This is a genomic window from Clostridia bacterium (genome assembly GCA_035561135.1).
Lineage (GTDB): Bacteria > Acidobacteriota > Terriglobia > Terriglobales > Acidobacteriaceae > DATMYA01.
On the sequence record DATMYA010000085.1, the window covers coordinates 57,672 to 115,342 of the forward strand.

Consider the following 57,671-nt stretch of genomic DNA (forward strand, 5'->3'; position numbering starts at 1 on the left):
CCCGTATCAACCTTGTTGCGGTTGTTGGCCGCGATGGCAGTCGTGATGAGTACCAGCGCTCCGGCCATGCCGACCACCAGCATCGTGAGCGCCAACATGAGTTCGATCAGACTCATGCCACGTTCACCCCCTCTACGCGCAAATCGCTTGCTGCAGGATTTCTTCATAAATGCACTCGCCTTTGCTACTGGTACTTGCCGCCGCTGTAGGACAGGCTTCTGATGCGACCCAAGGGCGTGATCAGGACGGCCGCCCAGCTTGTTGCGCCGAACGTTTGATCACCGCGAAGGTAGTACACGAACGCAACCGTATTCGCGCCCTGCTTAGTAAGGCAGGTCTGCGACGTGCCACTCGTAACCATCACGCACGGCAGTCCGCGACCGTTGAATCGCGGCGCCGTGCTGCTGTACACCACGCCGGCGGCCGTAAAGTCGGTGGTGGCATCGCCAGGGTTGCCGGAGCTCTGGAAGGACACAGTGCGAGGAAACTGCATCATCGGCTCCCCTGCATCGTAGCTGCCATTCGGAGCGCCGCCCGTGGAGGTTGGCATATCGATGTAGATCCGCTTGCCGCCGCTATCCAGCGTGACCGGGAGAGGCCGATTCAGCCGCACGGACTGTATGCGCGCCTGCTGCAACAATGACGCCACGCTTGAAGCCGATTGCTTGAGACGGTAGTTCGCCAGAGCCGTTGATATGGTCGGCACGGCCATCGCAGCCACAACCATCGTGATCAACAGCACGATCATGAGTTCCAGCAACGAGAAGCCGCGTTGAACTTGTTTGCTTGGCATCATGTTCAGTTTCTTTTCCCGCATACGCGTGAAGTCCGCGCACTGGCTGAAACCAGCGCTCACGCAGGCGTCAAGGCAACTCCGAGGGAGACGGCTCCGCATACTACTATCAAAGCATTCGGAGTTCCACCAGATTACCTTGGTGAATGTACTTGATAAATAAAGGGTTTCAACGAAACCGGAGGGGGAAAGGGTGGAACGGAATTGTCCCAATGTAACAATTTGTTACATTTAGGGAACCAGTAGGGACTCAGCTATTCTTGACCTCAGAGTAAAATCTTGATCCAAAGCAAGCTGCTGGAGATAGTGCTCACGCGATTCTCTTCCCGCGTTCAGCCTCTGATCTGGTTGCAATCTGCAGCACACGCGGATGTTGCAGGCGTTCGAAGTCCTTGTATGCTAGCCGCACGAGTTCGCGGTGAGAGCCGGCGTTGAATGCAATCTCGAGGTCTTTCGAGAGTCTGTCGTCGATGTAGACGGGCATGTCGTACAGCACTCCGAATGGAGGCATGGCACCGACTTCACAGTCTGGGAAAGTGCCCTCGAATTCCTTCTCTGTTACGAGGGAAACATCCTTCGCGCCAACTGAGCTACGCAAGGCATCCAGGTCAAGGTATCTCGATGCGGGAACTACAGCCATCGCGAGTTGACCGTCAAGTCTTACCATCACGTTCTTCGCGATCTCATTTCCGGGAATATGCGTGATTGCCGCGATCGCCGCAGCCGTATACGCCCGCGAGTGAATGATCACAACATAGTGAACGCTGTTCCTATCCAGAAACTCCTTCAATCGTTGAACGGGCATGTTACCTCCTGGCCTTGCCGACTCACGCCAGAGTACGTGGGATGTGAATATTCGATTGGAAATTCCGGGCGATAGCAGCGGCAGTGGCAGTGCACCTCTCCTAGCTCACAAGAATACTAATGCCGTGGCCGTTCAATCACAAAGCGGCTTTGCTTATTTTATGAGAGTCCGTTGTATCGCCAAGCCGCGGCGAGCTAGGGCCAGCGCAGGCCGCAGCTACTTAGTCAAACTGTTACCAGCCGCCGGAACCGAAGAGTGTGCTACGAGCACCCAGCCCTTACCCAATTCTTGCCACACGCTCATCATGCGCACCGGAGCCGTCGGCAGCGGGTGCCCATTCACCGTACCCCGAACGGTGATCAGGTAAGTAACCACCAGGTCTACGCCTGCGGACCGTGTCTGTACTTCGCCTATCTGGAAATCCTCGAGTTCGAAACTCTTTACGTGCTCCAAGGTGCGCGCGCGATCGAGCACCTCCGATTCGTTGATCGCTAACAAGAGCGGAGCCATGCGCCTTTCGAGCGACTTCCAATCCTTGTCTTTCACGTCCTGCCAGAACAGTCGCTCCAGTTGTTCCCCGCTCGTCGCACTGCTCCAAGAGGCGTGCTTCTTCGGTCCCCACATGGTGCAGGCGCACGTTGTGCACGCCAATGTTGCCACCAATAAAAGCACGACAAGCTTGTTTCCAGACATGCAGAAATTGTAGCTCAGGCCATTCACCCCTCGCCTGCTCTCCGGCGCTGTGTGTCCGCCAGGGATTCGGAAAAGCCACACCCTTCCACCTGGCTCATCGCTCTCTGGCATAAAAGAAAGGGCGCGATGCCGAAGCACCGCGCCAGCATCAGGAACTATCTATCAATACCCGTGCTCCCCACCTTCCAGAGATACCTTCCCGCGGAACATTCGATAAATGAACACGAAATACGCAATCGTCAGCGTGATCCCGACGGCAAACCACGCCAGACCGATCTTCAGCCCATACGCGCTGGTAACGCTGTTTGCAATCGTCAGGTTGAATTGCGCTCCCGTCGAAGCCGGCAGCACATTCGGGTACAAAGCAAAAACCGCACCTACCAGCATCAGCGTAATGTACGCCGACGACGCCAGGAACGCGTTACGGTCGTTCCCCCGCTTATACGAATACAGCATGAACGCCAGGCTCCCGAAAACGATGGCCGGGATTGCGTAACCGACCGGCATCGCCTTGTAATTTGCCAGCCACTCCGGACGAATCGAAATTGTCGCGAACAGGCTCACCAGCGTAAGCACCAGCAGCACAGGCCACAGGATCAGGCCAACGCGGCGGGCGCGAAGATTTAGTTCGTCCTCCGTTTTCAGCGCGATGTAATTCGCGCCGTGAACGGCCAGCGTGACCAGCGCGACTACGCCGCTCATCACCGTGTACCAGTCCAGAATGCCGGGCTGAGGTCCTACGCGCCAGTTCGTGAACAGTGGCAGGAAGAAGTAGTGATCGGGTGCAAGCGGCACTCCGCGAATCACGTTGCCGAGCGCGGCGCCAAAGAAGATTGCCAGCAGAATGCTGGAGAGCGCGAAGATGCCGTCGAAGAAAGATTTCCAGACCGGCTCGCCGATGTGCGCGCGGAACTCGATACCGATTGCGCGCAGCATCAGCAGCCAGAGAACCATCATGAGCGGCAGATAGAAACCGCTGAAACTGGATGCATACAGCTGCGGGAAAGCGAAGTAGAGCGTGCCGCCGGCAGCGAGTAGCCACACTTCATTGCCGTCCCACACCGGACCGATCGAGCGAATGATCCTCTTGCGGTCATCCTCCGTCTTGCCGATAAATAGGTGAATGATTCCTGCGCCGAGATCGAAACCATCCAGCACGACGTACGCGGCGATCATGACTGCAACAATGCAGAACCAGAGAGTTGGCATGGTTATTTCGTCACCTCCGCGTATTCGACAGCGTGCTTCACCTTCACAGGAGCCAATTCCGCGCCCTCGGGACCATGCTCGAGTTCTCTGCGGATCAGGAACAGGAAGAGCACCGAGAGCACGACGTACATACCCATGAAGCCGATCAGCGTGAACATGGCATTGCCTCCCGATACCGTTTTCGAGAAGCCTTCGGTTGTTCGCAGTAGCCCATAGACAAGGTATGGCTGACGACCAACTTCAGCCGTTATCCATCCCGCTGTGTTTGCGATGTAGGGGAACGGGAAGCTCAACAACAGCGCCCAGAGCATCCATCGAGATTCGAACAGTCGCTTGCGCCATAGCAGGAATGCGGCGATTACCATCTCGGCCATGAAGATGGTTCCGAGGCCGACCATGATGTGGTACGAGAAATAAAGCAAAGGAATGTTCTGCGGCCACTCCGATTCGGGGAATGCGTCCAAACCTTTCACTTCGGCATTCCACCGGCGATAGGTCAGGAAGCTGAGCATCTTGGGCACGACTATAGGGTTGTCGATTTTTCTCGCTGCAACGTCCGGCTGCCCAATGATCACCAGTGGCGCGCCGGGCTGCGTCTCGAACAAAGCCTCCATGGCCGCCAGCGTTGCCGGCTGATGCGTCGCCAGGTTTCGTCCCTGTCCGTCGCCGGTAGGACCGATCAGCAGGATGGCAAACAGCAATCCCGATACGACGCCGACTTTGAGAAATATCTTCGCTTGCTCAAAGTGCTTCTTGCTCAACAGGTAGAACGCGCCTACGGACATCATGACGAACGCACCTGTCAGCGCCGCACCGGACATATTGTGCAGGTACTGCCAGATCGCCCACGGATTCAGCAGTAATCCCCAGAAACTTGTCAGCGTCACGCTGCCGTCAGCCGTGCGCTCGTAGGCCACTGGGTGCTGCATCCACGCGTCAGTCGCGATGATGAAGTATCCCGACAGCCACGAACCAACGAACACCATCATGGCTGAGAACCAGTGCATCCACTTGCTCAAGCGCTTCTCGCCATACAAGAAGAGTCCGAGGAACGCAGACTCCAGGAAGAATGCGAATACGCCTTCCATGGCAAGCGTCTGTCCAATGACTCCGCCAGCGTACTTGGAGAAGTGCGACCAGTTGGTGCCAAACTGGAATTCCATCGGAATCCCGGTCACGACTCCCAGGACGAAGTTGATGCCAAATATTTTTGCCCAGAAGCGAGCGGCTTTGGCGTATCTGTCGTCGTTCTTCCAGATGGCCAGAGACTTGAGTACCACGATCAGCGGCGCCAAGCCCATCGTCAATTGTGGGAATAGGTAGTGGTACGTCACCGTGAAGGCAAATTGCAGACGGTGAATCAGAAGTGCGCTGTCCATGTAGATCCTCAGTGAGGAGATTACCACCGGGAACAACAAAGGTCGTCCACAGATACCCAAAGAACCAGAGCGCAGAACCTGAAGTGTTTGGGCAGTCGGACAAGGCCCTGGCGTGTTGATTCCCCGCTGTCATTTTCCCGGTGCCCGTCCTAAGCTGCTGTGACTCGCGTCACATAAGGTCGGTTACTCTGCGGCCCAGGAAGTTGCGCGCAGCGGGAGTCTCGGACAAGTTCGTTGCTCAACAAAAAAGGCGCGCACGCGGCGCGCCTTATCTCACTCCTGCTGCTATTCAATTTCTACTGCTGCAAAGCGCGAGCCTGTCGCTTGCGTTCGGTCTCGACCCGGCGCATCTCGCGACGATGAGCGGCATCCTCAAAACGGCGCTTCTCTTCGTCTGTCTCAGGAATGGCTGGTGGAATCGACATCTTGCGCCCATGGCGATCCACCGCAACATACGTCACGTAGGCCGAGCTGACATGCCTTCGCTCTCCAGTGATGTAGCTCTCCACCAATACCCGCACGCCCGTTTCCAGTGATGTACGGTAAACGCGGTTGACCGACGACTGGAGAATCACGAGATCGCCGACGTGCACCGGCACCAGGAAATCCAGGTGGTCGATGGAAGCCGTCACGACATTGCTACGGGAATGCCGTTGAGCGGCCAGTCCTCCGGCAATGTCGATCCAGTGCATAAGGCGTCCGCCAAGCAGCGCGCCCAGCGGGTTCGCGTCGTTGGGCAGAACCATTTCGATCATCTCACTCTGGCTCTCGCGCACAGGGCGCCCTGCAACGTTATCTGTTACATCCATGCGTTCTCTCACTTTTTTCATGTTTTCTAATTCGATTGCGATTTCAGTTTGCGATTTCTTCAAACACCCGCGGAGCGCTCCCGCGGATGACGCCCAAGGTAAGAAGTAAGATAACAGGCAGCCATCGTTTGCATGCGAGAATCAGAATGGGTGCTCAGCCAGCAACCCCGGACACAGTCGTATTCGACCGTGCCGTGCTCCACCGGTGCGTGCTGCCGCTCTACCGAGTAGTGTAGACGGATGCTCAGGCCTGCATCGCGCGCCACAGCAAACCGCACCGCATCGGCTTTGCGGTCGCCCGGGAGTCGCGGACAAATTTGTGCGTAACCCAAATTGCACAGCTCTTTCAATTCCTCGTCGCTGGGCCGGATTCCTTCGAAGCCCGGAGCCTCGCAGGTTCCGGCAAACCCATCCCCCAGCGGCAGCCGTTGCCGATGCGGCCACAGTTCGACATCGAGCCGGACAGTAGGCTTGAAGAATGGGCAGGCCACGGAAAATCCCTCTCAGCTCATTTCGCTTGTTGACGGTTGTCGCGAACGTGAAGGGAGTCCACGCGCGTCGCCCTATTCTAGCTTCGCTCGGCGCAGCGTGCCATTACGAATTCCAGCGGTCGCTGCGCCTGCGATCCGGTCCGCGCGCCGCGCACGTCTGACGCATTCAATACTGAGAGGCAGCCTCACCTCAAAAATCTGCTCCGGTGCAGTAGTATGTCAATCATTCCTGAAAGGACCCGAATGACCGAGAATCCCCGAGTCGCAATGTTGAGAGAGATCTTAACGGAAAACCCCGGCGACGCGTTTGCGCGTTACGGCCTCGCCATGGAATATTCAAACGCAGGCGACACCGACGCCGCGCTGGCAGAATTCCGCAGCCTGCTCGACAGGCATCCCGACTACACGGCCGGATACTTTATGGCCGCACAAACTCTCGCACGCGCTGAGCGCAAGGACGAAGCGAAAACAATGCTGAATACCGGCATCGCCTCCGCGCAGCGCACAAGCAACCGGCAAGCACAGTCCGAAATGCAGGCCATGCTCGACGAACTGGAACTCGATTATTAAAAGGAAGGGCGGGCGAGCATACCGCTCGCCCGAAATGCCAGTTGGTGCTGTTGAGCGTAAGCCTTAGTCTCCGCTGCTGCCCACAGCAACCTTCTCCTTTTCCTTAACCTTGTACCCGATTTTGTCCCGTGCCATAGAGACGGCCTTATCCTGGCACACGTCGCGGTCATTCATCATGTCATCACCGGTGGGGATACAGACAACGTCAGGCGTCACGCCGCGCTTCTCGAGTTCTTCGCCATCCGGAAACACAGCACGAGCCGTGCCGATCTGCACGCCGTAAGGGATTGCGTTTTGGGCACCGTTCGTGCCGGAGAAAAAGCGCGAGACGGTTACCCGCCCCGGCGAGTGATCGCCGATCACCACAGCCCTGCCGGTCCTCTGGAAGTGCCGCGCGAACAGTTCCGCCGCACTTCCCGTTCTGCTGTCGATCAGGATGTACATCGGAACGTTCATGTTAAGCCTCTGCGGCTTCACCACCCACGGCTCCGTCTTCTTACGGGAAATTATGGTGAACGCAGCCGTTTCCTTCTGCTCGAATATCCCCGTAAAGCTCTTGAGACAATCGAGGCTGCCGCCCGGGTTGGAGCGCAGATCTATCACGATCGCCTTAGCTGACCGTACCTTCTCGATCAGTCCCTTCAGGAAATCTTCCCCCTCACTCGGAAACTTGCGAATCCACACATAGCCAATTCCACCCTCACGGGTGGCTGTGTAGTAGGGGTGCTCCTGTTCCTCGTTTTCTGCTTCAATGATTGAGTCCCAGATGTCGCCTTCCCGCGTGCTCGATCCAAGCAGTGCTGGTTCCGTTTTTCTACGAGCTTCCAAGCGCATTGCTCGTGGCGCTTCGTTGCCGGTCTGCACAACCATGTCGATCGACAAGCGCGGCCGTAGCACCCGCAGATCAATCATCATTACGTCGAACGTTGCGCGGTCGCACCTATACCCATTGATCGATATCAGCCGGTCGCCGAGTTTCAGCCCAGCCTTCTCAGCTGCGTCTCCACCCCGCAATTCGAAGATTCGAATGTCATCGCCGATCGCCTTAGCGTCGAAACCGTAGAACAGCTTGATCGCACGCGCCGGTGGCAGGAACTTCGTATGCGAATCTTGCAACTTATCAACGAATACGTAAATTGCAACCAGCATCTCGGTTACGGATTTTGCTTTGTCGATCCTCTGGCTGGCAGCCTCGAGCTGCGCCTTCCAATCCAGCGACTTCAGGCCGGGGTCGTAGAAGTTTTTTTCTACGTCTCCCGCCACGTTCTTCAAGATAGCTTTGTACCGGCCTCGTTCGAAAGAGAGGTCATCCGCAGCAGCGCATGGCACCACCAAGGATAGCGCAGCCGCTACGATTGCAAGCACACACAGGGCCCGGAGTGCAGAGATGCGGATCATCGTTAAGCCTCCTGGTTTGGTGCCCGTCCTTATACTGCTTCCTCTTCACCGGTGTATGTGACGGGGTGGATATTTTTCGTTCGCCGAATAAGCCTGGATTCGACTACTTGGGCGATTTCGAAACCGGCTTCGCCGCTTTGCGCATCAACGATTCCAGCGTCTCTGGAAACAGCCTGTACATCCAGATCACCAGCCAGTCTCGCGCCGGGACCACGATCTCGCGTTTGTTGCGCTTGTAGCCGTTCACCACCGCCTGCGCGACGCGTTCAGCGGGAATGCCCCGTTGTTTCGCGCCGCCGATTCTTTGGTACTCGGTCCCGCGCACCGCATTTGCCGCGAAGTCCGTTTTTACGTACCCCGGGCAAACGGTCAGGACGTTGACTCCCGTGCCGTGCAGTTCCACCCTCGCCGCTTTGCCGATACTGTTCAGCGCACTCTTGGCCGCACAATAAGCCGCCATGTACGGGACTGCCACGTGTCCGGCTACGCTGGAGATGTTGATGATGCAGCCTGTGCCCTGCTCTCGCATGACAGGTGCAACCAGTTGCATCGCGTCGATCACGCCGAACAAGTTGGTGTCGAACATACGCCGGCACTCACCAACATCCAGCTTTTCGACCGAATCCAACAGTCCGAAGCCGGCGTTGTTTACCCAGACATCGATGCGACCATAGCTGACCAGCGTACTCCGGAGTAGCTGCTGGAGTTCCTCGCGTGACCTCACATCGCAGGCCAGTGCCATCGTTTGATCGAGCATGCCTATGCGTTGCCGCGCCGCCTCCGCCCGCGCCAGGTCGCGTGAGGAGAGCACGACCGTAGCGCCTTCCGACGCAAACTGCCGGGCTATCGCCTCACCAATCCCCATTGACGCGCCGGTCACGACCACAACTTTTCCTGCGAGTGTCATGCTCTGCTTGTATGTGGCTTGAGAAGCAAAGTCAATGCGAGAAACGGGAAAGTGCGCAACGCTTCAGCGGCATTTCACGTCCAATGAGATATGTCCGAACAGCAGGCCTAGGACCCGGACTGTCGTCACACGCATTTGTGATAAGCGACGTATAATCCGGGTCCATCCTCCCGCGCAATGCGGGATGCGGATTTCCCCAACGAGCAAACAGCGTTGGCCCTGGAATGCCCTTCCGTTCAGCTGGATTCGGCAGGAGGTATAGCTCTCGATGAAGCTGTCGCGAACCCTCGGCGAACTCCGCCACAGTACTTATTCTGAAGACCGTCTGCGCCATCGCCGCGTAAAGGACGAGATGAGAGAGAACCTCGTCGGTCGCCTGCGACAGGGCGGCACCCTGTTTCCCGGCATTGTCGGTTACGAAGACACGGTGGTTCCGCAACTCGTCAATGCCGTTCTCTCGCGCCACAACTTCATTCTGCTCGGCCTTCGCGGGCAGGCCAAGAGCCGCATTCTTCGCGCGCTTACTTCCCTGTTGGACGCCGAGACGCCTTACGTTGCCGGGTGCGAGATCCACGACAACCCTTACGCGCCGCTTTGCCGACGCTGTCGCGAACTCATCGCCGAAATTGGCGACGAAACCCCCATCACCTATCTCTCCGCGGATGATCGTTATGTCGAGAAGCTCGCCACTCCCGACGTTACGATTGCCGACCTCATCGGCGACATAGATCCCATTAAGGCCGCACGTGGCGGCCACGAGCTCAGCAGTGAGTTCACCGTCCACTATGGACTTCTCCCTCGCGCCAATCGCGGCATTTTCGCCATCAACGAACTGCCCGATCTTGCCGGAAAAATCCAGGTCGGGCTTTTCAATATCATGCAAGAGGGCGACATACAGATCAAAGGCTATCCAGTCCGTCTGCCGCTCGACGTCGCTCTGGTCTTCACCGCCAATCCCGAGGACTACACGGCGCGGGGCAAAATCATTACGCCCCTCAAGGATCGCATCGGCTCCGAAATTCGCACACACTATCCGGTGACAGTCGAAGAAGGAATTTCCATCACCTCGCAGGAAGCCTGGATAGATCGCGATGGCTACAAATTGCAGGTTCCCAAGTACGTGCGCGAAATCGTGGAGCACATCGCATTCGTCGCGCGCGAAGACAAACGGATCGACAAGCGCTCCGGCGTGAGCCAGCGCCTGCCCATCAGCGTCATGGAGAACGTGATTTCGAATGCCGAGCGGCGCGCCATTCGCGGAGACGAGCAGTGCGTTGTGCCTCGTGTCTCGGACGTCTACTCCGCTTTGCCCGCCATAACCGGCAAGCTCGAACTTGAGTACGAAGGAGAGATGAAAGGGGCCGGCACTGTCACTCAGGAGATTATCCGCGTATCCATCGCACGTACCTTCGACACGTACTTCCAGAACGTTAATTTGAAGCAGATCGTCCAGTGGTTCGAACTCGGCGGAGAGATTCAGGTACTCGACTCGACCCCTGCCGTCGAAATGCTTCAACTGCTCCGTAGCATCCAGGGCTTGCTCGACAAGCTGGACACCTTAGAACTCTCGGACACCGATTTGCCCGAGGTACAGGTATCTGCGGCGGAGTTCGTTCTCGAAGGCCTACATGCCCACAAGCGCATTGGACGCACAGAGGAGCGCGTGTTCACCGCTGGCGAGCGCCAGCCCAAGCGTCCCGAGCGCGAGTTTAAACGTGACGACCTGGAGGAAGATGATTTCCGCCGCCGCAGACGCCCATTCAACTGAGAGTAGTCGGCGGACTTCGGACGGCAGACGGCGGACGCAAGGCACCAGACTTCAGACGCCTTCAGGCGTGCCGTAAGTCGCACTGAATGAACGCCGGCTTTAGCCGCTGAGCGTCAATGTTTCGATGCAGGCTACTTAGCCGCTGAGGTGAATTGGATTTTCTAGACCCTCGACTCGACCAATATGAAGCGTATCCGCTACTCAAAATACATCCCCGACCCTGCCGGCGAAATGAGCATGGAAGATCTGCTCGATGCCCTCTCGGACTTCCTGTTGCAGAGCGGCTTCGAGCAGATGTACTCGCGCTTCCAGCAACCGGGGGATGACGAGCAGGCGCTCAATGCCCTGCGCGCGGCCATCCGCGATGCGCTCCTGAACGGGGACCTCTTCGATGAGGAGCTGCAACAGGAGATTGAGCAGATGCAGGCTGAGGGCACGCTCGATAAGCTAATTGATCAGGTCATTGAGCGCATGGAGCAGGAAGACTACATTTCCGTTGACGCGCCGCACGATCCCGCGCGCCAGTCCAGCGTGGGCGGACAGGTCGGACAGCAGCAGGGCGAAGCCCGCTTCGAGGTCACCGACAAGGGACTCGATTTTCTCGGATACCGCACCCTTCGCGACCTTCTCGGTTCGCTTGGCAAGTCCAGCTTCGGGCGCCACGACACGCGCGATCTCGCTACCGGCGTCGAAGCCAGCGGCGCCAGCAAGCAGTATGAGTTCGGAGACACGCTCAACCTTGACATCACCGCCACGCTATCTTCGGCCATACAGCGCGAAGGCCTCTCGCTTCCGCTGAACATCGAGTACAAAGATCTTCAAGTACACCAGTGCGAATACCAGTCGTCGTGCGCGACGGTGCTCATGCTCGACTGTTCCCACTCCATGATCCTTTATGGTGAAGACCGTTTCACACCGGCGAAGAAAGTCGCGATGGCTCTCTCGCAGCTTATTCGCACGCAGTACCCCGGCGACTCGCTTTCACTCGTTCTCTTCCACGACTCGGCCGAGGAGGTTCCGATATCGCAACTCGCGCGAGTCAAGGTCGGCCCGTACTACACCAATACGCGCGAGGGGCTCCGCCTGGCACAACGCATTCTCCAGCGCCAGCGCAAGGACATGAAGCAGATTGTTATGATCACCGACGGCAAGCCCTCGGCGCTCACGCTAGAAGACGGACGCATTTACAAAAATGCCTTCGGCCTTGATCCGCTCGTGGTCAGCAAGACACTCGAAGAAGTTTCCAAGTGCAAGCGCGCAGGAGTTCTGATTAACACATTCATGCTCGCCAGCGATCACGGCCTTGTTCAGTTCGTGCAGAAGGTGACTGAAATGTGCCGCGGCAAAGCATATTTCACGACACCCTACACGCTAGGCCAATACCTGCTCATGGACTACATGGCGCGCAAGATGAAGACGATTCACTAGCAGTGACCAGTTGGCAGTGGCCAGTTGCCAGTGGCCAGTAGTTAGTCAAAGCATCTCATTGTCTTCCTTCTATGAAAAAAGGCATACCTGTCCAGTGATGTACGCGAAAAGGCTGCGGACAGTCTCCTATTCGTGAGTAACAAAATCTCTGGTGAATAGCTACGCCAACGTGGATCATCAGGGCGCACCTCCTGTTTGAGCTTGTGCTTCGAGCACCTCTACTACTCACAGGAAGTACGCCTTTATTTATATCTGAGCGAAGCGACGAAGTCGCGTAGTCGAAAGAGCAATATCGATGACAGCGGTACAAATGGGGTCCTTCGACTCCGCTACGCTCCGCTCAGGAAGACACAACCATGACAAAGCGATGAACAATAATGATGTGGCGCTAGTGCAGGGCTGGCAATTGAACTTCCTCTTTACGCGCTTGCTGCTTCAAAGTCGTCTGCTCGTACGTATACCGGATCCTGTGAATGACCGTGATCGTTGAAAAAATCGCCATCACCCAGAGCACGGGCCCCATATGATTGAACAGCGCTCCGATGATGACTAGCACGATGCGTTCCGGCCGTTCCATAAATCCGACCTTGCACTTCTCGATGAGCGACTCGGCACGCGCACGCGTGTAACTCACCATGACCGAACTGATCATGACGAACGCCACCAGTACGACATAGAAGAAGCGGTTGGCGCGAGCGTAGTAAACCAACAAGCCGAAGAAGAGTGCGACGTCGCTATAGCGATCGATGACGGAATCGAAGAAGCCGCCGAAATCCGTTACCTGGTTCGTGGCGCGCGCAACGCGGCCGTCCACCATATCGAAGATGCCTGCTCCGATAATGACCAGTCCGGCGTAGAAGAACATGCGCTGCTGGTTATTGTCGGAACTCGCGAACCCGAACAGCAGGGCGGCGGCGACGTTGATAAGCAGGCCTATAAACGTCAGCGCGTTGGGGGAAATACGGGTCAGTGCCAGTCCGTGAACAATCTTGTACAGGACCACGCCACAACCTCGTCCAACTGCGCTTGTCCAGGTCATTGTGCCTCGTCGTGGATGGTGGTAAGCGTCAGCACTTCCAGTTCGCGATTGCCGTTCGGCGTCACCACCGTGCTGACGTCGCCCACTTTCTTACCCATGAGCGCCCGCCCGATTGGCGAACTCGTCGAGATCAGTCCCTTGGTCACATCGGATTCTTCGCTGGTGACCAACTTGTACTCAATCTCTTCGTCCTTGGTCGAATCGTACACACGAACCGTGGAGCCCAGTGCTGCGCGGTCCTTGGGGATATTTGCGAGGTTCATGAGCGACAGATCGCCCATGCGCTTCTTAAGCTGTCCAAGGCGAGCCCGGACAAATTCCTGCCGCTGCTTCGCCATGTGGTACTCGGCATTTTCGCTGAGGTCGCCCATGGCAACGGCCTTCTTCAATTCCCTGGGAAGTTCGACATTCAGTTCGTACTCGAGCGTCTGGATCTCGTCTTCGAGCTTCTTCTTTATATGTTCTGACATGTCCTCGGCGGTCACCTGTTGGGCGGAAACCGCCCCGTACATCAAGGAATTATAACCTGACGCTACCTGGCGTTACTGTCTGTCTTGCAGCCAGAGGGGCCGCCATCGGCTTGACGGCTGTAAATCGTGAACACCGCGAGACTTAGACATCAGCACCGGAGATGCGCCCCGCCCTCGTTTGACGCTTTTCCACAAGCTCGCCTATAATGGGAAAGTTCCCTTCGTTCCTGCAAGACAGCGGGGCCACCCTCATGAATCATCAGACCTTCAGCATTGGCGATAAGGTTGTTTACCCGAACCATGGGGTCGGAGTGATCGAGCAGATCAGCAGCCGTACGATGGGTGCGACTGTTGAGAAGTTTTATCTTCTTAAGATTAAAGCCAGCAGTCTCAAAGTGATGGTCCCTTTCGGGAACGTTGAGAGCGTGGGACTTCGCCGGGTAATCAAAAATGGCGAGGTGCAGAAGATTCTCGAGTACCTGACCGACGGCGCCTGTGAAAGCCACGCCGATTGGAAGTACCGCTTCAAGGAAAATTCCGAGAAGATGCGTACCGGTTCCCTGCTCGAAGTCGCAATGGTGCTCAAGAGCCTGTTGCAGCTCAGCCAGACTAAGCCACTCAGCTTCCGCGAGAAAAAGATGCTCGAGCGTGCCCGCTACCTGCTGGTCAGCGAACTCGCCATGGCCAAAAACTGGGACGAACCAGAAGTAGAGCAGGCGCTTAACAAGGCTCTCGGAAAATGCAAACTGCGTTTCCCAGAGGCCTCCACCCTCGAAGCCTAACCACATCCGAAGCTAAGTTACCGTCCGAAGCTAAGTTACCGTCCGAAGCTAAGTTCTCCATCCGAAGCTAAACCAAAGGGATCGTCGAGCGGGGCGCCAAGCTCATGGGCGCGTAGTCGAAACGCCTTGCGTTTGCCTTCTGCGCTTCACCACGCTATGGACAGAACCTTAGCCGCACTGCGTTCTGCCTCCCCTGTGCCTGCAACCCGGCAAAACCTACTCACCGGCGCAAGAATCTAACTCGCAATGGCTGGTACCCTGCACATTTTTCGTCGCTCCGTCGTTGGTGGCTTCCCTTCTTACCAGGCGAACTATACGTATTCGAGCAAGAGTTTTGCTCGGGTCTTCGACAGCGAAGACCTGCTGCGCGAATTTCTCATCGAAGGGGTCGCGCTAGGGCCGTCGGATGTCGATGACCTGCTGGATGAACTGAATCACAGTGGAAAGGCTACCTTGACGAACGTGAGCATCGAAGAAACCGCTGCGGCCGAACTCGGCATGACGGAGTCGCCCAGCGACTTCTAGCGAACTAGCGAGCTACTCGCCGAGCCATGCGCCGTACGGGCGCAAAGAATCGATGTGGTCGAAGATGATCTTTACCGCAGCCGTGAGCGGCACCGCCAGGATCAACCCCATCGCGCCCCACAACCATCCCCAGAACAGCAGCGCCAGCGTCACCGCCAGCGGATTCAGTTGCAGCCGCTTACCGATCAGTTTGGGATAGAGCACGTTCAGCGCGAACAGGTGCAGAGCGAGAACGGTTACGACGATGACCAAGACGTCTTCCGAGCCAATCTGTCCCATGCCGGCGACCAAGGGCGGAACCACGGCAAGCACCACACCGAGGTACGGCACAACGCTCAAGAAGCCGCTGATGAAACCGAGGAAATAGAAATACGGCAAGTGCAGGTATCCGAACACGATGGTGCTGGCGAGACCCATGAAGATACCGACAATTACATTGCCAACGATAAAGCCACGGATCATGTCCGAAATCAGACCGAGCGTCACGTACGCCGTGTTGCGATTTTCCATCTTGAACAGCATCACGGTCGCCGCTCGCACGTGCTCCTGCCAACTCAGCATGAAATAGATAAGAAACGGCACAAAGGTCGCCAGCATTACAATCTCGGTCGCGTTCATGGCGCTGCTCATGAGCGTGTCCGTCCAATTGCTGGTCTGCTTCACCTTCACGGCGTTCTTATCTTCCGCGTCGGCTGGGAGCACGTTCTCCGTCGTCTTCTGGAATGTTTCCGCTTGCTTCCGCACGCGCACGATGGTGTGGCGGATTTTCCCTGAGTACTTTGGCAACTCCTGCACGAACGCAACCGCGCGGTAGTAAGAGAAGTATGTGATGCCATAGCAGACGCCAAGCATGATGCATACCGCGATCAGCGATCCGAACGAGCGGGGAATTCGAATGCGCTGAAGAAGCTCGACGATAGGCGCCAATACGAATGCCAGCAGGACGGAAACCAGGGCGACGATCAGCACCGGCTTTGCGAAGTACATCAGCGTGAGCACGGAACCGGTAGCGAGCACAATCAGCGTTGCGGATTGCAGGCGCGCGTTGCGCCGCCGCTCGAGTTCCGGGCCGGTATTCCGGTTCACCACGACCTCGGCGGGCTGAGTCGCGGCGGCGATGTGCTCGGCCTCATCGGGTTGCGTGCTGTAGGTCTGCTCAGGCATAGGTGAATATCCGAGTTGTGAGATGCGCGGTGCGGCTTGCGCGCTCCAAAACGTCAGACGAACTATACTTGCGCTGTGCCCGCCAACGAAACAGGTAATTCAGCACCGGTCGTACATGGCCGCATCCTCGCTCTGGACGTAGGTTCGCGCACGATTGGCCTGGCGATTACAGACCCGCTTGGCATCACCGCGCAGGGCCTTCTGACGATTCGCCGCAAGAACAAGCGCACGGATTTCGCCGCCCTGAACGAGGTTATCGCACGTCACGAGGTGTGCGAGATCGTAGTAGGTCTGCCGCTTCGGATGAGCGGCGCCGAGGGCATCCAGTCGGAGCGCATCCGCGAGTTTGTCGTGGATTTGGAAAAGCACTTCAAGCTGCCTATACATCTTTGGGACGAGCGCCTGACGAGCGTCGAAGCTAACCGCGTCCTGCGCTCCAGCGAGATGTCCATAAGCAAGCGCGCCGCTGTCGTGGATCAATTGGCCGCCGTGCTGATTTTGCAGAACTTCATGGAGGCGCGGCATTCGAAACGGCTCCATGACGAAGAGCTCTCGGAAGGCGATTCATTGTAATCTCGCTTGGCGCGCCATCCGATCGAAGTAGATGTTTCCGGGAACATGCGACATACGAATTGCGTAGGTTCATCTAAACTGGACTGAATGCGAGCGCTTCTCAAGCTGATCTTTGTCGCCCTGATTGCCGCTATGCTTTGGCTGGCATGGGCGATCTTCGCCCCGCTGCGTCCGGATACGACGAGGTACGTTCTGCTTCGTCCGGGCTGGTCAACGCGGCGCATCGCCCAGGAACTCGGTGCCGCCGGCGTGCTGCGCAATCGCCACGCCTTCCTGCTGGCCTACTACGCGGGCAAGCGTAGGACGCTCAAGGCCGGAGAATACAAATTCGACGAAGCAGAGAACACGCTCGAAGTGATGGATCGCCTGGAGCGCGGAGATGTATACGTACACACGGTTGTCGTGCCCGAGGGCTACAACATGTTCGAGATCGCGCAAGCCGTGGAACAGGCAGGACTGGGGAAAGCTGCCGACTTTCTCGCTATCGCACGTACCGAGACCAGCCTTATCCAGAGCGTCGATCCGCAGGCGAAGAGCCTTGAAGGCTACCTCTTCCCCGACACCTATCAATTCACGCGGACACAGAGCCTTCATGACATGGCCGCGGCCATGGTGAAGCGCTTCCAGCAGGAAGCACGCGCCATCGGCTTGACGGAAAATGTGCACCAGGTCGTGACCCTGGCTTCCATCATCGAGAAGGAAACCGGGGTGCCGGAGGAGCGTCCGATTGTGGCCAGCGTTTACTACAACCGCTTAGGCAAGCGCCTCGGGCTGGCGGCCGATCCCACGGTGGTCTATGCTTCCCTGCTCGACGGCCGTTATCGCGGCACCATCTATCAGAGCGATTTGCAGGCCGACTCGCCCTATAACACCTACAAATTTGCTGGACTACCGCCGGGGCCCATCGCCAATCCCGGACGCGCATCGCTGGAAGCAGCCATGCGCCCGGCGCAAACGGAATTTCTTTACTTCGTCGCCGAAGGCAACGGCTCGGGACGCCATCGGTTCGCGAACAGCTACGAAGAACATGAGCGCAACGTGGTCTCTTATCGCAGGGCCGTCAACGGACGCCAGTTGCCTGCGCGATAAACTTATTCGAGTGTCCGTGGAACACGCGATGCAACCTTGTAGCCGCGTATACTCGAGCATCTAGAGCTTTAGGTCAAAATCACGCATGAATCGTTTTACTTCGCGCTATCTTTTGGTACTCGTCATGCTCCCGCTCCTGCTTTTTTCGAGTGGCTGCCTGTTCCGCTCACGCAAAGTGGAGCAGCGAGCGAGCACGGCTCCTCTGCTGACGGCCAACCAACAGGAACTCGTCGCCCGCATCAACGCCGAAGCAGCCCAGATCAGGACCATGAATGCAACGGTCGATATCGCGGCCTCTGTAGGTGGCGCGCGTAAAGGCAAAATCACGGATTACCAGGAGATTCGCGGGTACATCCTCGCGCAGAAGCCGGCGATGCTGCGCATGATAGGGCTGTTCCCGATCGTGAGAAATCGCGCGTTTGACATGGTCAGCGACGGGCAGGAGTTCAAGCTATCGGTTCCGCCCAAGAATCGCTTTATCGTCGGCCGCAACGACGTGATTAACCCTTCCAGCACGAAACCGCTCGAGAACCTGCGTCCGCAACATATCTATGACGCCCTTCTGCTCCGGGAAGTCGACCCGCAAAACGAGATAGCGGTTCTGGAAGGGGCTACGGAAGACGTCATCGACCCCAAGACGAAAAAAGCGGTGCAGCAGGGGACCTACATCATCAACGTCATCCGCCGTGATGGCGGCCCGGCGTGGTTTCTTTCGCGCAAAATCTACTTCAACCGCGTGAACCTCACTCCGGATCGCCAGATCGTTTACGACAAGAACGGCAACGTCGCCACGATCGCCGAGTACAGCGATTTCCGGAGCTACAATGGCGTGAATTTTCCCAGCCGCATTCGCATCGTGCGTCCGCAGGAAGAATACGAAATCGGCCTGAAGATGGTTTCGCTCAAGTTAAACGAACCGCTCAAGCCCGAGCAGTTCAACCTGCAGCAGCCACCCGGGTCGCAACTCGTCCGGTTGGACGCGAATGGTAACGCGCAGACCGCCAGCGGCGACGGGAAATGAGCTGCGGAGCTAGTGGTAGCCTCATCGCCCTCATCGCTGAGACGAGCCGCTGAGCTGTTGAACTACTGAACTGGCTGAGCTGCGAGCCGACCCAAAAAGCCTATCTTCCTGCGCGAGGGCGCAAGCCTGAGTCGAAGGATCCCTTTTGCAAGATTCTTTCTGCCCAGCCCGGCGCTGACCTAAATTCGTGATGATTGTAGGGATCCTTCGACTCCGCGACTCCGTCGCTCCGCTCACAGGAGGACAACGAAACTCAAACGCCTCAGTCACTCACAGTGTAGTGACTCAGCCGCTCAGTAGCTTAGTAACTCTGTCTTTGGTGGCTCAGCGACTCAGTAGCTCAGCAGCTAAGAAGCCGCTCAGTAGCCCAGCCGCCTACTTCCCGTTACAATCAATGCCAAATGAACAAGATGATCATCTCCAACCTGGTGCATCGGCCGTTGCGGTCGGTGATCAGCATCGTTGCTATCGCCGTTGAAGTTACGCTGATCTTGCTGATTGTCGGCCTTTCGATCGGCATCATGAATGACACTGCTGAGCGCCAGAAAGGCATTGGCGCCGACGTGATGATCTCGCCGCCCGGCTCGTCTTTCATAAGCGGCATCACCGGCGCGCCCGTTTCCATCAAGGTAGCGGATCGGCTGCGCAAGATGGAGCACGTTACGGCCGTTGCGCCGGTCGTCATACAGCTGAATACCGCCGGCAACGTCGAAATGATTTACGGCGTGGACCTCACGCCTGGCTCGCCGAACAACTTCAACAACATCGGCAACTCGTTCCGGTTTCTTGCGGGCGGGACCTTCGAAGGCCCTGATGACATGCTGATTGATGACTTCTTCGCTTCGCAGAAGAACATCAAGGTTGGCGACAGTCTCGAAGTGCTGAATCACCAGTTCCGCGTCTCCGGGATCGTGGAACACGGCAAAGGCGCGCGCAAGTTCCTGCCCATCGAAACCTTGCAGGACCTGATCGGCGGACAGGGCAAGGCCTCGATGTTCTACGTCAAGCTCGATAACCCCGACAACGCCGACTCCGTCGTGAGCGCCGTGAAGCAGATTCCCGGTATGGAGAAGTATTCCGTGCGTTCGCTCCGCGAGTACCTCTCGCTCATGACGGTGGAGAACATGCCCGGCTTCGGCACGTTCATCGACATCGTGATCGGCATATCCGTCATCATCGGCTTCATCGTGATCTTCCAGTCAATGTACACGGCCGTGATGGAGCGCACGCGCGAGATAGGTATTCTGAAGTCGCTCGGCGCGAACAAGTTCTACATCATCAATGTCATTCTTCGCGAAACGCTGGTACTCGCCATTACCGGCATCATCGTCGGCATCGGATTCAGCTTTCTTGCTCGCATGGGCATCCTGGTCAAGTTCCCGCTGATGCGCGTCATGATGACTCCGCAGTGGGTCATCAAGGCTGCCCTCATCGCGATCGTCGGTGCCGTTCTCGGCGCGCTGTATCCGGCGTTCAAGGCCGCACAGAAGGACCCGATCGACGCTTTGGCTTACGAATAGGTTTATTGGAAGGTAGTGCCGGGGCGGGCCTGCGGGCCTGCCCCTTTCTTTTTGGCGGAACCAACCCAGGCGCGTTCCAGTGATGCTCGCTTGTAGGGCGACCGTCGCTGTGATACAAAGTCGAACCATTGAGGATGGTAGTTTCTGGGGTGGCTCCCGGCTTTTCTCCGCTGCAGAGCAAACGCCACTCTCGGCATTGCGTCTCGGCGAACTCATCCAGGAAGCCGGCTTCCCCGACGGCGTCGTGAACATCGTTTCGGGCTACGGCGAGACCGCTGGCGCAGCTTTGGCCGCGCATCCGGACGTGGACAAGATCGCATTCACCGGCTCGACGGAAGTCGGCAAGCTGATCGCGCAAGCCGCTACCGGAAATCTGAAGAAAGTGACGCTCGAACTTGGCGGCAAGTCGCCGAACATCGTGCTCAAGGATGCCGACCTCGACACCGCCATCCCGGGTGCTGCCAGCGCGATCTTCTTCAACCAGGGACAATGCTGTTGCGCCGGGTCCCGCTTGTATGTCGAGCAGTCGATCTTCGATCGCGTAGTGGACGGAGTCTCCGCGCAGGCGAAGAAGATCAGGCTGGGCCCTGGCATGGATGCGGGCACGCAACTCGGGCCACTCGTTTCCGACGAGCAGTTGCGCCGCGTTTGTGGATACCTGGAGTCGGGCTTCTCCGAAGGCGCCAAGGCCGCAACCGGCGGACAGAAGTACGGCGACAAAGGCTACTTCGTCGAACCGACTGTGCTGGTCAATACCACTGAGAATATGAAGGTGGTGCAGGAAGAGATATTCGGTCCGGTGGTTACGGCCATTCCGTTCAAGGACATCGAAGAACTGATGCCGCAAGCGAATGACACCGTGTACGGACTCGCCGCCGGTATCTGGACGCGCGACATCAACAAGGCACACACGATTGCCGCCGAGATGCGCGCCGGAACCGTCTGGATCAATTGCTATAACATTTTCGACGCCGCGCTTCCATTCGGCGGATACAAACAGTCCGGCTGGGGTCGCGAGATGGGACACGAAGCGCTTGAGCTCTACACGGAGACGAAAGCTATCTGCGCGAGAGTCGGATGAGCGGGAAGCTGTTGAGCTACTGAGCTGTTGAGCAACGAGCCTGAGCTGCGAGAAATCCTTTGTCCTACTGAGCGAGGGCGCGAGCCCGAGTCGAAGCATCCCTTTCGACAGCTACGTGCTGACCGTAGGATCCTTCGACTCCGCGACTACGTCGCTCCGCTCAGAGGAAGACGACGAAACTCAATCGCTTAGTAGCTCAGCAGCTCAGCAGCTTTTCACTGAACAAAGCTTTTGGGGACTTGCACAAACCCTGTTAGAATCGTTCGGAGCGGAAGTTGAATCCTGGGTAGTTACTCTCGGGTTAACGGGTGAGTCCTGTCGTTGCGTTGACAGGGTACTCTGAATTGCTGTAACCTTTAGACTTTCGTGGTCTTGCGGTTGCCCGCCTGACGGTCTTTCGCGTGCGCCTTCTGCGCTAGCGGTTGGTTCCCCTGGAACGAGCAAGCAAGGAATTTGCTGCATTTGGGGACTACTTGTGACCGAGCGGTCTTCTTAGCGGTTTCAATTCTGGAGAGTTTGTAATGTCGACCTATTTCCCCAAGGGGGAAGTTACGCACAAGTGGTATGTCGTGGACGCCGATGGCCAGACCCTCGGTCGCCTCGCCTCTCGTGTTGCATCAATCCTTGCTGGCAAGGAAAGCCCCCGCTACACACCCTTCATCGATACTGGCGATCACGTCATCGTGATTAATGCCGCAAAGGTGAAGTTGACCGGCCTGAAGGCTGAGTCCAAGGTCTACCGTCACTACACCGGTTATCCGGGTGGATTGAGGGAAGAAGAGTACGTTAATCGCATGGAGCGCAAGCCGGAATTGATCGTTCAGCAGGCAATCCAAGGCATGCTGCCGAAGAGCAAGCTGGGCAAAGCAATGGCCAAGAAGCTCAAGGTGTACCGCGACGACAAGCACACGCATGAGGCACAGAAGCCGGAGGTTCTTTCTCTGGCGAAACGCGCATAGCGCAGGCGTGCCGCGACGCACCGGTCGGATTTAATTTTCGCCGGGCGCTGGGTTCCAGTTCCAAACGGCTTCAGCTGAACTGGACGAAGGCAGCCGCAAATTGTTTTGAAGTGTGGGCGGCGCAGACTGTCGCCGAAATTCTTTATCAACTGGAAGGATTTCCGAGAGGCGCGTTCGTCGTGCCTGCCTCGAAAGATTCAACATGGCTGATCTGGTTCAATATTACGGTACTGGACGTCGCAAATCGAGCGTCGCCCGCGTGTTCCTGCGCCCCGGTAGCGGGGAGTTCAAGGTGAACGGCAAGCCTTTTGACGTGTACTTTGTGACCGCTGCCCAGCGCATCATCGCAAAGGCCGCATTGGTCCTCACCGAAACGACGGGCAACTTCGACGTGGTCGCCACCTGCAAGGGCGGCGGTATCACGGCGCAGTCCGGCGCAGTTCGCATGGGCGTTGCCCGCGCCCTGCAGGAGTTCAATCCAGAACTCCGGCCCAAGATGAAGGCCGAAGGTTTCATGATGCGCGACTCGCGCATGAAGGAACGCAAGAAGTACGGCCAGAAGGGCGCCCGTAAGCGCTTCCAGTTCTCGAAGCGTTAGTCAGTTCTCGGTTGCCGGTTGCCAGTTCCCCGCGGAACTGGCAATGCGTGTGATTGGTCTTGCTGACCACTGGCAACAGCTCACTGGCAACTGGATTTCACGTTGTCGCGCCGTTTGGTTCCGGCGACGCGCGCAACGAGTTGTAACCGGGACCTAATTTTCCCGCACCCGCTGAATTTGTTCCAACGGGGCGGGCTACGGGAATGAATCCCGAGCGCACCGGCCCGTGGCCGCCGCAGAGGATGCAAACCAACTAGGAGGTTGGCTTGGCTAACATAACGATGAAAGAGTTGCTCGAAGCTGGCGTTCACTTCGGGCACCAGACAAAACGTTGGAACCCCAAGATGAAGGAATTCATCTTCGGCGAACGTAACGGGATTTACATTATCGACCTGCAGAAGACGCTGAAGATGTTCAAGGAAGCGTCCAAGTTCGTGCAGGATATGGCCACGGATGGCCGTATCGTGCTGTTCGTCGGAACCAAGCGGCAGGCACAGGATGCCATCGCCGAAGAAGCGCAGCGTTGCGGACAGTTCTACATCAACCAGCGCTGGCTTGGTGGATTGCTCACCAACTGGGTGACCGTCCAGAAGTCAGTGAAGCGACTGAAGGAACTCGACGAGATGGCCACAGATGGCCGTTACGAACTGCTGCCAAAGAAAGAAGTTATCAAGCTTGAGCGCGAGCGCAAGCACTTGCAGGCCAACCTGGCCGGCATCAAGAATCTGAACCGCCTGCCGGACGCTCTTTTCGTGATCGACTCCAACAAGGAACAGATCGCCGTGAAGGAAGCGCGCAAGCTTGGCATCCCAGTCGTTGCCGTGGTGGATACCAACTGCGACCCGAGCGAAGTCGATTACGTGATCCCCGGCAATGATGACGCCCTGCGCGCCATCCGCCTGTTCGCGTCCAAGATTGCCGACTCCGTCGTCGAAGGCAGCCAGGCTGCCACCGACAAGCAGACGTCCGACATCGCCGCTGGCGTAGGTTACTCCGGCCCAATGGTGACAGCAGAAGAAGCGCCTGCCGACGCGGCTGCGCCGGAAGTCACTGCTGCTACGGAAGACGTCAGCATGGAAGAGGTTCTTGGAAAGGGCGTACGCAAGGCTCCCGAGCCGGACGTCACCGACACCGACGTGCCGCAGGTGGAGACCCGATAGCCGGTCGCCACGCGTCGCAACCTGGCGCACAGCGGGACGGAAAATTCAGACCCGCGCTCGTAAGCCGGGCGCGGGTCGTTTTGCATACAGACAAAATCGCGCGGCACCAGCGCCGCAACTTATAAGAAAGGTTTTACAGGAATGGGAACATCTACGAACATCAGCGCAGCAATGGTAAAGGAACTCCGTGACAAGTCGGGCGCTCCCATGATGGATTGCAAGAATGCGCTCACCGAAGCGAAGGGTGACATGGAGCAGGCGTTTGTGGTGCTCCGCAAGAAAGGCATGGCGACGGCCGCCAAGAAGGCGACCCGCACGACCAGCGAAGGCAGCGTCTCCAGCTACATTCACGCCGGCGGCAAGATTGGCGTGCTGCTCGAGGTGAACTGCGAGAGCGACTTCGTGGCCCGCACCGACGACTTCAAGAATCTTACGCATGACATCGCGATGCACATCGCCGCAGTCGATCCCAAGTTCGTCCGCCGCGAAGACGTCACGCAAGAGGCATTCGAGAAGGAGAAGGAAATTTACCGTGCGCAGGCTGCCGCCACTGGCAAGCCCGCAGCCGTCGTCGAGAAAATCGTCGAGGGGAAGATGGGCAAGTTCTACGAGGAAGTGTGCCTGCTCGATCAGCCCTTCATTAAGGACCAGACCATCACGATCCAGCAACTCATTGCCACGGTCATCGGCAAGCTGGGTGAAAACATTTCGGTTCGTCGCTTCGCTCGCTTCAAGGTTGGCGAAGTAGGGGAGACCATTGCGGTCACCAAGCTCGCCGCCGCGGAAGAAGCCGCGCAGTGAGGCTGGTTGGAACTTAAGCGCCGGTAGGCGCGCTGTTATCGACGGGGCGGAGACAATCCGCCCCGTTTGTTTTGTCGACAAATCATCTCCAGGTTAGGTAGGCGCTTCAGGCCTGGAGTCATGTGAAGAGCAGATCCTTCGCTGCGCTCTGGATGGCTGCGGTTTACCCTCAAGGCCTTAATGAGCCCATGTCGCTTCAGAGTCCGACTCAGGCGTGAGCCGCTCACTCCCAAAAGTAAGCCGCCGATTGCTCGGCGGCTTCATTATCAGGAGGTCTTGTTTTGGGCTGCTAATCGCCCATTACCTTTTCGGCAACGTCTTTGTTCCGGGTCGAGGGTGCAGGTTTCGTTGAAAGAATTCCGAGCGGAACGAAGCCATCCTGTGGAGGCTTTTCGCCCAGAATGTGCTCACGATACAGCGCCGCCATCTTCGCGTTTTCAGCTGCGCTCAATTTGGCATCACGGGCGCGGGCCTTCTCCTGCCCGGCGTTCTTCGCGATGCCCAGCTTATCGAGTGTGTCATTAGCTTCTGCGTGCACGTGCTCCTCGTTCAAATGGAGCGAGTGCCCGGTGGTGGCCAGCGCGACCTTTTTGTTGCCGGCGAAGATTTCGTGGCGGCCGTGCTCCTCGTACCACTTAGTAAGCGTAGCCGTCATGTGCATCTTCTCGATGATGTTGCGCCACCCCACACCGGTGTTGTAGGCGCAGAAGCTGATCTCGCCTTCCTGCGTGGCATACGGGATGATGCACTGCTCGGTGCGGCGGAAATCGTAATTGAAGAGATCCTGGAACCACATGCCGGCAATGAACAGGAAGTTCCAACGGTCGGAACGGCGCTTCTTGATGTCTTCTTCCGTGCGCTCCGGACCCTGCGTTCCGTACTTTTCGTCAGCCGAATCCGTGGCGCCGAATGTCTTGTCGAATTTCTTTAGCAGGTCGGTGAGTTTGAAGTGCTTCGGCGCCTTGAATGGATCGTAATTGCGCGCCAGCGCCAACGTCATACCGACGATAGAGAGAAGCTTGCCTCGGCCCGCATCGTTCACCTTGGCTACGTCCGTGGCGATGCGATCGCCATTGAGGAATGCCGTCACCGGCACGGCTTCCTTCGTCTCCTTGTCGATCATGAGAGCCATGCCGATACCGCAGTTCGGATGGCAGCCGCAGCTAAGCGATCCCCAGTCAGCGCTCGGACCATGCACGAGATCCGCCCAGTCGCTGAACGTGCTGATGAAGGAGATGGGGAACCAGTCGCGCGTGGGTTCGCCCAGGTTAACCTGGTCTTTCACGTCGTGCGCCAGGTGGCTCAGCGTGTAGCGCTGGGCCGCGCGGCGCTCGTCCGTTATCTCTTCGTCGCGACCGGTGAACGACACAGGCTGGAACGAGAGGAAGCTGATCTTCTTAGGATTGTCGAGTGCGAACTGGACGATGCGCCCGACCTGCTCGTTGTTCAGACCGTTGACGATGGTCGTGACCGGCACAATGTCCACGCCGGCGTTGTGCAGATTTTCAATCGCGCGCAGCTTCACGTCGAACAGGTTGCCAACCTTGCGATGCGAGTTCGCCGCATTCCCTATGCCGTCGAACTGAAGATATGCATAGCGCAGCCCGGCATCCGCAGCCTGCTTGGCAAACTCCGGGCTCTTGGCGAACTCGATGCCATTCGTTGCCGCCTGCACGGAGTTGTAGCCAACCTTGCGCGCGTAGGCGACAGCATCCAGGAAGTACGGGGAAAGAGTCGGCTCGCCGCCACTGAACTGAACGCTCATCTGCCGCTTGGGCTTGATGGAGATTGCGTTGTCCAGCATGGTCTTGATCTCGTCCCACGTGAGTTCATGGACGAAACCGACCTGGTTCGCGTCCATAAAGCAGGGATCGCACATCATGTTGCAGCGGTTGGTCAGATCGATCGTCAGCACGGAGCCGCGGCCGTACTTGACGGTGGACGTGCCGTGGTTATGCAGCTTCTCGTCATTGTGTGCGCGAATGTCGCGGCCGGGGAAAACTTCTTCAAGGTGGCGGAAGAAGTCTGTATCGATCGCCATCACGTCTTCGAAGTGGCCGTGCTTCGGGCAGTCCTTCACCATCAGGATCTGGCCGTCGCGCTCGATGATCTGCGCCTTGATTTCGCCGATCTTCTCGTTGAGAAGAATTTCGTACGGCAACGCGCCATCCAGTATCTGCTTGCGGATCTCCGGAACGCACTTCGGGCAGAGCGAGTCGGTGGTGCGCGGCCAGCCCAGCGGCGGCTTCGTCTTCTGGTACGACTTGAGCAGCGGCTTGTCGCTCCACTTTGGCGTGAACGACGGGTTGGCTTTCACGCTGTTCGCCTGTTCGAATACAGCCCACGCCGCCTTGGCGCCATAAGTGAAAGCTTTTTCGAGATACTTGATTGGCTTATGCATGTGCCGCGTTTCTCCTTAGCCAAATGTCGTACTGCACCCTGCAAACGATCCGCGCTCGAACAGCCGATGTAGTTCGCTGGGATGCTAAAAGTCTGTTCTGGAAATTGAAAAGCTTCGGTTCGGGCCCGACCGCCACATGCAGTCGCAAAGGTTCTGCCCAGACTTATGCTAGGGGGTCTGGAGTCCAGTCCCAATCGGGAAACCACGAACGGCACTTTTTACCGGGTTAACGGCAGGATATCACAGGGAATGGTGACCGGAGTCACGCGTTCATGGTTGGACGGCGAGATGAGAAAAGGGTTTGATGAGATTCGAAAGCAGCCGTCTACCTCGGAAGAACGCCCTGGTCTTCATTGAACTTAACCCGAAGCTTGCGAATTGGTTTCGGCTCGATCCTGCCCAGGCCTTCGCGCAACTGCGGCCAGAATTCTCGCAAGATATTCATGCCGGCCTCGCCCCCTATCGTTGTCAAAATGTCGGAGGCCGTATTGCCGAAGCTGCGATATGCGGGTGGCTTGTAGGCGTTTGCGAGCGTCGAACTCGTGACTGTGCTCAGCAGGTATGAGGTATTCAGTGTCGTCTGCCCCTTGTCGTTCTGCGTAAACAGCACGCGGCTTGCGGCGTGTGTGGCGCGCGGCATCAGGCCAGATTTAAGCGAAGGATGATAACGCGGGTCCTGGTTGAGCAATGCCGGGAAGAGATATCTGCCAAAGAATGCGTTGGACTCTTTCGTCGCCAGCGCCGCGCCATAGCTCCTGCCGAATCCAAGGACACCGGTTCCGTAAGCATGATCACCGCGAATGTGTGCTGCCCCAGCATTCACGCCAGCTGAGAAGAACGTCAGCGTCGAATACGAACTCTCGACGAAGATTCCGAATTTCTGCTCGTCGCTAAGCGCCGTATAAGAAGGCGCATCCGGAAGCGAGCTTTGACGCGATGGCCGAGTCGGCGTGGAGGCGTAGACGGTGCGCAAGACTAGGACCGAGTTGACGGCCGGCATGGCTGGAAGTGACGCGGATGGAGCATCCGGATGCTGCTCTGCTGTTGGAGCCTGCGCGTGCAGGTTTACCGCAATCGTACCCAGCGACAGGATCAGAACTGCTGCTCTGATCGTCATGACTCCCCCGGGGGCGAACTGCACGTTCGCACCCTCGTCTCTCATGTCGCTGCAATTGCTTTGCCGTTGTTCTGAGTGAATGTGAGGGGAGAGAGCTATGAATGGTTTCTCAAGGGCAAGTAAATATTTCGGGTGCCCGGAGAAAAGTGGCGCATTGTGAGAATAAGGCGAGTGCTGAAACAGAGAAGGCGCGGCGATGCCGCGCCTTCTACCAACCTACATAACTCTCATGACCGCAAAAGGTTCTTTGCAATGAAGATGACGTTCGCCGGACGTTCCGCCAGGCGGCGCATGAAGTATGGATACCATTCAGTGCCAAACGGTATATAGATGCGCACTCCCCAGCCTTCACTCGCGAGTTGCTGTTGCAGGTCGCGACGGATGCCGTGGAGCATCTGGAACTCGAAAGCGCTCTTGGGAATGCCTTCCGCTTTCGACCATGCCTTCAACTCATTGACGATGTTCTCGTCGTGCGTAGCAATACCATGAAACACGCCGCTCTTGATGATCTGCTTCGCCACCTTGACATAATTGGCATCAACATCCCGCTTGTCCTGGATGGCAACCTCGGCAGGCTCGCGATATGCGCCTTTGCAGAGACGGATGCGGATGCCTTCCGAGCACAGCAACTTGGCATCGGCTTCGGTGCGTTTCATGTAGGCCTGCAACACGGTCCCCACCCGTCCCTGGTAGCCGGGACGATTGTGCAGTTGACGAGTGAAGTCGATGGTCTTCTGCGTGTAAGACGAGTCCTCCATGTCGATGCGGATAAAGCTGTTGATCTGGACAGCATGATCAAGCAGTTCGCTGACGATGCCTTTTGCCAGTTGCTCGTCGACGTCGAGGCCCATGTGCGTGAGCTTCAAGCTGACGTTGGCGTCGAGCTTGCGCTTCTCGATCTCGTCCAGCAAACAGTGATATAGCTTGGCGCTGTGCAGCGCCTCTTCCCGGTTGGTTACGTTCTCGCCCAGATTATCGACTGTGACGTGGATGCCCTGCTTGTTAACGGCCTCTGTGGCGGCGATCAAGTCTTCTACGCTCTCGCCGGCAACGAAACGGTGCGACATTCTACGGCCAAGCGAATTGTTCTCTGCGAACGAGCGCAGCGGCTTGTTGGTGGAAAGTCCAATGAATAGTGCTCTGAGCATAGTGCTCCTTCAGACCGCGAAACCCATTCGCGCGTCTGAAAAACAAGATTTCAATAAAACAAAATGGTCGCTATCGCGACCTTTGGTTTTACCACATCAGGGCTGGACGGGGGTTATGACGAACGTCACAGCTTGGGGGTTAACTCACGCTGGCCTGTGGCGTGCCGCTGGACTCGCCACAGGCCGTCCAACAACTCTGGACCGATCGGGAGTGTTTGGACAAAACGTTCTGAGCTGCGCTGAGGCGCAGCTCAGAAATGAACTTACCTGCCCAACTCTTCCAGGTATTTTTCAGCTTCAATGGCCGCAGCGCAGCCCGAGCCTGCGGCCGTAATCGCTTGCCTATAACGCCGATCCTGCACGTCGCCGCAAGCGAAAACGCCGGGCACCCCGGTGAAGACGTAATCGCGACTTTTGAGATAACCGTCGTCGTCGGTGTCAAGCACACCTTTGAACATCGATGCATTCGGAATGTGTCCAATGCCGAGGAACATGGCACTGGTCGGAAAAACCCAGCTCTTGTTCGTCTTGACGTCGCGCAGTTTGAGGGCGGTGACCTCTTTCTTTTCGACGTCGAGGACCTCATCCACTACGGTGTTCGGCAGGAATTCGATCTTCGGATGCGCCTTGGCGCGGTCGTACATGATTTTCGAGGCCCGGAAGATATCGCGACGGTGAATGATCGTGACCTTGGTCGCAAATCGCGTCAGGAACAGCGCCTCCTCCATAGCGGAATCTCCGCCACCGATGACCGTGATCTCCTTCCCGCTGAAAAAGAAGCCGTCGCAGGTGGCGCAGGAAGTAACGCCGTGGCCAATGAGAGCCTGTTCGCTAGGCAGGTTGAGCCAGCGCGCACTGGCACCGCTCGCGATGATGAGCGAACGAGTCTTAATCACTTGCTCGTGGCCTACGTACAGCGTGAACGGGTGTTGCGCGAGATGAACCTTCTGCACGTGCCCGGACGTGAACTCCGCCCCGAAACGCGCAGCCTGCTGGCGCATGTTGTCGATCAACTCCGGCCCCTGAATTCCTTCGGGGAAACCGGGGAAGTTCTCGACCAGAGTGGTGAGCGCGAGCTGTCCGCCCGGCTCGTGCCCATCGAGCACAAGCGGCTTCAGGTTAGCGCGAGCGGCATAAATCGCCGCAGTCAATCCGGCACAACCGGACCCCATGATTACTACATTGCGTATGTCTTCCATATAATTGTGTCTTTATGATTCCTAGCTTCCAGGTTTCGATTCAGCGCGGAGCGCCTACTGTTTTTTGTCCAGTGCTTTCAACGGAGCAGCTTTCGGCTTCGTCGCTTTCCCAGGCACTACCTGAGAGTGGGCCGCGCCCGGCTTGGCCTCATGCGCTCCTACCTTCTGCAAATCAGCGGGAACGATGTCGCGTACTTTGAGCCATCCGCGATATGCGGCCAGCGTTCGACTCGCGCTCTGAAATAGCGGCTCGTAGCCCGATTGGTCAGACTCCCTGCAACGCGCCAGCGCCAGCGAGGACTTGCCGAAACGCTCCAGGCGCACGCGGTCAGCCGGCGTGTCCGTACGGACGACCACAGCGGGATCCGCGCCAATATCTACCGTATCAGAGATGGACACCAGCATCATGTCTTTAGGGTCGCGCACGCGAAATACAAGGGTCTCGACCGCCCGATTCTCTGTCACGCTGAATGAATACTGCACGTTGGAAAAGGGAGACTTCTCCGGGAACTCTCTGCGGACGCGCACCCAGCGAGAGATCGCAGGCGGGTCTGTGCTCATCTGCGCGCCTGCGCCCGCGGCAAACAGACCGGTGTCGGTCATGCTGGAACGGCCGCGCGCCACCTCGAAATCCACGGCAAATGACGGATTGTCCGGCAGTCGCGCCAAAGCGGCAGCTATCTCTTTACTCTCAGCATCCGTTGGGGCACAGACATTCAGGTAATTGACCCGAATTTGCGGCTGCCCGGCTTTTGTCTGCTGGGCAAACGAAACGGGAATCATTGTGGTCGCCGAAAACAAGCTGAGTGCAATCGTGAGTTGCTTGAGCACCGATGAATTGTACGGCACCTGCTACCGGATAGTGAATAGCGGAAACCGGGACCAGCGCCGCCTGTGGATAGCTGGCCAGCGACGTAGGGGTGTGGCCCCGCTGCTACAATCCCTGGATGGCAAATCTTACGCTTGTATATGGGATGAGGCTGCTGCCCTCCGAGGAAGTGATCGAGATAGGTGAGGCTCCGGTACAACTAAAAGGCGGGCGCGAGGCGCACGTGACTATGCACGTGCTGGAAGGCTCGAAGAGGGAGATCGAAGCGCAACTCCGCCAGAGCATTGAAGCTTTCTTTGATCTCTATCCGGAGATCTAGTACCGTCGCCGACACGCCAGCTTTATTACAGAAGGCCTACTCCGGCGCCCGCAGGCAAAGGGTTAAGAGTCGATTAATTGTGATGCGTGGGAACCTAACCTTTTGTTCCGCCGTACTGTCTATACAACATATCCGCACGTCGGCGAACATTGGGTGCTGGCGTATTCTGAACAGTTCGTACCTGAACAGCTATAATCTCCGCGTAATTCCATGACTGCCCTGCCCATCCGATATCTGCGGCGCTTCCTTTCAGCCAAAGGCCTGATTCCCCGCTCCCTGCTGGCACGGCTCATCATCGTGCTTGCGGCGTTCGACATCGTGCTTTATCTATTGGGTAAGGCGAACTCTTCGCCGAGTTGGGCAAGGTCGTTGGGCGTCTCGTTCAGCTTCGTTAGTTTCGTACTGATCGTCGTTGTCCCTATCGCGACCCTGCGCTGGATTCGCCGGAGCGTCATGTGGCGCCTGCGAAATCGTCTCATCATTACCCACATCTTTATCGGCGTTTTCCCGGTCGTGTTGCTGGCTGCGATGGCTCTCCTGGCAGCGTTTCTGTTCGCCAGTCAGTTCTCTACCTTTGTAGTCACTTCGGACCTGCACGCGGAGATGGGCAAACTTCGCGCCGCGAACGCAACCATCGGCGCACAGACTGCCCAACTGGCACGGCGAGGATACTTCGACGCCCCGCTCGACCGCGGCGCAATCGTCCTGGATACGACGGCGTTTCGCAATCGGCACGTGACTGCCTGGTATCGCGGTAAGGCGCTCGTGCTGCAAGACCCCGGCACTCACAATTCCGTGCTGGTGGCGCCCGATGCCCTCAAGGACGACTCCATCGTGCTGGACGAGGACAGTCTGTATCTGCGCGCCGTAACGCGACTGCCCGTGCGTCCCGGCGGCCCTGAGGATGAACTGGTCATCGTGAGCAGCGTCCCGCTCGATCGCGAGACGCTGGAAGCGACAGCCAGCGGCATCGGAATGGTGGCGCTGTATGGAATGCACCCGGCCGATACGAAATCCGATAGCGCACCAGCCCTGAAGATCGGCAACAGCCTTGTTGACAGCACTCCGAAGCTGAGCGCGGGCACTCTGCCCTTGCCTAAGAATCGGCTCGATGTCGCCATGCCATTCGGAACGTTGCTCAACGTATTCGACTGGAACAAGGGCAAGAATGACGGCATGCTGCTCAGCGTACGCACGCGGCCCTCACTCCTGTATGCGCGCCTCTTCCGAACGCTGGGCGACTCGACCGGCCTTATCGTCAGCTTTCTTTATGCCGTGGCCATCGTCTTCGCGATCATCGAGCTATTCGCTTTGATTATCGGCCTGCGCCTGACGCGAACCATGACCAAGTCGGTCGCGGCGCTCTATGATGCCACCCAGCACATCAACGCCGGAAACTTCTCCCATCGCATCAAGGTGACAACGTACGACCAGATGGCGGCGCTGGAGACGTCCTTCAACTCGATGACCGAGTCGCTCGAAAGCCTTATCGCCGAGCAGAAGGAAAAGCAACGTATCGAGAGCGAGTTAGTTATCGCCCAGGAAGTGCAGGCACTTCTCTTCCCGCGTGACATCACGGAAGTGGAGTCGCTGGAGGTACACGGAATCTGCAAACCGGCTCGCACCGTCAGCGGTGATTACTACGACTTTCTGCCAATTGGCCCGGACAAGGTTGGCTTGGCCGTGGGCGACATCGCGGGCAAAGGAATTTCGGCTGCGTTGCTTATGGCCACTGTTCATGCCTTTGTTCGCGCATACACACTGGTGGAAAGTGTTCCTGCACTCACCGCCCCGGCGGCCACGGGGGGCGCAGTGAAGGTGGGCGGAACTGTGCGCAGCAGCATACGGGACGCCGGCGAGCTTCCGCCGGGAACGCTGCTTGCCATGCTGAATCAGCAACTCTATCGCAGTACGCCGACCGAGAAGTACGCGACTATGTTCCTGGGCTTCTACGATCAGCGCACGCGACAGTTGACGTACTCCAACGCCGGACACCTTCCACCACTTCTCATCAGTAACGATGGCACAGTTCGCGCGCTGGAAACCGGCGGGCTCGTTGTGGGCCTTTTCGGGGACGTCGTCTATCCGGACGACGCAGTTGAGATGACCTCGGGCGACATCTTCGTCGCGTACTCGGACGGCATCACAGAGCCGGAAAACGAGTTTGGCGAATTCGGCGAAGAGCGGCTCATCCAATTAGTCATGGAGAACCGTCACCTTCCACTCGCTCGCATCAGCGACATCGTTATGGCGGCTGTACAGGACTGGATCGGCGGCAACGAACAACCGGACGACGTAACGCTGGTACTCGCTCGGGCGCGGTAGCTCGGCTCAGTTGCCGGTTGCCAGGTCAGTTGCCAGTTCCAGTTGCCAGTGGCCGGTTGCCAGTGGCCGGTTGGCAGTGGCCGGTTGGCAGTGGCCAGTTGCCGGTTGCCGGTTGGCAGTGACCAGTGCCAGCGACGAGTGGCCGGTTGCAAGCGCAGCCGTCAGTATCGCGGCTACTTTCAGCAGCTCAACCGCTCACAACCAGCAGTTAAGTAACTCGCACACCTGGAACCGGCCGGCAACCGCTGGGCTACCTTCAGCACTTCAACAGCTCACATCCAGCAGCTCAGCACCTGGCAACTGGCACCTGGCAACTGCTCACTCGTATCGCAGCGCCTCGATGGGGTCGAGTCGTGATGCGCGTATGGCGGGGATTATGCCACTGATGAGTCCCACGACCGCAAGGATTACTGTGGCAACCAGCACGCTCATGGGCGAGATGATCAGCCTGATGTCGGCGGCTTCTCCGTGCTTGGCAAGGGCGCTGTAAAAGGTCAGAGTTCCGGCAGAGAACGCAACTACGTACGAGAGCGCAATGCCAAGCAACCCACCGGCAAAGGTGATCGCCATGGCTTCCGCCAGGAACTGCAACAAGATGTCGCGTCTGCGCGCCCCCAGCGCTTTCTCCACGCCGATTTCGCGCGTTCGCTGAGTAACGGAGACCAACATGATGTTCATCAGCCCCACGCCGCCAATGCCGAGCGTGAGCGTGCCAACGAACGCGAGCAGGATCTGCAAGCCCATGGTGATGACACGGAACTGCGAAACCTGCTTCATCGCGCTGAAGACCATGACGGCGCGGCGGTCTTCTGGCTTGAAAACAAAGTGGGCTGAGAGCACGCTGCGGATCGAGCGCTCAATGTCCTCGTACGCGTCACTCTCGTAATCCAGCCAGATGCCGTTTAGGTAGTGGATGTCCGTAATGTCAGCCATACTGGTGAATGGGACATAAAGCTGGCGATTATTGTCATTGTCGCCTTCCTGCATCTTTGGCTTGGCGACTCCGATCACTTCAAAACTGAGCCCGTCGATGCGCACGTGCTCACCGATGGCGTACTTGCCTGAAAACAGTTTCTCTTTCGCCTCGGAGCCGAGCACTACCACTCGAGACTTCTGCAACAGGTCTTCGTCGTTGTACCAGCGTCCCTCATCAACCGCGAGCACCCGGATACGCTGCACGGAAGGATAATGTCCATTCACCGTGAAGCTGTATTGCCGGCTGTCATTTTGCACCGTCGTTTGTTTATTAACTTCGGGCGTGATTCGCGCAATCTGCGGAACATTCGCCTGCAAACGCTGCACATCGTCGAGGGTGAAACGTATCTGCGTTCCGGCCTTGGCGCCGCCCGCCTGCATCGACGTGCGCCCCGGAAACACTCCCATCACCTTCATGCCGAAGCTGGAAAAGATGGTGTTGATTGCGTTCCCGAAGCCGGTGCCGTAGGCGAGCAACAGCACCACCGTCGCAATTCCCCACGCCATGCCAAACATGGTGAGCGCCGTTCGACGCCGATTGTGCCGTAACGCTCCGTAAGCCTGGCTCAAGAGATCGTGCATCATGTCTAGTCCTGCCTCAGAGCCTCAACGGGCGTTAGCATCGCGGCCTTGCGAGCCGGATAAAGTCCGGCGGCAATTCCGGCAATAGAGAGACTGACGATGGCAAGTGCTGACGAAGACAAAACCAGCTTCGGCGTATCAAAGCCTTCCGGTGAAGGCAGGGAGCCGAGGGCCGCCATGATGGCGGCCGCTACGCCCATCCCTATAAAGCCGCTGAACACGGTCAGAAAAATGCCTTCCAATGCGAACTGCGCCAGGATGTTGCGATTGGTGGCTCCGAGTGCCTTCCGTAATCCGATCTCACGCGTGCGTTCGGTCACGGCAACCAGCATGATGTTGATGACACCGATGCCGCCGAGCGCCAGAGTGACCAGCCCCACACTCCCGAGAAACATATTCATCGCGTCGAAAATCTTGCCGACCATCTTTGCGCCGCTGATCGTGTCCCACTCTTCGAACGAGTCCTCGATCTGCGCATCGAAACCGTGGTTGCGGGCGACGATGCGGCGAACCTCCAGCTTCGCCTCTTTGTGTTCATCGCGAGTGCGCGGCTGGTAGTTGATCCAGGAGAGCGCATCGACCGGTTGCTGTTCCCCCGTCGCCGGGAAGTACGTGCTCATGACGGAGTAGGGCACGTAGGACCGCATGTTCGTAGAATTGTTCTCGCCGCGCCCAACCGGCCGGATCGTGCCAATAACTTCGAAACGAATGCCGTTGAGCAGAACGGCGCTGCCGATCACCGGCCGTCCCGGGAACAGGTTCTTCGCAACCTCAGAGCCCAGAACGATGACGAGGCGACGTTGCTGCTCGTCCATCTCGTTCATCCAGCGCCCTTGCGCGAGGGGCAGAAAGCGGATACGTGAAAACTGAGGCTCTACGCCGGTAAGCTGTCCGTTCGCGCTCGCAAACTCGCTGACCGAACGGACATCGCCCCGCGTCACGACCGGTGACGCGTTGCGCACATAACGCGCTTCACTGTGTATGTCCTGATAATCCTTATAAGTGAGGAAGTAAGGGCGAGCGGAATTCAGGCTGCCCTCCACGGCAGGCGTGCGGCCGGCGGAGATGAACATGATGTCTTCCCCTATCTCGGCCATACGCTTCATTTGCCCTGACCGGAATCCCTCGCCAAGGCCAACCAGTAGCAACAACGAGCCAACGCCCCACGCGATTCCGAACATGGTAAGAAACGAGCGCAGCTTGTGCGCCCAGAGTGTCCGGAACGTCTGCGCAAGGATATCGACCAGCATCCTCATGGAACCATCCCCATGCTGTGTACGCTTGGGGAACGGCAGAAGTTCCGGGAAATACGGATCACCTGCTTCACGGTTGCTGAGGAAGTTTTTATCGAGTCATCCTGAGTTCACGTTGCTAAGACCGAAGGATCTGCTTTGCTGTGAACAGCAGATCCTTCGCTACGCTCAGGATGCCCCACTTGTTGTCGGTGTTTCAATGTTCTTAGGTTCGTTTAGGCATTGAGCATTCGCGATTGCTGGAAAACAATCACGCAACACGGAAAGAGCCGGCCACCTTCGGCCGGCTCTACTTCTTCAGTTATCCAGAATCGCAGTCCGTTACCTTGCTGCCTTCGCTTCCACTTGCTCGAAGCGGGCCGTGAAGTGACGTAGGAATGGTGGCTCATAGGTCAGCTTGAACCCGCGGATTTGTTGACGCTTCTTCCAGACTTCCAGAATTACCTCGATCACATAATCGATGTGGCTCTGCGTGTACGTGCGTCGTGGAATGGCGAGACGGACAAGGTCCATCTTGGCAGCATCACCGAACATCAGCGAGCCGATCTCGACGGCGCGAATGCCGCCTTCCAGGTACAACTCCGTCGCTAACGCCACGCCAGGAAATTGCTCCAGCGGAATGTGAGGAACGAAAGCACGCGCGTCGAGGTAGATGGCGTGTCCACCGGGAGGCATGACGAGTGGGACACCCTGCTCGGCCAAATGATTCCCAAGATACGCGGTGGACGCGATGCGGTACTTGAGGTAATCCTCCTGCACGGCTTCCTGTATGCCGACTGCGATCGCTTCCAGGTCGCGTCCCGCAAGTCCGCCATACGTCGGATAGCCTTCCGTCAGGATGAGCAGATCTTTCTCCTGCTGCGCGAGCAGATCGTCATTCGTGCAAAGAAAGCCGCCAATGTTCGCCATGCCGTCTTTCTTGGCGCTCATAGTGCAGCCATCGCCGAGCGCGAACATTTCCTGCGCGATCTCTTTCGGTGTCTTGTTTTCGTATCCCTTCTCGCGCAACTTGATGAAGTACGCGTTCTCGGCAAAGCGGCAGGCATCGAAGTAGAGCGGAATACCGTATTTCTTGCAGATTGCGCTGACCGCTCTGGCATTCTCCATGGAAACGGGCTGGCCGCCGCCGGAGTTGTTCGTCACGGTGAGCATGACCAGTGGAATGCGTTCGCGCCCCACCCGTTGAATGGTCTCTTCAAGCACGGCAATATCCATGTTGCCTTTGAACGGATGAATCACGGACGGCTGCTTGCCTTCGGCGATGACGAGGTCAGCGGCTTCGCCGCCAGCCTGCTCCAGGTTAGCGCGAGTCGTATCGAAATGGGTGTTGTTGGGGACGACATCGCCCTTCTTCACCATCACGCTGAACAGGATGCGTTCGGCGGCTCGACCCTGGTGCGTGGGAATGACGTGCTTGTATCCGGTAATGTCCCGAATGGAGTCGCGGAAGCGGGTATAGCTCTTGCTGCCCGCATAGCTCTCGTCGCCTTCCATGATGGCGCCCCATTGGTAGGTAGACATGGCGCCCGTGCCGGAGTCCGTCAGCAGGTCGATAAGCACGTCATCCGCAGCCAGAAGGAAGACATTGAAGGATGCGGCGCGGAGCAGAACGTCGCGCTGTTCCCGCGTGGTCCAGCGAATTGGTTCAACACTTTTAATGCGAAATGGTTCGATGATCGTACGGATGGTCATGATTTGTTTGTCCCCTTGCGGAGGCCGCGACAACAGCTGTGTAGAAGCGCGACACGCAACCCATGATTGTAGTGCGTCAGCGGCGGAAGGAACAATGGTTCCGTAGGCGCGAGCAACTTCCAAACGAACAAAATTGAAAAGGCTCCAACAATGGGCTGTGTCCATAGGTGGAGCCTCGAATCTCAATTCTCGCAGCGCGGACTACCGTTTGAAATCAACAATCACGGTGCGCGTCTCTTCTACGCCGGGCTCGTAACGCCAACGGCTCACGGCGCGGCTGGCAGCATCGGCCAACACGGGATGCCCGCCAAGCACTTTCACCTTCTTCACGCCCCCTTGGGACGCGATCGTAACCTCAAGCTTTACGGAGCCGGAGATGTTCATGCTCTTGGCGAGTTCGGGATACGCGGGCTGAATCTGTTCCTTGACCTTTCGGCCGTCTTCCGCGCCTGCAATTGTCGGAGTGACAATCGTTACCAGCATAAACACCGCGCGTGATATCGCGATCAACAAAGACATAGGGCGAGCTGACTTCATGAGTGTTCCTCGCAGCAGTGCTGTGCAGCAGAGCTGTCCCCCGGCAGAATCCCCACTTAAGATTGCGGATTGTACTTCGGAATTGCTGCGTGAGAAGGTTACTAAGGTGCTACATACGTTACTAACTTGGGGCGGAGTATGCGTGGAGCGCATCGTTTGTGACTACAACACGCGTCATAGTGAGCGTAGCGCCGGTGTTTTGGCGCGTATTCGAACCACCTTGTGTTTCCGCCGCACGCAAAACACAAGGTCTCTCCACTTAGCACATGAAAGCTTTACTTCGTCAGCACGCTAAGCTCTGGTTTGTAAGCAAGGCACGCCCGAGGCGTGCCTTGATCTTTACTGCACACATGTTGGGGCCGGAGAGTCTTATGAACCTAGCTGTCTCAGCGCACGATCTGTGGCTTCCAGCATGGCCTCTGCTCCCACAGGACGCCCGGTGGCGTTCTGCATCCAGAGGTCAGGCAGGATGCTTCCTGGCTTCACCATACGCTCAAACTCCGGTCCGATAGCTCCGGTCTTGCGCACCTGCTCTTCGAGCTGATGAGCGATCAGGTGGCCGATCGGGTAGTCGGGCAGGTAGAGCACGGAATCGATCATGTGCGAGTAAACGCCGAGGAGGACGACATCCTTCTTGCCGAACACCGGCGCGTAGTACTTGTTCCAGACGTCCTTCGCAATCGCAAGCGTCGCCTGCTTCAGCTCGGCAGGCGTGGCCTGCGGATGGTCATACATCCAATGCCAGGCCTGCATATCGACCAGCGCGACACCCGCTATCTCGTAAGTGCCCCAGAAGTCATTGAGTGTCTTGAGCGCCTCCGATTGCGGATCGTCTTGCTGGAGGCCCAGCAGCTTCAAATCCTGTCCCTGGAAGACGAAAGCCAACGCTTCGGTGAACGCCGTATTCGGCACGCCATTCAGGAAGTAGTGGTCGATGTCGTTGAGCGAAAGCGTCTGCTCCACGTTATGACCCATCTCATGCACGGCGATGTTGTAGCCCTTGTAGTTCATGCCGGACTTCTCGACGCGCGTGCGCAGGTGCGCATGTGCCTGGCGCATGGCTGCGCCCATCGCGTGTCCCGATCCCCGCGCCGGATCAACCTCTATGTTCGCCGCGATGTACTTTGCGCGGTCAGGCGTAAAGCCGAGCTTAACGAGCATGTTCGGAATGTCCTGGCGGTAGGCATCGGGCGTCGGATACTTCTTCGCGACGATCTGGTCAAGCTCCGCCTCGCTGTACTTGCTCTTCGCGCGGAAGCCGTTGTACCAGATGTCGAACGGTTCGAGCGGGCGTCCAAGCCGCTGCTGAATGAGCTTGGCGATTCGCGGAACCATCGGCGATGACACCACCTGTTCCAGCATCGTCTTGACGCGCTGCTCTGGCAGCTCGCGATTCTCGTCGAAGCGGCGCGCGATGAGCGTAGGCGCCGTCGGTGAAAACGGGTCCAGCTTGCGTTCCGCCTGGTAAATGGAAAGCAGGGCGGCATAACGAGTGTCCGGCTCTGCCTTGTTCTCAGCCGTCGCCGGCACCGCAACTTCCGCGTCCTTCACCGCCGCAGGCTTCACATCATTCGTGTACGGATTCCAATCGACAGCCGGGTTGTTGATAACCGCAGCCGGAATGGTTTGCGTAACGATGCGCTCCATCACCTGCTGAATCATTCGCTGCTTCGCAAGTCCGTTCTGCGTATCGGCGTAGTCGCCCTTGATCTCATCCCGCAGATTCCAGTGCGAAAGCAGGCGCAGCTTCGGCGGGAAGATGCGCTCGCCCTTGTCGTTGACCAGGTGATGCATCCAGATGTTGTAGTCGGAGATGTAGCGCTCGGAATCCGAGACGGCCTGCGCGATCGCCAGGTTGACGGGTGCCGGAACACGACGCGTGAAGCGCTGCGCGAGGCGCGCCTCTGCCCACTGGCGACGGTTCCAGCTGGGGCCGTTCTGCATTCGCTCCTGCAACGTCGTCAGCGGGAAGTTGAGCAGCACGGTGAATGCAATCTTGTTCTTGAAGAAATCGTCATTGAGATGCGCGCTAACGTCATAGCCCGCAAATGCTTCATCAACCGGAAGAATCGGGCCGAGGTCAAGGTCCGTCTGCGTGCGGAACTCGCGCCCAATCTCCTGTAGATGTCCATCGAGCTGCTCGAAGAGTCGCTCGTAGCGGGTAAACAACATGTCCAGCGTTGCCGGACTGCCCGCGAAGTTCGTGGTCACAAAGTCTTCGTAGGCCCGCTGGTCGCCATCTTCGGCGCGCCAGAACACGGCAATCTGCTTCAGCCCGCGCGTTGCGCGTTCGCGCTGCGAGTCGCCGTATTTGGCCACGAGCTGTTGTGCCAACTTCGCGTTAGCGGATTCGACCCAGGCCGGCTTTACCGCCTGCGCTTCCGGCGTAACGGTTGTAGGCATTTGTTTCTCCTGCGAAGCGAGCGGCAGAACAACTGCCGCGGACATGATTAAGATGATGGCAACACGCGTAAGGCGTAGCATCAGTTCCCTCCATTAAGTGTTTCGAAGGTACCCATCAGAATGGCGGAATCATCGTACTAGCTTGGCAAAGCTGGCGGTAGTGCAAGTCGCTCCGCCAGGCCGATTTCTTGAAATTGCCTTCCTTTAGCGGAGCGGCAAAGTCGCAGAGTAAACTGAGCTGGCAAGAGAGATCCTTCGACTCGGGCTTCCGCCCTCGCTCAGGAAGACAAACTTGGTGATTTCGCAGGCTCGCGAGTCATCAGTCGTCGGGAATCCGTCGCTTTTTTGTGTCATCGCCGATCTGCCGTCGGAAGCACGCTTCTGCTTACTACTCCTGAATGACACCGCAGGCAATCCGGTCGCCCGCGTTGCCCGCAGGATCCGTTTTCTGGTCATCGGGCTTCGCGTGAATCACAAGCGCGGTGCCGCCATTCACAAAGACGGAGTTGGCGACGCCGGACTGCACGAGCGCCACGCGATCATTCGAGATCGTCACGCGAGAGGTGCCGTTAGCCTTAATGGTGATGTTGTTCATGTCGCCTTCATGCGGGCCCTGCTCACTCTCCAAACCGTGGTGTTTCCCGCTTGGATTGAAATGCGGCCCGGCTGACTTGAAGTCCGGCGGCTCGCATTTTGCATTTTGGTGAATGTGGATGGCGTGCTCGCCCGGCGGCAAATTCTTCAGGTTCAGGCGTATCACCACGCCGCGCGTACCGGATTTCAAAGTGGCTTTGCCAACGTCCTGTCCCTTAGCGTCCCTCAGGTAAACGACTTTTTGCGTGACGCTGCTGTTGGCGTTGTCTTGTGCTTTAACGGCGGTCGCTTTGGGAATATCCTTGCCGGTCTGGTGCCGACCAGCGGGCTGGTCCTGCCGGCCTGCGTTCGGTGGCTCCGGTGTTCCCTGCCCAACGCATGAAGCGAGCAACAGCGATACTACTACCGCAATCAGGAGATTTCGTTTTGTCATTGTTCCTCGTTTCGAATTTTCTACCGCCACGGACAGCCCTGGTTCGGTCCAGTGAAGTTGGATTCAGACGAAGGCCCTAACGTTTCAGATTCAGATCGGAATTGGCCAGTGGGGGAGTAGAGCCTGAAGCTATGAATGGAGAATACAGCAGGACTGGGTGCAACAAAAATGGGAGCCGGCTGGCTCCCATTTTGCGTGACTGTTTTCACAATGCCGTCGCCCGTGTCAGGCGGCTGCGCTAATCGTTCGTGCCCGACGAGGTGGTAAGACGTGCAAGCTCTTTCTGGTTCAGCTTGATTTTCCCGTCTTTCTCCATGCTTTGGCGCAGGTTGGTGACGTAGAGTTCCATCACCTCTCCGCGCTTGCGAGCGAGCAATGACTCGCGCATCTCTTCCTTGGACTTTTCGAACTCCGCTGCTGGCGGCTCTTGCTTTTCCACCAACTGCATCACAATCCCGCTTTGTCCGCCTGCCACAGGGCCTACGATTTCGCCCGGCTTAGCGTCGAAGATGATCGACGCCTGGCCCGACATTGCACCTACATCCGGCACCTGCTGTGCCGCAGTCACCAGATCGCTCGACTTCACTGTCGCTCCGAGCGCTTTGGCTGCGGACTTCAGATTGTGCTCAGAACGAGCGCGGTCGGCCAGTTCCTGCGATTTCTGCTGCAACATCGCCTGTGAGCGCTCCTGCTTGAATTGCTGTGCCAGCCGGTCACGGACCTGTTCAAAGGTCGGGGTGGCAGGCGGCCGGACATCGAGAGTCTGCGCAATCGCAATGCCCTCTGGAACGCGAACTGAAACGGGCGGGGACATCGGCTTATTGGCGAAGATGGCTTCCATAAACTCTGGCGCATTGCCCACGCCCGGAAGAGAAGCTTCGCGACTCACGAACTCCGTTGTCGTAATCTGCAAGCCCCTCGCGGCCGCAGCCTTCTCCAGGCCCTGCGCGCGCGACTCAGTTTCAAGCGTGCGTGCCAGCTTATCGACTTCTGCTTGTGCCTTCTGGCGCGCGACGATCGGCTCAATTCTGGCGCGAACTTCATCGAGCGATTGCAGATGCGCGGAGGTCTTGTCGTCTACGCGGATGATGTGGAAGCCGTAGCTGCTCTTCACAATGCCGCTCGTCTCGCCCTTGTTCAGCGAGAAAGCTGCCTGCTCGAACTCCGGCACCGTGCGGCCCCTGGTGATAGGACCGAGCAGACCACCTTCGGCGGCGCTGCCTTTGTCATCCGAGTACTTCTTCGCAAGAGCGTCGAACTTCGCGCCCGCCTTGAGCTGCTTCAGGACATCTTCGGCTTTCGCTCGCGCGCCGTCCACGGCAGCCTGATCCACCTTCGCATCAGGTCCGGCTTCTGGAGTCTTGATAAGGATGTGACGAACGGTCACGGAATCAGGAACGCGGAACTCATCCTGATGCGCCTGGTAGTAGCTCTTGAAGTCTTCGTTCGTCGGCTTTGCGGCATTCGGCAGCTTGGTGGCATCGATCATGACGAATGCCGCCTTGCGCTGCTCAGGAATAGCGTTCTTCAGGCTTTCCTGATTCTTCTCATAGTAGGCGCGTAGTTCCGATTCGGTCGGCGTCACGCTCTTGGCAACGTCGTCGAGCGAGAGCACCGCGTACTCGAACTTCACTTTCATGTTCTGACGACGATACTCATCCATGAGTTCGGCGTTAGAGACGGTCACGCCACCCTCGATCACGCTGCGCAGCTTGCGGATCGTCAGGTCTTTCTTGACGAGCTGCTCGAATTGCGCGACGCTCAACTGGAACTGGTTCTGTACAAACGATTGATAGGCGTCCTGCCCGATGAAGTTGCCGTTCGGGAAGATTTCGCGCGAGATAGGCCCGTGCTGCAACTCGTAACGCAGTTCCTCATCGCTGGCGCTCAGACCCATGCGGTCGGCTTCCGCCAGTACCACATTCTGCATGATCAGCGTTTCCGCCGCACGCTGCATCATGAACGGCATCAGCTGCTGCGGGAGGCCACGCGGAAACTGCTGGCGGCCCATCTGACGAGCTAACTGTTGAACATCTTGAACGGTGACGTGTTCGGAGCCAACCTTGGCAACGGTACCAGCAGTGCCGCCAGCCAGGGCATCGCCGAGAATGCCGCCCGGGATAAGCGTTACGACCATCATTACGCAGATGATCAGGAGAAGGCCGCCCAGCAGGATCTTTTTAACCGGGCCGGGAGTTTGCAGGAATCGAATCATCTTTCCAGGGCTCCAAATCGCGACCGGAGAACCACGTACTACAACTTGACCGCAAGATTTCCGGGCGGAATTTCAGATTATACCGCACAGGAGGCGCCCAAAGGCTCAGGTTCCACCGGCCCAGCAACAAGCACGGCCGATCATTGTTTCGAGCTTTCGTTCGGCGCTTCTTTCCTGCGCCCTTCGTGACATTCCTTGAGCACAGCACTTCCTCCTCTCGCAGGACATCTTGTTGCGGAGGCAGGCCATCTCTTTCTCTTTCCGCCCTTCGAGGAGAGCTTTGGCATGAAAGAGATGAAGAATAAAGTCGTTGTGATCACAGGCGCTTCAAGCGGAATCGGCCGCGCGACGGCCTTGCGGTTTGCCCAAGCTGGCGCGAACCTGGTGCTGGGAGCCCGCCGCAAGAGTCTGCTCAAAGAGTTGGCCGCGGAGTGCGAACAGTTGAACGTACGCGCTCTTTCCGTCGACACCGACGTCAGCGATTCCGGGGATGTCGAACGTCTCTCCCGCCGCGCTATCGACGCATTCGGAGGCATCGATGCCTGGGTCAATAACGCAGGTGTCTCTACGTTCGGGCGCTTCGATGAGATCCCGCTGGAAGAACATCGTCAAGTTATTGAAACGGACCTGATGGGCTGTATCTACGGCTCGTACGAGGCCCTGCGCCAGTTCCGGCAGCAGGGTAAGGGCGTGCTCATCAACGTCTCGTCCTACCTCGGCAAGGACTCCGCTCCCTATCAGAGTTCTTACGTTGCCGCCAAACACGGCATACGCGGATTGGGAATGGCTTTGCGCCAGGAGCTATGGGCCAATGACAATAAGGATATCCACGTCTGCACCGTGATGCCGGTCTCCATGGATACGCCTTTCTTCGAACATGCGGCCAACCACACCGGCAAGCCCGTGCAGGCCATCCCGCCCGTATATCCGCCCGAACAGGTCTCGGAAACGATCTTCGCACTTGCGATGAAACCGAAAGATGAAGTCATCGTCGGGCGCGCCGGGAAACTCTTCAGCATGCAAGGAAGGTTCGCCCCCATCACCGCCGAAAAAGCGATGGCAATGCACACCCATCGAAGGCAGATGAGACAGAACGCCTCAGTCCCGGATTCCTCCGGCAACGTCCTGAAACCGACCGCGTCCGGTACAGGGGTGCGCGGAGGCTGGCTCGACAACGAGGCAGCGCGCGGGCAGCGTTCGAACGGGAGGAAAGTCGCGGGCTCGATTGCCGCGCTCGCAGTGCCCGCCGCATTGACCTGGCTGCTGAGGCGAAGAGAGAGCAGGGTCAGCGAAGGAGAAAAACTCGATCGCGTGGCCTAGTCATCACAAATCAGCCGTTAGGAAAAACACGTTTTGGCAACAGCTTCGGCGACCAGGCGGCAGATAGCACGACCACCTGCTCGCCAGCTTGTTTTCAGCCCGAATTCGCGCCGACACGACCAGGCCATGGTTGTTGAAAGCAGCGCAACTTTGCTATATTCGTTGTGTCTTCAACGTGTGGCGCTATCGTCTAGGGGTTAGGACGGAAGATTCTCAATCTTTAAACCCGGGTTCGATTCCCGGTAGCGCTACCAAACCGCACTCGTAAACAAAGCCGCCGAAAAGGCGGCTTTGTACTTTGCAGGTGCGTCGAGAACACTCAGCTCGCAGAAGAAGCTTACGCCGGCCTCCCGCCCATATTCGCCCCCAAATCGACGAGAAGCTGATCCAACTGCTCAAATTGCAGGGGGTACCCGCTGGTGCTTCCGGAGGCGATCCCTTCGTCGAGCGCTTCTTTCGAAGGATAGAGGTCGTGCAGGACGACGACGGTCTCACCGGCGTTTTCTTCGAAGGTCACTGTTGTGACGGCCCCGGGTTCCTCCCCTTCGTCGTTCGTCCAGACGATGCGCTTGGGCGGGATCACTTCGACGTAGCGACCAAAGAAAGGCATTGGCTCCCCGGTCGAGGGATGGCGGAAGACCAGACGGTACTTGCCCCCTGTACGGGCATCAAGCTCGCAGGAAAGTAAGGAGACTCCGAACGACTTCGGTGCCCACCACCGCTGGAACAGTTCGGGTTTGGTCCAGGCACTGAAAACGACATGCGCCGGGCCGTTGAAGGTTCGAGTGACGACGAGTTCACGATCGGACTTGCGTTCCACGCTCGTGCTGTTCTTCGTCCGGTTGGTGTCGCTATTTTTTCTTTTGTCCATGGGTTTTCTCCTTCTGTTTCAATTCCTCGACGATCTTGTCTAGTTCATCAAAGCGTTCGGCCCAGAGCTGCCGGTATCTCTCAATCCATTCCGCCTCTTTGTCCAGCGTGTGCAGGCCGAGCCTGCAGGTCCGCACTCGCCCGACCTTTTCTGTCGCGACGAGCCCCGCTTGCTCCAGGACGCCGACGTGCTTCTTCATCCCTGTCAGGGTCATGTGAAATCTTTCGGCAAGGTCGGTGATCGAAGCGTCCTCGCGTACGAGCTGTTCCAGAACGCCGCGCCGGGTGGGATCCGAGATCGCGGCGAAGGTCGCATCGAGAATGGGTTCCATATACTGAACCATGTGGTTCAGTATATCGCAGGGGGCGGCGACATGCAGGGCTGAGCGCGCGCTTGACTGCCCGAAGTCAGCGGGGGCGCAAGCGCCCTTTTCGTTTGTCCAGTTTGTCCACAAACACTAGTTTCTCCGCTTCTCTCCGCAACAGCCCGGCCTGCAATTCTCAGCTTCGGGTTTTCTGGGAAGTGCTGTGGAGAGGCGCCTTTTCTGCAGGCCCGCTTGTGTTTTCAGGCCTTTGGCCTCGCGATTCCTGGTAGCGCTACCAAATCCTTCCTACCTATCACTTACAAGGTGTTTGTCCAACCTTGGTGTCCTATTCTGAATGATTCTGCGCAAGCAGGACTGGACCGCTACCGCGATGTACTCGTGCGAAATGACATTTGACTTCGGGCGTAGCGAGCATTCTCAGAGGTTCTTTAAGAGCCATCCAAACTTCCTGCCAGTCTTTGAGCAATTGGTGAAGATCAGCAACAGCGTATTTGGTAGAGCGTACCAGCCAAAGAACCGCTTGGAGGATGTGGCCTTTGGTCTCGGTCACACCTGCCGTGAAGACTATTTCGAAATAACCTTCTTATCCGTTCACGGACGCACGAACGCCGCAACCAAGCTATTGCGGGGCCTTTATGAGGGGGGCGCTGTCGCTTGTCCACATGATGAGCGAGCCAGAAAAAGCGGAGAGGTTCGTACATTTAGAGAGCCCCACTCAAGCCAAAAAAAGGCTTGAATTGGCTACCCGCCCACATCTCGACTCTCCTCTTGACGGTGCCCCACATGGCGGTTGCCGTGTGGGACAGGATTGCAAAGGTGTACCAGTCGTTACAAACTGACTCGAATCTGCTTTCCGGTGTAATTCACGGTTGTGGTCTTGCCTTCCGGCAGCACCTGCACACGGAAAATGCGTTTTCCTGTGATGTTCGTCATGCCGGCGGGCGCACCCGGTTCGAGGGTTAGTTGGCGCTTCGCATCGTTCCAAATGATGCGCGTCCATGTACCCTTGCCGAGCACGTAGTCCTGGCTGATGCCATCATCGTCATAGAGCGTGAACACGCCATTTTCGCCGCGATACACCCTAAGCGTGGTCGGCTCGCTCACCACCTGCGCTGTGTACTGCCGCACTGGGTCGAACGGGATGATCGCACCGGCACGGACATAGATAGGCATGGTAGCCAGGTCAACGGAGCGACTTACGATTTTTCCGCCGGTCACCTTGCTGTTGGTCCACCAGTCGTACCACTCGCCCTTCGGGAGATAGACATCGCGTGAAGTTGCGCTCTTCTGATAGACCGGAGCAATCAGCATGTCGCGGCCCCAGAGAAACTCGTCTCCCAACCCGCGTGCCCGTGCATCATCCGGATAGTGCAGCCAGAGCGCCCGCTGCAGTGGAAGACCGCTATTCCTGGCTTCCCAGGCGAGCGTGTAGGTGTACGGCATGAGCTGATAGCGCAATTCAGAGTACTTGCGCGCAACCGGCTCGATGGCCGGGTTGTTCATCTCAGACTGCAGAATCTGTGCCGGGCTGTCTTCCCGTAGCGGAGCGTTTGCATTGCCGTTCTCGCGAGGTCCCATATCCGAGATGCCCCAACCCCACGGCAGTCGCGTCCACCAGGTCCGTCCATGTGAGCGGAAGGACCCATTGAAAGCGGCCATCTGAAACCAGCGCGCAAACAGCTCGCCCGTCAGGTCGCGGTTTGGGTAGAACCCGCCGATATCGGAGCCCCAGTACGGCCCTATGCCGAGCGAGTAGTTGAGGCCAACCGCAATCTGGGCTTCAAGCGTTTTCCAGGAAGATTCAGTGTCCCCCGACCAGACCCAGCCGCCCCACTGCGCGATGCCAGGGTAGCCGTTCCGATGCAAGCTCCATGGCCGGGCGTTCGGAGATGTAGACAACGATCCCTGGTAGTACATCTGATGGCGCTTAACACGTTCATGAAGATTGAACCAGTCACCTTCGTCCGGCCAGAAACCATCGACGCCCGCCTTAACCAACGGTACGTGTTGTGACCAATAGTTCTGGATGTGTGACGAATCGAGCGTTTCGTTGGGCTTGGCGGGAATCGTCCCGTGCAGTGTCGGCAGTTTATCGCGGTCCCACGGCACTGTATGCACGATTACTTTTACGTTCCTCGCGTGCATGTCATCCAATACCAGTTTCGGATCACGGTGAAATACTTCTGGATTGAAGTCATATGAGGGCTGCGGCGTATTCCATCCGCGCGGGCAGAAACCGGTGCCAAGATAGATCACCGCGTCGATCGGAATGCGCTTGGAACGGAACGTGTCGATAATGCCCAACAACTGTTTCTCGTCCTCAATCGTGCGATGCGACTGCATGTAGCCGAGAGCCCATTTCGGCGGCATTGCCGCCGGACCGGTGATCATTGAGTAGTCGTTCATCGCTTTCGGCGGCTCATGCGCGTCGAACACGAAAAAGTCATACAGCCCCGGTACAATTGCCCCAATCGGCGGAAGACCCTTGCCCGCGGTTTGCTGCTGGTTGCGCACATTCTGCGGCGTAGCCTCTGCACCGGTCGGCTTGAAGGGCATGAAGATGCCGCGGTTCGGGCTGCGCAGATCAACTCTTACCCACGGCGCCGCCACGAAAATTCCCCAGCCTTCCGTGCCGAACAGCGTCGCGACAGGATTTCGTGAGCCGTACATGTCGCTTTGCCAGCGTGGCTCCATCATGTCCAGCGCGCCGCGCCGGTCGAATTGCACCTTCTGGTCACGCCACGACTTTCCGCGTTCCGGACGGGGGCCGCCTTCGCCCATCCCGAGAATAGGGGAGTTCCCCGTTTTGAATGAGAGATTGCCATCCGCGTCGAACACGATTTCCTGTACCAACACGCCGGTCGCGTTTGTCACAATCAAGGTCAGCGGATTTGGCCGTACCTCGACGTTGAGGTTGCCTACCTTCCGCTTCACCGGCGACGTGATCTGGCGAAGACTGATCGGAGCCGCCGGATACGCCCTGTCGGCCACTGACGGATTCGCGGGAAGATCGCGCAGACCCACCGGTTTGAGCGTGACCCTGATGCTCGCCGCGCCCGCAGCCCTGATATCCAACTGGGCCGGTCGCTCCGCAGCCGTGATCTGTTGTGCGAAAACTGCTCTGGGCGCAATAACAAGAGCAGTGAAAACTACGATTATCGACAGGAAACGCCTAGGAAAAATAAGTGACCGAAGAATGGAATGGAGGAACATGGTTAATGATTACAATCCGAAACTCGCTCAGGCAAGCAGTTTTAGGGCAAGCAGTTTTAGGGCCATAGAAGGCGGCTCGAGGAGCACTGAAGGATTTGCAGTTACAAGCTGGCCCTATTGTGTCAGTAATTAGCGGCGAGTGAATGCATTACTGGTGCTGATTACCCGGCCGCCCTTTGTGAGCCCAGATGAGAGGTCGTTAACTTCGTTCTGTGCTGCAGCTTCGGCGAGTTCTTTTGTAGATGCATATCCCCACGACACTAATTCGTCGGGGTTCTGCGCCTTGCAAATCATCCAGTGGTAGCGGGTGTCCTGGTGGAAACGTTCCGTTTGAAACGACAGGACATACGAACTGGCGGGGCCTTCGATCCTGGAATCGACGTCGACGTCTTTCTTGTTGAAAGCCATTAACTACAATGATACCTCGCAAACCGCCAGTCTGCAATCCCCACGCCAGATTGCGGGATCACCCATTGCCTACTGTTTTCCGATGCAAGCAAAACCGCCTTCCATAGCCACCTGCGGGGAGGCGCTGGTTGCCAAAGAGGAGGATGCAGTTTGTGCAGACACAGGGCTGATCAAACTTGTGACCAGCCCCGTCGAGATCCTGGCAGCTATGCCGCCTTCTGCTTTTTCTTTCTCTCAGCCCAACGGCGCTTCATCATCTCGGACATGCGCTTCCGAGCGGCTGGGCTCATTCTGCCACCGCCACGAGTTTGCTTCGCCGCTGCCTTTGCAGGTTTTTGCGCCGGGCTAACTTCGCTCCTGGCTCCCGCACCGAGTGCTTCAAGCGCCGAAATAGCTTGGTCGATGTGCTCGCGTTCGGCTCGGAGGTCATTAAGAATCTTGAGAATATCCATGCGTTCTCCTTACTACTCTTGATACTACCAAGATAGTACCAAGTACGCGAATAGGAGTGCATCTTTCTAGCCGATAAATTGCGGAGTGCTCGCTCATCGGACAAGCTGCACGTTTGCTGGAAGCTATCGCGAAGTCATTGCCAGTTGGAATCCACAATACGCTATTATTCTGAGCGCCTCAGAACGGCTTGGAGGCCAATAGTAAATATGAGTCCGCGATTGTGCACTGCCCTTATTCGCACATCGATTCTACTGGCGACATTCGCCATTCCATCTGCGGCTTTTCTTTGCGGATGCGGCGGGGCTGAGACTGTTGGCGTCCGCCCCTCTCCTCACCCTGTGCTTCAAGGCTGTACCAGCGGCGAAATCACCGGTGTGGTGGTTGAGGCGTCGACCGGACAGTCGCTCGATGGACTTCGAGCGATCGTTACGTTGCAGCAATTGGATTCGAACAATACTACGTCTCTTCCCACCTACAGACCAGTTGCGGTGACGTCTTCAATACCAGGCTGGGGCTTCAGTTTGTGTCCACCAGCACCTGGTCGATACTTGGTAGTTGTTTCCGCCCTCGACTCGGCACAACCGATACCTCAAAACGCAAATGCCTACCCGCCCACGCTGATACTGGCCGAGGCAGGAGCAAAACTCGGCAATGTGCTCGTTGGCCCAGAAGCGCGGAACGCCGTGCGGATGGTGTCGATTGCGCACGCAGTCACGAGTTCCGGGCCATCGGGTGGCGTAATCACCCTCAACCGGGAAACCATCTTTGATGTTGCCGATCAAGGCCTCCCTGGCACGGAGTTTCGGTATGCTGTGCCCAGTGTTCCACAGAACTTCGCTGTGGCTTCCTACCTCACAGCGTTCGGAAACTCATGCCCTGCCGCTGCCGCATGTGCGCCAGTGAATGTCATCCTGCCAGTCGGACCTGCCGTGTTCCGGCTGCCGGGCGGTGGCTGGGCGCAGCGCGCAGGTTCCTCGGTGTACACCGTCGAGGTTAGAGCTTTCGTGTATGACAAGGCTGTCTCCAACTTGGACCGACTGACAACTCCCAACTGTGTGCCCCCTGTTCAGAACACATCGGCACAGAGTAATGGGACGCCGCTGATCGTCACGCCTGGAGCAGCATTGGAAGCGCAAAGTTTTGACTTTGTAAACTGCCACTGAACGAAGGTGTATTCGATTAAGAGCGCTAAGTAGTGAAGGCCGGCTCGAAAGCCGGCCTTCGTCTTGTAAGTCTGCTTTAGCTAATTAGTCGTTTTGATACGCGCTCTCCATCGCCGCGGCTTCTGGTTCCGGAAAGAGCGCCTGCTGATGTGAGCGCCGCACAGCCCAGATAATGGCGGCGCCCGAAAGCACAACCGCAGCCACCCAGAATATGTCGAAGCTGTGCAGGACAAAGGACGTTGGCAGCGTGTACAGGCTGTCGGCTTCCGCCGCAAACCGGCGCACGCTGTCCACTACTTTGCGATCATAGACCACCATGAGCGGCACGGTCAGCACGGAGACCATGTTCATGACCTTGAGCAGCGGGTTGATTGCCGGTCCTGCCGTGTCCTTCAGCGGATCGCCAACTGTATCGCCCGTGACCGCAGCCTTGTGCTTTTCGCTACCCTTGCCGGTATTCATCTGCAAGTCGCGAGGTTCGTCTTCCACAATCTTCTTCGCGTTATCCCATGCGCCGCCTGCATTACACATGAATGACGCCAGGAGCTGGCCGACGACGATCGAACCGCCGAGGAATCCAGCCAATGCCAAGGGGCCAAGCAGAAAGCCCGTAAGAATTGGCGCAAAGACGGCCAGCAGCGCCGGACCAACGAGTTCGCGCTGTGCCGAAACCGTGCAGATGTCAACTACCTTGCCATAGTCCGGCAGGACGGAGCCTTCCATTACGCCTGGCCTGCGGAACTGATTACGACATTCGTTGACGATCAGGAACGCGGCGCGTCCAACAGCGCGGATCGCCATCGACGAAAACAGAAACGGCACCGCACCGCCAATCAGCATACCGACGATCAGCTTCGGATCGCTGATGGAAAGCAGTCCTGCGACTTTCTCGAACAGTGCGCTCGGCAGCGCCTCATTCTCTCCGCCGCCGCCCGAGCCGATAACCGTGATGAAGCTCGCGAAAAGCGATACTGCTGCGATGACCGCCGAACCGATCGCGACACCTTTGGTGACGGCCTTGGTTGTGTTGCCAACCGAGTCCAGGTCGGCCAGTATCTGCCGCGCCCTCACGTACTGCTCGTCGCCCATCTCCTCGCGGTCATAGCCCATTTCGCCGATTCCGTTCGCGTTGTCGGCGACAGGCCCGAACACGTCCATCGAGATGGTATTGCCCGTCAAGGTCAACATGCCAATGCCGCACATTGCAACGCCATACGCGATGCATAGCGGATTCGTGCCGCTATAAACAAGGACGGAGCCCAGGATTGCCGCGCACAGTACCATGCCGGTCGCAACCGCCGACTCGTAACCTACCGCGAAGCCGTCGATCAGGTTCGTCGCGTGTCCGGTGGAGCAGTTCCGAACAAGTCCTTTCACCGGGCTGAACTCCGTGCCGGTGAAGTATTCGGTCGTGCGGTTCAGTCCAACGCAGAGCAGTACGCCAACCAGGCACGCATATGCTGGACGCATATCCAGCCCAACGACGCCCAGGTTCGCCCACCAGCTAAGGCTGGAGATGTCCGCCCACGCCTGTTGTGAAATCATGTTTGCCGCTACCATGGCGGAATCGAAACGCAGGTATCCAAAGCCCAGCGTCACGAATCCAATGACCGAGATCGCAGACCCAATCCAGAAGCCGGTGTTGATCGACTTCATCGCTTCCTTGGTGCTGCCGTGATCGCTGGCACGCACCAGGTACGTAGAGATGATCGAAGCGAGCACGCCAATCGCACGCACCAGGATGGGGAAAATCACTCCTTTGTGGCCGAACGCCGTGTAGCCCAGGATCATGGCGGCGACAATCGTCACCTCATAGGACTCAAATACATCGGCCGCCATTCCCGCGCAGTCGCCAACGTTGTCACCAACGTTATCGGCGATCGTTGCCGCATTGCGCGGATCGTCTTCCGGAATATCCTTTTCAACCTTGCCGACAAGATCGGCGCCTACGTCGGCAGCTTTCGTATAGATACCGCCGCCCACTCGCATGAAGAGCGCCAGCAGCGTCCCGCCGAAGCCGAAGCCGAGCAGAGCTTCATACGCATGTTCGCCGTACGCCATGAAGATCAGTGTTCCGCCAAGCAGGCCAAGTCCGTCGGTCAGCATTCCGGTGATTGTGCCGGTACGGTAGCCCAGCATGAGCGCACGCCCAAAGCCAACCTTTGCGGCTTGTGCCACGCGCAGGTTGCCCGTGGTAGCCATCCTCATGCCGATGAAGCCGACCATCGCCGAGAAGAACGCGCCTACGAGAAATGCTCCCGCACGTCCAATCGCAAACGGGTCGCGGAAGCCCAGGTCGGAGCTGAGCGCCTTGGTCAAGAACAGCGCCACTGCAAGGACAAGGATCAGCAAGGACACCGACCTCAACTGCCTCTTCAGATACGCGTCAGATCCTGCGCGGATGGCGTTTGCCACCTGCTGCATCTTGGCCGTGCCTTTGTCAGCGCTCTTAATCTGGCGTACCAGCATTGCCGCATATAGAAGACCGGCAATGGCAACCAGCAGAGTGACGAATAATGCAGCACGCTCACCGCCCGAGTATTTATCGGATACGAGAAATTCGAAATAGCGGAAGGAAGGTTGAGCCTCTGCATTTACCAATGCGGTTGAGGACTGGGAGTTGGCCGCTTGAATCTGGGAAATAAAAGGAATAACTGCCGCTAACCCAATCAGTATGACAAGCGATATCACGAGCCGACGATACGGCCTCAATTTATCAGTAATCCTGGACATTGATCATATTTGCTTTCTGCGCCGCCCTTGCACACACTACGGCGCGGACGAGAACGTGTTCATGAAGGCTGCCCGATACACGACCGCCAGCTAACACAAAGCGCGTTGCGATTAACAATAGGTTCCGTCGATTGCGCGGCGGTTTTCCGCTCGCGTACAGCCAGCGCCTTTAGGGCCTCATGCCATGGGGAACAGCATGTGGAAGCTTGTGGGGCCGATCTAAATTCCGATCGACCTGCTCCTTTAGATCTGCCCTAACATCGCTGCGCGGGTGACTGCTGATGTACCGATTCGAAAAATAGGTAAGAGCAAGAAGTGCTACGAACAGAATTAAACCTTCAATCATGGGTCGGAACCCCTTGTTCGTTATGTAGGGGTGGAAAAAATTAGCAATCCTCCACCATTTACACAATATCGGAAGATTGCGCTACACACCACAACAAATGGTGCATGCAACGTTACGAAAGTACTACTAATCAGCCCAGTTATTTCACCTAGCGAGACGTATCGAGGCGAATGTCCCGCATTATGATTTCGGCGGCTATTTCGCACACGAGACCGTGATCTGCATCACTTAACTACAATCGAATGACATCGAGCGAATTGACATTTCCATGGAGATTAAGAGTGTGGCGGATTACAGGCAGCGGCTTGGGAGGCCGCTAAGGAACCTATATTGCGTCGCCTTGATCACTCGGCTTATGCGGACCGCAAGGGTCTGTTTTGCTGTGAACAGCAGATCATTCGCTACGTTCAGGATGACTTCGCTTGTTTTTAAACAGCCTGTTGGGGAACCGCCATCATGCCCCCAAGCGAAGGCAGTGATTCGGGTAGAGGTACCGCGCTAAGTGCAGTCCTTTATCAAATAGAAATGCTGGCCCGTCGTTCGGGCCAGCAACAGTCTGCTCGCAAAATCAATTCGTCGATCACACTAAAGTCTCTCGACTCGCCCGGCCCCTTGTGCGGCCAGGCAGACGTAGATGTTCGGCGTGGTACCCGTCTTTTTTTGATAGCCTTCCGACATGGCTGCCTGGAATTTGTCTACGTGTTCGGCGGAAACCAGGTTGACGGTGCATCCGCCAAACCCACCACCAGTCATACGCGCGCCAAAAACACCTTCCAAACCGCGTGCAAGCTCCACAAGAAGATCAAGCTCCTTACAACTAACCTCGTAATCGTCTCTCAAGCTAGTGTGGGACTCGCACATCAATCGGCCGAAGCCGGCGAGATCTCCCGATGTCAGAGCATCAGCCGCATTCAAGACTCGCTCATTTTCGGAAATGACATGGCGACTGCGGCGATACACCGTTTCGGACAGGATGCCGCGATAGTGATCGAGTTGCTCAAGCGTCATGTCCCGCAACGCCTTGATCCCAGGCAGATGCTGGCCCAGCAAGCTCACGGCGGTTTCGCAATCTGCGCGGCGCCGGTTGTACTCGCCGCCGGCGAGAGCATGTTTAACCATGCTGTTGCAGATCACCATGCGAACGTCGCCGCTGATGGGAAGCAATTTGGAATCGAGCGAACGGCAGTCGAGCATTACCGCGTGACCGGCGCGTCCGAAGATCGAGATAAACTGGTCCATGATTCCGCAGTGGGTTCCAGCGTAATCGTGTTCGGCCTTCTGACACGCGCGCGCCATCTCAATGGGCGGCATGTCGATATTCGAAACGGAGCATAACGCAAGCGCCGTCGCGACCTCGATGGCTGCTGAAGAACTCAGTCCCGCACCAAGAGGCACCTGTCCATCGATCATGATGTCTGCGCCAGAAAGCTTGTGTCCTGACCGAATCAGGACACCGGCGACGCCGCGGACATAGTCGCTCCAGTGATTTTGCGCGCCTATGCTCAACGAATCCAACGGCAGATCGACTGACTCCTGAAACTGTTCCGAGTACGCTCGAACGATACGATCATCACGACGCGCCACCGCAACCATGGTGTAGAAACCCAAGGCAGCGGGCATCACGAATCCATCGTTGTAATCCGTGTGCTCGCCTATGAGGTTCACACGGCCGGGCGCCCGGAAGATTTCGGGCCGAGTACCATTGAGCCTTTGAAAACGCTCCGTTAACGTTTTGGCCGCTGAAACCGAACTCTCGCAACAACTTCCTTGCATAATCGACTACTC

The 57,671-nt window shown here is 57.4% G+C and carries 48 protein-coding genes, 1 tRNA gene and 1 pseudogene (1 of these 50 only partly in view); 19 read left to right on the forward strand and 31 right to left on the reverse strand.

The annotated features are described in order from the left end of the window. The 7 genes from VN622_16910 to VN622_16940 form a co-directional block, all read right to left on the reverse strand. Nucleotides 1-116 carry the 5' portion of a hypothetical protein gene (locus VN622_16910; protein HWR37545.1) on the reverse strand. 421 nt of this gene lie to the left of the window's left edge, so only the first 116 of its 537 coding nucleotides appear in the window; it begins with the start codon at nucleotides 114-116; its stop codon lies beyond the left edge, outside the window. A 68-nt stretch (nucleotides 117-184) separates the two neighbouring features. Beyond that, the gene (locus VN622_16915) at nucleotides 185-796 is read right to left on the reverse strand and encodes a GspH/FimT family pseudopilin (GenBank protein ID HWR37546.1); all 612 of its coding nucleotides are present in this window, start codon (nucleotides 794-796) and stop codon (nucleotides 185-187) included. Nucleotides 797-1,103: 307 nt separating this feature from the next. After that, nucleotides 1,104-1,598 (reverse strand): YbaK/EbsC family protein, encoded by a 495-nt coding sequence (locus VN622_16920; protein HWR37547.1) that lies wholly within the window; start codon nucleotides 1,596-1,598, stop codon nucleotides 1,104-1,106. Nucleotides 1,599-1,814: 216 nt separating this feature from the next. Beyond that, nucleotides 1,815-2,291: a nuclear transport factor 2 family protein gene (locus VN622_16925; protein ID HWR37548.1), complete on the reverse strand. Its 477-nt coding sequence runs from the start codon at nucleotides 2,289-2,291 to the stop codon at nucleotides 1,815-1,817. A gap of 162 nt (nucleotides 2,292-2,453) precedes the next feature. Then, entirely contained in the window at nucleotides 2,454-3,500 is a 1,047-nt protein-coding gene (gene cydB / locus VN622_16930; GenBank protein ID HWR37549.1) for a cytochrome d ubiquinol oxidase subunit II, read from the reverse strand. A gap of 2 nt (nucleotides 3,501-3,502) precedes the next feature. Beyond that, nucleotides 3,503-4,879: a cytochrome ubiquinol oxidase subunit I gene (locus tag VN622_16935; GenBank protein ID HWR37550.1), complete on the reverse strand. Its 1,377-nt coding sequence runs from the start codon at nucleotides 4,877-4,879 to the stop codon at nucleotides 3,503-3,505. A 296-nt stretch (nucleotides 4,880-5,175) separates the two neighbouring features. Continuing rightward, nucleotides 5,176-5,709 carry an acyl-CoA thioesterase gene (locus VN622_16940; protein ID HWR37551.1) on the reverse strand — a complete coding sequence of 178 codons (534 nt, stop codon included), beginning with the start codon at nucleotides 5,707-5,709 and terminating at the stop codon, nucleotides 5,176-5,178. Between the two features lie 737 nt (nucleotides 5,710-6,446). On the opposite strand from VN622_16940, the gene VN622_16945 reads away from it, so the two are divergent. Further along, the gene (locus VN622_16945) at nucleotides 6,447-6,749 is read left to right on the forward strand and encodes a tetratricopeptide repeat protein (GenBank protein HWR37552.1); all 303 of its coding nucleotides are present in this window, start codon (nucleotides 6,447-6,449) and stop codon (nucleotides 6,747-6,749) included. 63 nt (nucleotides 6,750-6,812) lie between these two features. Here VN622_16945 and VN622_16950 read toward each other — a convergent pair whose 3' ends face one another. Beyond that, complete coding sequence (locus VN622_16950) at nucleotides 6,813-8,147, reverse strand: S41 family peptidase (GenBank protein ID HWR37553.1); 1,335 nt, start codon at nucleotides 8,145-8,147, stop codon at nucleotides 6,813-6,815. A gap of 103 nt (nucleotides 8,148-8,250) precedes the next feature. Next, complete coding sequence (locus tag VN622_16955; GenBank protein ID HWR37554.1) at nucleotides 8,251-9,054, reverse strand: SDR family NAD(P)-dependent oxidoreductase; 804 nt, start codon at nucleotides 9,052-9,054, stop codon at nucleotides 8,251-8,253. A 268-nt stretch (nucleotides 9,055-9,322) separates the two neighbouring features. On the opposite strand from VN622_16955, the gene VN622_16960 reads away from it, so the two are divergent. Both VN622_16960 and VN622_16965 read left to right on the forward strand, forming a co-directional pair. Then, nucleotides 9,323-10,822: a magnesium chelatase gene (locus tag VN622_16960; protein ID HWR37555.1), complete on the forward strand. Its 1,500-nt coding sequence runs from the start codon at nucleotides 9,323-9,325 to the stop codon at nucleotides 10,820-10,822. A 183-nt stretch (nucleotides 10,823-11,005) separates the two neighbouring features. Continuing rightward, a complete protein-coding gene (locus VN622_16965; GenBank protein HWR37556.1) occupies nucleotides 11,006-12,250 on the forward strand; it encodes a VWA domain-containing protein in 1,245 nt (414 codons plus the stop codon). Between the two features lie 388 nt (nucleotides 12,251-12,638). Here the strand turns inward: VN622_16965 and VN622_16970 are convergent, their stop codons facing one another. Both VN622_16970 and greA read right to left on the reverse strand, forming a co-directional pair. Further along, a complete protein-coding gene (locus VN622_16970; protein HWR37557.1) occupies nucleotides 12,639-13,289 on the reverse strand; it encodes a CDP-alcohol phosphatidyltransferase family protein in 651 nt (216 codons plus the stop codon). Continuing rightward, entirely contained in the window at nucleotides 13,286-13,759 is a 474-nt protein-coding gene (gene greA, locus VN622_16975) for a transcription elongation factor GreA (protein HWR37558.1), read from the reverse strand. The genes VN622_16970 and greA overlap by 4 nt, the downstream gene beginning before the upstream one ends. Nucleotides 13,760-13,965: 206 nt before the next feature. Between greA and VN622_16980 the strand changes: the two genes are divergently transcribed. Next, nucleotides 13,966-14,541, forward strand: a complete 576-nt coding sequence (locus VN622_16980) for a CarD family transcriptional regulator (GenBank protein HWR37559.1) — start codon at nucleotides 13,966-13,968, stop codon at nucleotides 14,539-14,541. Nucleotides 14,542-14,787: 246 nt separating this feature from the next. Then, nucleotides 14,788-15,066, forward strand: coding sequence for a hypothetical protein (locus tag VN622_16985; protein ID HWR37560.1), 279 nt, complete (start codon nucleotides 14,788-14,790; stop codon nucleotides 15,064-15,066). Nucleotides 15,067-15,078: 12 nt separating this feature from the next. Here VN622_16985 and VN622_16990 read toward each other — a convergent pair whose 3' ends face one another. Beyond that, nucleotides 15,079-16,230 carry an AI-2E family transporter gene (locus tag VN622_16990; protein HWR37561.1) on the reverse strand — a complete coding sequence of 384 codons (1,152 nt, stop codon included), beginning with the start codon at nucleotides 16,228-16,230 and terminating at the stop codon, nucleotides 15,079-15,081. Nucleotides 16,231-16,305: 75 nt separating this feature from the next. On the opposite strand from VN622_16990, the gene ruvX reads away from it, so the two are divergent. The 9 genes and pseudogenes from ruvX to tsf all read left to right on the forward strand — a co-directional run bounded on the left by ruvX (nucleotide 16,306) and on the right by tsf (nucleotide 25,032). Next, nucleotides 16,306-16,803, forward strand: coding sequence for a Holliday junction resolvase RuvX (gene ruvX, locus VN622_16995; GenBank protein ID HWR37562.1), 498 nt, complete (start codon nucleotides 16,306-16,308; stop codon nucleotides 16,801-16,803). 87 nt (nucleotides 16,804-16,890) lie between these two features. Further along, entirely contained in the window at nucleotides 16,891-17,892 is a 1,002-nt protein-coding gene (gene mltG / locus VN622_17000) for an endolytic transglycosylase MltG (GenBank protein HWR37563.1), read from the forward strand. Nucleotides 17,893-17,977: 85 nt separating this feature from the next. Continuing rightward, a complete protein-coding gene (locus VN622_17005) occupies nucleotides 17,978-18,913 on the forward strand; it encodes a DUF4292 domain-containing protein (GenBank protein ID HWR37564.1) in 936 nt (311 codons plus the stop codon). Between the two features lie 401 nt (nucleotides 18,914-19,314). Beyond that, nucleotides 19,315-20,433 (forward strand): ABC transporter permease, encoded by a 1,119-nt coding sequence (locus VN622_17010; GenBank protein ID HWR37565.1) that lies wholly within the window; start codon nucleotides 19,315-19,317, stop codon nucleotides 20,431-20,433. A 172-nt stretch (nucleotides 20,434-20,605) separates the two neighbouring features. Further along, nucleotides 20,606-21,514 (forward strand): annotated as a pseudogene (locus tag VN622_17015) (aldehyde dehydrogenase family protein). A 521-nt stretch (nucleotides 21,515-22,035) separates the two neighbouring features. Continuing rightward, nucleotides 22,036-22,473, forward strand: a complete 438-nt coding sequence (rplM, locus tag VN622_17020) for a 50S ribosomal protein L13 (GenBank protein ID HWR37566.1) — start codon at nucleotides 22,036-22,038, stop codon at nucleotides 22,471-22,473. A 202-nt stretch (nucleotides 22,474-22,675) separates the two neighbouring features. Continuing rightward, nucleotides 22,676-23,071 carry a 30S ribosomal protein S9 gene (gene rpsI, locus VN622_17025; protein HWR37567.1) on the forward strand — a complete coding sequence of 132 codons (396 nt, stop codon included), beginning with the start codon at nucleotides 22,676-22,678 and terminating at the stop codon, nucleotides 23,069-23,071. Nucleotides 23,072-23,337: 266 nt separating this feature from the next. Next, a complete protein-coding gene (gene rpsB / locus VN622_17030) occupies nucleotides 23,338-24,231 on the forward strand; it encodes a 30S ribosomal protein S2 (protein HWR37568.1) in 894 nt (297 codons plus the stop codon). 141 nt (nucleotides 24,232-24,372) lie between these two features. Continuing rightward, entirely contained in the window at nucleotides 24,373-25,032 is a 660-nt protein-coding gene (gene tsf / locus VN622_17035; protein HWR37569.1) for a translation elongation factor Ts, read from the forward strand. 289 nt (nucleotides 25,033-25,321) lie between these two features. Here the strand turns inward: tsf and VN622_17040 are convergent, their stop codons facing one another. The 5 genes from VN622_17040 to VN622_17060 form a co-directional block, all read right to left on the reverse strand. Further along, nucleotides 25,322-27,433: a radical SAM protein gene (locus VN622_17040; GenBank protein HWR37570.1), complete on the reverse strand. Its 2,112-nt coding sequence runs from the start codon at nucleotides 27,431-27,433 to the stop codon at nucleotides 25,322-25,324. 325 nt (nucleotides 27,434-27,758) lie between these two features. Continuing rightward, a complete protein-coding gene (locus tag VN622_17045) occupies nucleotides 27,759-28,550 on the reverse strand; it encodes a hypothetical protein (protein ID HWR37571.1) in 792 nt (263 codons plus the stop codon). Between the two features lie 227 nt (nucleotides 28,551-28,777). After that, entirely contained in the window at nucleotides 28,778-29,698 is a 921-nt protein-coding gene (locus VN622_17050; GenBank protein HWR37572.1) for a proline dehydrogenase family protein, read from the reverse strand. A 263-nt stretch (nucleotides 29,699-29,961) separates the two neighbouring features. Then, the gene (gene trxB, locus VN622_17055) at nucleotides 29,962-30,897 is read right to left on the reverse strand and encodes a thioredoxin-disulfide reductase (GenBank protein ID HWR37573.1); all 936 of its coding nucleotides are present in this window, start codon (nucleotides 30,895-30,897) and stop codon (nucleotides 29,962-29,964) included. A 54-nt stretch (nucleotides 30,898-30,951) separates the two neighbouring features. Further along, entirely contained in the window at nucleotides 30,952-31,680 is a 729-nt protein-coding gene (locus tag VN622_17060; GenBank protein ID HWR37574.1) for a hypothetical protein, read from the reverse strand. Between the two features lie 164 nt (nucleotides 31,681-31,844). Between VN622_17060 and VN622_17065 the strand changes: the two genes are divergently transcribed. Then, the gene (locus VN622_17065; protein ID HWR37575.1) at nucleotides 31,845-32,045 is read left to right on the forward strand and encodes an allantoinase; all 201 of its coding nucleotides are present in this window, start codon (nucleotides 31,845-31,847) and stop codon (nucleotides 32,043-32,045) included. Nucleotides 32,046-32,255: 210 nt separating this feature from the next. Beyond that, the gene (locus tag VN622_17070; GenBank protein ID HWR37576.1) at nucleotides 32,256-34,370 is read left to right on the forward strand and encodes a PP2C family protein-serine/threonine phosphatase; all 2,115 of its coding nucleotides are present in this window, start codon (nucleotides 32,256-32,258) and stop codon (nucleotides 34,368-34,370) included. A gap of 318 nt (nucleotides 34,371-34,688) precedes the next feature. On the opposite strand, the gene VN622_17075 is transcribed toward VN622_17070, so the two are convergent. From VN622_17075 to VN622_17105, 7 genes are all read right to left on the reverse strand, one after another. Further along, nucleotides 34,689-35,930 (reverse strand): ABC transporter permease, encoded by a 1,242-nt coding sequence (locus VN622_17075; protein HWR37577.1) that lies wholly within the window; start codon nucleotides 35,928-35,930, stop codon nucleotides 34,689-34,691. 2 nt (nucleotides 35,931-35,932) lie between these two features. Continuing rightward, nucleotides 35,933-37,183: an ABC transporter permease gene (locus tag VN622_17080; protein ID HWR37578.1), complete on the reverse strand. Its 1,251-nt coding sequence runs from the start codon at nucleotides 37,181-37,183 to the stop codon at nucleotides 35,933-35,935. Nucleotides 37,184-37,501: 318 nt separating this feature from the next. After that, nucleotides 37,502-38,872 carry a tryptophanase gene (locus VN622_17085; protein HWR37579.1) on the reverse strand — a complete coding sequence of 457 codons (1,371 nt, stop codon included), beginning with the start codon at nucleotides 38,870-38,872 and terminating at the stop codon, nucleotides 37,502-37,504. Between the two features lie 201 nt (nucleotides 38,873-39,073). Continuing rightward, complete coding sequence (locus VN622_17090; protein ID HWR37580.1) at nucleotides 39,074-39,409, reverse strand: energy transducer TonB; 336 nt, start codon at nucleotides 39,407-39,409, stop codon at nucleotides 39,074-39,076. Between the two features lie 369 nt (nucleotides 39,410-39,778). Beyond that, nucleotides 39,779-41,812 (reverse strand): hypothetical protein, encoded by a 2,034-nt coding sequence (locus VN622_17095; GenBank protein HWR37581.1) that lies wholly within the window; start codon nucleotides 41,810-41,812, stop codon nucleotides 39,779-39,781. A gap of 388 nt (nucleotides 41,813-42,200) precedes the next feature. Further along, nucleotides 42,201-42,839 carry a superoxide dismutase family protein gene (locus VN622_17100; protein ID HWR37582.1) on the reverse strand — a complete coding sequence of 213 codons (639 nt, stop codon included), beginning with the start codon at nucleotides 42,837-42,839 and terminating at the stop codon, nucleotides 42,201-42,203. Between the two features lie 238 nt (nucleotides 42,840-43,077). After that, nucleotides 43,078-45,054, reverse strand: coding sequence for a peptidyl-prolyl cis-trans isomerase (locus tag VN622_17105; GenBank protein HWR37583.1), 1,977 nt, complete (start codon nucleotides 45,052-45,054; stop codon nucleotides 43,078-43,080). Between the two features lie 285 nt (nucleotides 45,055-45,339). On the opposite strand from VN622_17105, the gene VN622_17110 reads away from it, so the two are divergent. Together VN622_17110 and VN622_17115 are read left to right on the forward strand one after the other, a co-directional pair. After that, a complete protein-coding gene (locus VN622_17110; protein ID HWR37584.1) occupies nucleotides 45,340-46,374 on the forward strand; it encodes an SDR family oxidoreductase in 1,035 nt (344 codons plus the stop codon). A 179-nt stretch (nucleotides 46,375-46,553) separates the two neighbouring features. Further along, nucleotides 46,554-46,628: transfer RNA gene (locus tag VN622_17115), tRNA-Glu, on the forward strand. Nucleotides 46,629-46,711: 83 nt separating this feature from the next. On the opposite strand, the gene VN622_17120 is transcribed toward VN622_17115, so the two are convergent. The 5 genes from VN622_17120 to VN622_17140 form a co-directional block, all read right to left on the reverse strand. Continuing rightward, complete coding sequence (locus VN622_17120) at nucleotides 46,712-47,245, reverse strand: SRPBCC family protein (GenBank protein HWR37585.1); 534 nt, start codon at nucleotides 47,243-47,245, stop codon at nucleotides 46,712-46,714. Beyond that, the gene (locus tag VN622_17125; GenBank protein ID HWR37586.1) at nucleotides 47,226-47,588 is read right to left on the reverse strand and encodes a metalloregulator ArsR/SmtB family transcription factor; all 363 of its coding nucleotides are present in this window, start codon (nucleotides 47,586-47,588) and stop codon (nucleotides 47,226-47,228) included. The genes VN622_17120 and VN622_17125 overlap by 20 nt, the downstream gene beginning before the upstream one ends. Before the next feature lie 810 nt (nucleotides 47,589-48,398). Then, a complete protein-coding gene (locus VN622_17130; GenBank protein HWR37587.1) occupies nucleotides 48,399-50,645 on the reverse strand; it encodes a TIM-barrel domain-containing protein in 2,247 nt (748 codons plus the stop codon). A 267-nt stretch (nucleotides 50,646-50,912) separates the two neighbouring features. Further along, the gene (locus VN622_17135; protein ID HWR37588.1) at nucleotides 50,913-51,191 is read right to left on the reverse strand and encodes a hypothetical protein; all 279 of its coding nucleotides are present in this window, start codon (nucleotides 51,189-51,191) and stop codon (nucleotides 50,913-50,915) included. A 206-nt stretch (nucleotides 51,192-51,397) separates the two neighbouring features. After that, complete coding sequence (locus tag VN622_17140) at nucleotides 51,398-51,643, reverse strand: hypothetical protein (GenBank protein ID HWR37589.1); 246 nt, start codon at nucleotides 51,641-51,643, stop codon at nucleotides 51,398-51,400. 549 nt (nucleotides 51,644-52,192) lie between these two features. Here VN622_17140 and VN622_17145 point away from each other — a divergent pair. Further along, complete coding sequence (locus VN622_17145) at nucleotides 52,193-52,807, forward strand: hypothetical protein (GenBank protein ID HWR37590.1); 615 nt, start codon at nucleotides 52,193-52,195, stop codon at nucleotides 52,805-52,807. A gap of 84 nt (nucleotides 52,808-52,891) precedes the next feature. Here the strand turns inward: VN622_17145 and VN622_17150 are convergent, their stop codons facing one another. Both VN622_17150 and VN622_17155 read right to left on the reverse strand, forming a co-directional pair. Next, entirely contained in the window at nucleotides 52,892-55,540 is a 2,649-nt protein-coding gene (locus VN622_17150) for a sodium-translocating pyrophosphatase (GenBank protein ID HWR37591.1), read from the reverse strand. A gap of 931 nt (nucleotides 55,541-56,471) precedes the next feature. Then, complete coding sequence (locus tag VN622_17155; protein HWR37592.1) at nucleotides 56,472-57,659, reverse strand: galactokinase; 1,188 nt, start codon at nucleotides 57,657-57,659, stop codon at nucleotides 56,472-56,474. Nucleotides 57,660-57,671 lie beyond the last annotated feature (12 nt).

Coding starts and splice junctions, on each gene's coding strand:
- VN622_17125 (HWR37586.1), bottom strand. CDS start 47,588: ATGGTTCAGTATATGGAACCCATTCTCGATGCGACCTTCGCCGCGATC.
- VN622_17080 (HWR37578.1), bottom strand. CDS start 37,183: ATGAGGATGCTGGTCGATATCCTTGCGCAGACGTTCCGGACACTCTGG.
- VN622_17050 (HWR37572.1), bottom strand. CDS start 29,698: ATGCTCAGAGCACTATTCATTGGACTTTCCACCAACAAGCCGCTGCGC.
- VN622_17005 (HWR37564.1), top strand. CDS start 17,978: ATGAATCGTTTTACTTCGCGCTATCTTTTGGTACTCGTCATGCTCCCG.
- VN622_17155 (HWR37592.1), bottom strand. CDS start 57,659: ATGCAAGGAAGTTGTTGCGAGAGTTCGGTTTCAGCGGCCAAAACGTTA.
- tsf (HWR37569.1), top strand. CDS start 24,373: ATGGGAACATCTACGAACATCAGCGCAGCAATGGTAAAGGAACTCCGT.
- VN622_17095 (HWR37581.1), bottom strand. CDS start 41,812: ATGCCTACAACCGTTACGCCGGAAGCGCAGGCGGTAAAGCCGGCCTGG.
- VN622_17075 (HWR37577.1), bottom strand. CDS start 35,930: ATGATGCACGATCTCTTGAGCCAGGCTTACGGAGCGTTACGGCACAAT.
- VN622_17070 (HWR37576.1), top strand. CDS start 32,256: ATGACTGCCCTGCCCATCCGATATCTGCGGCGCTTCCTTTCAGCCAAA.
- VN622_16950 (HWR37553.1), bottom strand. CDS start 8,147: ATGATCCGCATCTCTGCACTCCGGGCCCTGTGTGTGCTTGCAATCGTA.
- VN622_17085 (HWR37579.1), bottom strand. CDS start 38,872: ATGACCATCCGTACGATCATCGAACCATTTCGCATTAAAAGTGTTGAA.
- cydB (HWR37549.1), bottom strand. CDS start 3,500: ATGCCAACTCTCTGGTTCTGCATTGTTGCAGTCATGATCGCCGCGTAC.
- VN622_16980 (HWR37559.1), top strand. CDS start 13,966: ATGGGAAAGTTCCCTTCGTTCCTGCAAGACAGCGGGGCCACCCTCATG.
- VN622_17060 (HWR37574.1), bottom strand. CDS start 31,680: ATGATTCCCGTTTCGTTTGCCCAGCAGACAAAAGCCGGGCAGCCGCAA.
- mltG (HWR37563.1), top strand. CDS start 16,891: ATGCGAGCGCTTCTCAAGCTGATCTTTGTCGCCCTGATTGCCGCTATG.
- VN622_17135 (HWR37588.1), bottom strand. CDS start 51,191: ATGGCTTTCAACAAGAAAGACGTCGACGTCGATTCCAGGATCGAAGGC.
- VN622_16940 (HWR37551.1), bottom strand. CDS start 5,709: ATGAAAAAAGTGAGAGAACGCATGGATGTAACAGATAACGTTGCAGGG.
- VN622_17110 (HWR37584.1), top strand. CDS start 45,340: ATGAAAGAGATGAAGAATAAAGTCGTTGTGATCACAGGCGCTTCAAGC.
- VN622_17105 (HWR37583.1), bottom strand. CDS start 45,054: ATGATTCGATTCCTGCAAACTCCCGGCCCGGTTAAAAAGATCCTGCTG.
- VN622_16925 (HWR37548.1), bottom strand. CDS start 2,291: ATGTCTGGAAACAAGCTTGTCGTGCTTTTATTGGTGGCAACATTGGCG.
- VN622_16920 (HWR37547.1), bottom strand. CDS start 1,598: ATGCCCGTTCAACGATTGAAGGAGTTTCTGGATAGGAACAGCGTTCAC.
- VN622_16970 (HWR37557.1), bottom strand. CDS start 13,289: ATGACCTGGACAAGCGCAGTTGGACGAGGTTGTGGCGTGGTCCTGTAC.
- VN622_16985 (HWR37560.1), top strand. CDS start 14,788: ATGGCTGGTACCCTGCACATTTTTCGTCGCTCCGTCGTTGGTGGCTTC.
- trxB (HWR37573.1), bottom strand. CDS start 30,897: ATGGAAGACATACGCAATGTAGTAATCATGGGGTCCGGTTGTGCCGGA.
- VN622_16915 (HWR37546.1), bottom strand. CDS start 796: ATGATGCCAAGCAAACAAGTTCAACGCGGCTTCTCGTTGCTGGAACTC.
- greA (HWR37558.1), bottom strand. CDS start 13,759: ATGTCAGAACATATAAAGAAGAAGCTCGAAGACGAGATCCAGACGCTC.
- VN622_17140 (HWR37589.1), bottom strand. CDS start 51,643: ATGGATATTCTCAAGATTCTTAATGACCTCCGAGCCGAACGCGAGCAC.
- VN622_17045 (HWR37571.1), bottom strand. CDS start 28,550: ATGACGATCAGAGCAGCAGTTCTGATCCTGTCGCTGGGTACGATTGCG.
- VN622_17120 (HWR37585.1), bottom strand. CDS start 47,245: ATGGACAAAAGAAAAAATAGCGACACCAACCGGACGAAGAACAGCACG.
- VN622_17090 (HWR37580.1), bottom strand. CDS start 39,409: ATGAAGTCAGCTCGCCCTATGTCTTTGTTGATCGCGATATCACGCGCG.
- VN622_16935 (HWR37550.1), bottom strand. CDS start 4,879: ATGGACAGCGCACTTCTGATTCACCGTCTGCAATTTGCCTTCACGGTG.
- VN622_16990 (HWR37561.1), bottom strand. CDS start 16,230: ATGCCTGAGCAGACCTACAGCACGCAACCCGATGAGGCCGAGCACATC.
- VN622_16945 (HWR37552.1), top strand. CDS start 6,447: ATGTTGAGAGAGATCTTAACGGAAAACCCCGGCGACGCGTTTGCGCGT.
- rpsI (HWR37567.1), top strand. CDS start 22,676: ATGGCTGATCTGGTTCAATATTACGGTACTGGACGTCGCAAATCGAGC.
- VN622_17150 (HWR37591.1), bottom strand. CDS start 55,540: ATGTCCAGGATTACTGATAAATTGAGGCCGTATCGTCGGCTCGTGATA.
- rplM (HWR37566.1), top strand. CDS start 22,036: ATGTCGACCTATTTCCCCAAGGGGGAAGTTACGCACAAGTGGTATGTC.
- VN622_17100 (HWR37582.1), bottom strand. CDS start 42,839: ATGACAAAACGAAATCTCCTGATTGCGGTAGTAGTATCGCTGTTGCTC.
- VN622_17065 (HWR37575.1), top strand. CDS start 31,845: ATGGCAAATCTTACGCTTGTATATGGGATGAGGCTGCTGCCCTCCGAG.
- VN622_16965 (HWR37556.1), top strand. CDS start 11,006: ATGAAGCGTATCCGCTACTCAAAATACATCCCCGACCCTGCCGGCGAA.
- VN622_17010 (HWR37565.1), top strand. CDS start 19,315: ATGAACAAGATGATCATCTCCAACCTGGTGCATCGGCCGTTGCGGTCG.
- VN622_17040 (HWR37570.1), bottom strand. CDS start 27,433: ATGCATAAGCCAATCAAGTATCTCGAAAAAGCTTTCACTTATGGCGCC.
- VN622_16960 (HWR37555.1), top strand. CDS start 9,323: ATGAAGCTGTCGCGAACCCTCGGCGAACTCCGCCACAGTACTTATTCT.
- VN622_16955 (HWR37554.1), bottom strand. CDS start 9,054: ATGACACTCGCAGGAAAAGTTGTGGTCGTGACCGGCGCGTCAATGGGG.